Below are 55,750 nucleotides of genomic sequence, written 5' to 3'. Positions count from 1 at the left end.
CGCTCGACAAACCGAACATCACGCTGTTCGGGCCGACCGATCCCGGCCTGATCGGCGGTTACGGGCAAAATCAGCACTCGCTGATTTCGCCGGAAAAAAGCATGGCGACAATCGACGCCGATACGGCATGGCAGGCGCTGCAAAAGGTTATAGCATGAAAAAACTGCACATTATCAACCTGGGTAAAATGGGCGGCGTCGAGCGCCTGTTCCTGCAGTACATCAACGATACCACCGACGGCAGCAACCAGGTCCTGTGCATCAGCGGCGACATTGGCGAAGAGATCCGCCGCCAGTTGCCGGCGCATCAGCCCGTCACCTTCGCCAACCGCCTGATCAATGCGTTGCCGTTGCGTTGCCCGCAGTTCCTGCGCAAATTTTTGCTGAAATGGAAAATTGAACGGGCGAACGCCGACGTGGTGATCGTCTGGGACCTGGTGCCGGGGCTGGCGGCCAAACCCAAGCGCGGCAAGCTGGTTTACTACGATCACGGCTGCTCCTGGCGTTACCCCAAGAATAAAAAGACGCTGCGTTTCTTCGCCATGCTGGACGGCGTGATTTCCGCCTCACACGCGTCGAAGCGGGTGATGGAGCTGCGCTTTAATCTGCCTTGCCCAAATCACGTGGTGATCAACCGCATCAAGACGCCGGCGGGGATCGACGCTGCGCCGAAAACGCTGTCGCAGCCGGTCAGGATCGGCACTGCCTCACGCCTGGTCAGCCTGAAAGGCATCAGCGTTTCATTATTGATGATGCAGGAACTGCTGCGGCGCGGGCATGACGTCACGCTGGAAGTGGCCGGCAAAGGGCCGGATCGCGCGGCGTTCGAGGCGCTGGCGGCACGGCTTCAGCTCGGCGATCGCGTCACCTTCAGCGGTTATCAGGATGACGTCGCCGGCTTCTTCAATCGCACGCACATCTACATGAGCACGCCGATCACCGAGCCGTTCGGCTTGTCCTGCATGGAATCGCTCTATTTCGGCGTGCCGGTCATCTTCCCGCAGGTCGACGGCCAGCCGGAAGCGGTCAGGGACGGGGTCTGCGGCCTTGGCCTGACGCCGTCGGTCACCATCGAACAACACCGGCAGCTCACCGATATCGAGGTCGACTTCCCGCATGAGGTCTACGATCCGCAGACCGACAGCCTGGTGGCGCCCAAGCTGCTGTCGCATATCGACTGTGCGGATGCCGTTGAGAAATTGCTGGAGCGAGAAACCTACCAGACTCTGAGCCGAAATGCGCAGCGCTATCCTGCGGAGCATTTCAACTATGCTCAGTTCAAAGTTGAGTTCGACGACACGCTGCGCTCCTTCATCGCTTAATTAAAACGTGAGCCGGAAAACACGCCCAATGTTAAAACACAGAACACCGCACCCTGCCTTCAGCTATTTAATCTATCTGGGGTGCGCCATCGCTTTTTGCACCATTCCTTTCGGTTCCGCGACCGGACGCAATCTGTTTTATGTTTCCAGCTACATCGCCTTTATCGCCGTTTGCCTGTATCCGCGCTATTACCTCAGCAACGTTAAAAATCTGCTGTTGCCGGCGCTGATGTTCAGCGTCGGCATGGGGACCATCCTCTGGATGCACCACTTCAAACAGCCGGGTGAATACATCAACATTTACCGCTCTTATATGTCGACCGGTAAACTCCAACTGGCAACCGCCTTCATCCTGCTGATTGCGCTTAATGAGCGGTTGTGCGTGCAGCGCCTGCTCGTTGTCGTGGCCCTCATTACCGGTCTGGCGGTCAACGGTTATTCACTCTATCAGGGGCTGCGGCTGGATATTCCGCGCGTGGAGCTCAACTTCGATCGCGCCACGGTCGTTGCCTACCTGATGACCGCCATCGATCTGGTGATGATGCAAGCCATCCTGATGCTGCGCACCCGCTACCGTCTGGTGTTGTACATTGCGGCGTTCCTGCTGTCCTTCTCTGCGCTGGTGCTCACCGGCACGCGCGCGGCCATGTTGGTTTACCCGGTGGCGGTTTGTCTGTCGCTGCTGGCGACCAAGCATCTGGTATCCAGAAAACACAAGTTTTTGCTGGTCTCCTCGGTGCCATTATTGCTACTCATCTGCGGATTCGTCTTTAAAGCGCAGATTGAACAACGCATTGCCGACTTCAAAACCAACATGCAACTGATCGATAAACCTGAGATAGATAACTCGATCATTTCCCGGCTGTCGATGCAAACGCTGGCATGGCGTACCGGTTCACAAGCGCCTTGGGGCCAATCCGCCGAACAACGCGGTGAAGAGATCCGCGCCATCGTCGCGCAGCAGCCACATCTGTACGGCGTCATGCCCTACATCAACGTCCACCTGCACAACGAACTGCTGGAAACCTACTCGCTCAAGGGCGTCTGGGGCGTACTGCTGCTGCTGGCGCTGTATATCGGCCTGTTCTGCTCTTCGTTCCGGCCGCAGCGCAACGCGTTACTGCTGAGCGTCAGCGCCAGCCTGTTCGTTTACGGCCTGAGCGACGTCATCTTCTTCAGCACGGAAGGCACCGTCATGTTCTGTCTGGCGCTGATCGCCGCCGTGCTCTCTGTGGCGAAACAGCCTTCCGCTCAGGAGCAAACCGCGTGAAGACACAGCCACCGCTGCTCAGCGTTATCGTGCCGTTTTATAATAATGAAGCGTTCGTTATCGCTGCGCTGGATTCGTTATTTGTACAGATTAGCGACGATATCGAAGTGGTGATCATCGACGATGGCTCTACCGATGCGTCAGGGGCGCTGGTCAGCCACTATCTGGCGCAGCGGCGGCACCCGCGCGCGGTCCTTACTTCGCAGGCCAACGGCGGCATTGCGCACGCCCGCAACGTCGGCCTACAGCAGGCCACCGGGCGCTATATCACCTTTCTCGACGGAGACGATCTGCTGAGCGACGACTATCTGGCGATCCTGCGCCCCCTGCTGATCGCCGGTGAATATGACCTGATCGATTTTAATTATCAGAAGTTCACCGAACATCCGTCGACACCGGATAACCGCGCGGCGCAGCCCGTAGCCTACGACTTTTCACAGTTGGGGCTCGGCTGCCTGCAACCGCTGTTTGCACGTTCGATGTGGCATCTCTGGAGCCGGGTATATAAACGCACGCTGCTGGAAGGGGAGGCGTTCGAAGACGGCAGGCGCTACGAAGACGTGATTTTCACGCCTTTTCAGTATTTCAAAACTCGCCGCATCGCCCATCTTGACTGCGAACTCTACTTCTATCGGGACAACAGCCAGGGCATCACCCGCAATATCAAACCCAAAGATATTGAAGATCTGCTGTTCGCCATGGAGAAGATGCTGCGTTTTGTGGCGCAGCATCCCGGGGATGAGCCGCTGCGCCGGTTAGCCGCCCTGATGCTGGCCAACTGCTTTTCCGAGGTGAAAAGCATGTCGAAGGCGGTATACGGCTATTACCATTACGCACCGGCAACGCTGCATATCCTGCGCCGCGCCGCCGCTGTCTGCCGCAACAGCGACGTGCCGGGCAAAAAAGTCCGCCAGATGCGCTATGCGCGAGTAGATACCTTTCTTTCGAAGCTGCGCGGGCGCAGGCCGCACTAATCGCATCGGCCGGGCGGCCGATGCGTCGTCTCGCCTTTAGCGCGCTAAAGGCACGTGCGCGACCAGCTCGTCATAAATCCGCTGCGGCTGGATAACCCCCATCGGGCTTTCCGCCTCCAGCGGCATCGTATAGCCGGTACGAGACACCTGAATGATGCGGTGCAGTTCAGGATCCTGAATCGGCCCGGTGGAGCGTGAGTCGGCGGTCACGAACAGACTGATGGTTTTCACCTTCAATGCCACCGCCAGATGCAGCGGCCCGGTATCGCCGGTAACCAGAACATGGAAACTGTCGAGCAACGTCAGCAAACCTTGCAGCCCCGTTTTACCGATCTGGTTATCCACGCAGGCCTGCGTTTGCGGGCCGATCAGACTCAAAAACTGTTTGGCCTTGCCGTCGTCAAACGGTGCGCCAATCAGCACGATGCGTACATTTGGGTGCTTCGCCACCAGCTCATCGGCCAGCCGCGCATAATGCGCAACCGGCCAGCAACGCGACTCCGTTGACGCCCCCAGCTGAAAACCGATGGTGGGATGCTCGCTGCTTTTGACGCCGTGCTGATAATCCACGGGAATTTCCATCGTCGGATCGTCGCTGCGGCAGCCCAAAATGGAAATCAGCTCCAGCTTGCGGCGCACGAAGTGGCCGTAATAATGGAAGACGTAGTTGGTTAGCCAAGGCTCCAGCCCGCAAATGCCTGAACTGTAGTTATCCCTGATAATGTACTTCGCCCCGGCCAGTACGGCGCTGATGATGTCATAAGGCAGATGGGAATGCAGGATCAGCGCCAAATCCGGCTGATGTTCGCGCAGCGATTTCAGCAACGGGCGCATCGTCTTGATCTTGCTGTCCCAATACACCACGCGATCGTAATAGCGGCCGTTTTCCACCAGCTCGCGGTTTTTCTTGTGCACCACCAGCGTGATGTGCGCGTTGGGGTAGCGTTCCCGCATCGCCCGCAGTGCCGGCGTGTTGAACATGAAATCGCCCAACGCCGTGGTGGAATAGATGACGATATTGTCAAACTGCTGGGCGCCGTCGAACGTCGCCTTGTCCTGAAAACGGCCGTACTTCGCCGTATAGCGCCGCAAGAACCAGTCGGCAACCTTGATTTTCCATTTCTTCGACATGTGCGTGCTTAATTCGCTTTAAGTTGATAATACTCGGCCAGCGTCATGCCCACCGTGCGCTGCTGCAGCCAGTCAAACAGCTGCTCCAGATCGCGGTACAGCCCTTCGATATCCTGCTCGGTTTTGAACGTCGGGCTGCCGCCCGGCATAAACTCGGAGGAGTGCAGCATAAACTCGACGTAGTCATGCCCCTGCGCCAACGACGTCTCGGCCACGCTTATCATCTTGGCCACGTTGCCGCCACTCGGCCGCAGCCAGTTGACGGACGGCGAACGCCGCTTGCCGCGCAGCCGGTCATAGCCCTGCTTGAAGGCATTCATCAGCGCCGAGTGCTTGTACTGGATACTCATCGGCACTTCCAGCAACGACGAAGCGCCCGGTTTGGCGATGTTCTGCGGATCGATGAAATAGGACTGCGACGGGAACCGGCTGTAATCTGTGCCGCCGTTGCCCTGTGGATTGCCCGGCGAAAACTGCCAGTTGACCCGCGGCGTCACCGAACAATCCACCTGATAGCCGTATTCCAGCAGCAGCGAGGCATAATATTCGTTGAACGCCCAACGGCCGGCGCGATGGCTGAGCATTTTGGTCTGGAAGGCATCTTCCAGCAGCTTGGTCATGTGATCGACCTTGGCGCGGATCTGATCGGCGGGATACTCGATCAAATAAGGCTTGTGGCGCCAGTCGTCGTCGGTGAGCGGCGTCAGCGGCGGGCTGTTCCAGGCATGCAGGTGCATGCCCACTTCACCCGTGCCGCGAGCGATCACGTCGCGCGCGAACTCGACATAAGCCGGGTCCACCGCCATTTCATAGTTGGTGAGATAAACCGGTTTGAAGGCGTATTTTTCGCACAATGCCTGAAAGCGCGGCAAGAAACGCGTGTTTTCGGTCGCGATGCGATCGTGGTTTTGCCACAGATTATCGCCTTCGGTATCAATGGTGATGAGAAATGCCGGTTTAGTCATGAATATCGAGCCTGATATCAACAGAATGCACTATGTTACGCAGGCCGTTTCGCCAGGGCAAACGACTTTGCTGCCTGGTTTGGACAACGTTGAAGCGCATTCGTCCCTGCTCCGGCGATTTTTTTACGGCCAGGCAAGAAAACCTTGCAACAGTAGCCACATGCGATCGGGTCATTTAGAATCAAAGATTGGTTTCCCAGAAAGCGACTCATGATGAACGACGCGCCAGCCCCAACTTCCGCCCCATCCGTACAGCGTATTCTGATCATAAAACTGCGCCATCACGGCGATATGCTGCTGGTCACGCCGGTCATCAGCAGCCTGCGGCAAAACTACCCGCAGGCGCAGATCGACGTACTGCTGTATCAGGAAACGCAGGAGATGCTGGCCAGTAATCCGGAACTGTCGACGCTGTTCGCCATCGACCGTCAATGGAAAAAACAGGGCGCCCGCGCGCACCTGGGGCACGAACTGGCGCTGCTGCGTCGCCTGAAGGCGCAACGCTACGATCTGGTGGTCAACCTGGCCGATCAGTGGCGCAGCGCCATCCTCACGCGCCTGACCGGTGCGCGTATCCGTCTGGGCTTCGATTTCCCCAAACGCCGCGGCTTGCTGTGGCGCCATTGCCACACCCAGCTGGTGCCGGTCGACAATCACGCCCACCTGCATACCGTCGAACAGAATCTTTCGCTGCTGGCGCCGCTGAACCTGCCCGCGCTCAATGAACATGTGACCATGAGTTACGATCCGCAGGATTGGCAGGCTTGTGAGCAACGGTTGCAGAAGCAGGGCGTCTTCGGCAGTTATATTGTGGTGCAACCCACCTCGCGCTGGTTCTTCAAATGCTGGAGCGAAGAGAAAATGGCCGCCACCCTCACCGCCTTGCAGGCCGACGGCCACCAGCTGGTGATCACCTCCGGCCCCGACGCCAGAGAACAAGCCATGGTAGAACGCATTTTGGCGCTCTGCCCGCCACAGGGCGTGATCTCGTTGGCCGGCCAGCTGACGCTGCGCCAACTGGCCGCCCTGATCGACCACGCCAAGCTGTTTATCGGGGTGGATTCGGTGCCGATGCACATGGCCGCCGCGCTGCAAACGCCGTGCGTGGCGCTGTTCGGCCCTTCCAAGCTGACTTTCTGGCGGCCGTGGCAAGCTACCGGCGCCGTGATCTGGGCCGGCGACTTCGGCGAACTGCCCGATCCGGACGCCATCGATACCGGCACCGACGAACGGTATCTCGACCTTATTCCTACAGACGCGGTGATTGCAGCCGCGCGGAGCACGCTGGCATGAAAGCATTTCGTTTGGCGATCGTTCGCCAAAAATATCGCCCGGACGGCGGAGCCGAACGTTTCGTTTCCCGCGCCCTGGAAGCGCTGGAGCAACAGGATCTCGATCTGAACGTCATCACTCGCGAATGGCAGGGCGACGCCAATCCCAACTGGCATATCCACCTGTGTAACCCGTTAAAGCTCGGCCGCATCAGCCGCGAGCGAGGCTTCGCCGTGGCAGCCAGGGCGCTGTGGCAGAAAGAGCGCTTCGATCTGGTGCAAAGCCACGAGCGCATTCCCGGCTGCGACATCTATCGCGCCGGCGACGGCGTACACCGCCGCTGGCTGCTGCAACGCGCGCGTCTGCTGCCGGAATGGCGCCGCAAGTGGCTGTTCTCCAATCGCTATCACCGCTATGTGATGTGCGCCGAACGCGCCATGTACGCCGCGCCCGAGCTGAAAGCCGTCATCTGCAACGCCGAGATGATCAAGCAGGAAATCATCGCCGACTTTGGCGTGCCCGCCGACAAGATCACGGTGATCTATAACGCCATCGACAATCAAAAGTTCCCGCCCGCCGACGAGGCCCTGCGTCAACGTCTGCGCGAGCAATATCAGATCCCGCAACAGGCGCACTGCCTGATCTTCGTCGGCTCCGGTTTCGAGCGCAAAGGGCTGGCCGCCGCCATCCGCGCCGTGGCGGCGACCGACAGCCACCTCCTGGTGATCGGTAAAGACAAAGCCGAAAAACGCTACCGGGCGCTGGCGCAGTCGCTGGGCTGCGGCGATCGCATTCACTTTATGGGCGTGCAGAAGCAGACCCTGCCGTTCTATCAGGCCGCGGACGCGCTGCTGCTGCCGACGCTGTACGATCCGTTCCCGAATGTGATTCTGGAAGCGATGTCGTGCGGCCTGCCGGTTATCACCAGCACCACCTGCGGCGGCGCCGAGTTTATCACCCTAGGCCAGAACGGCTTCGTGACCGACGCGCTCGACGTACCGGCCATCACGGAGGCTATTCGGGCACTGCCGCGCCAGGCGCTGGGATCATCCATGGGCGAAGCGGCGAGATTGCGCATTATGACGGCTACGCCGGCGCATCTGTCCGAACAGCTGATTTCCCTCTATAACCGGTTACTGGATTAGCTATGCGTATTCTGATGATCATCGATGGCCTGCCGGGAGGCGGCGCGGAAAAAGTGGTGCTGACCCTGTGTCAGGGCATGCAGCAACAGGGGCACGACGTCAGTCTGATCTCGCTGCGCGACGTCTGCAATTACCCTATTCCACCGGGCATTGATTATCAGGTGCTGGCCGATCGCAGCCGTGCCCCCTGGCGCAAGCTGACCGAGCTGTCGCGCCGCGCCGCCGCGCTGGATCGCGCGATAGCCGAACACGAGCGCCAACACGGCGCGTTCGATCTGGTGTTCTCCAACCTGCATAAAACCGATCGCATCGTCAGCCGCAGCAAGCGGTTGGCCGCGGATCGCCTGTGGTTCTGCATTCACGGCATCCTCTCCACCTCCTACCTCGGCCACCGCAAGGGTCTCGATCGCTGGCTGAAGCAACGCAAAATCGCCAACGTTTACCAGGGAAGAAATATCGTCGCCGTTTCACAGGCGGTCGGCGACGATCTGCAGCGGAACTTGCCGATCCGCCCGCGCCGGTTGGCGGTCATCAACAACCCGTTCGACATCGACGCCATTCAGCAACAGGCGGCGGCGCCTTGCGAACTGGCCGGCCAGGGCTATCTGGTGCACGTCGGCCGCTTTCACACCACCAAGCGGCATGACCGCCTGTTGAAAGCCTATGCGCTCTCCGGCATTCAGGCGCCGCTGGCCTTGCTCGGGTCCGGTGACGACGCCAAAGTCGACGAGGTCAAACGTCTGGCGGCAGACTTGGGCATCGCAGAGCGCGTGTTGTTCCTCGGTTTCCAGAGCAATCCCTATCCGTTTATTCGTCATGCCTCACTGCTGGTGCTCAGCTCCGACAGCGAAGGGTTTGGCAACGTACTGGTAGAATCGCTGCTGTGCGGCACACCGGTGGTCAGCACTCGCTGCCCGGGCGGCCCTGCGGAAATTCTGGAAAAAGCCGGCATGGCTAACGCGCTGGCGGAATTAAACGAAGCGTCGCTGGCAGAAAAAATGGCGGAGGTTTACGCCAACCCGCCGCAGATAAATCAACAGCAATTGCTGAGCTATGGGCTTGAGCCTATTTGCCATCAATATATTGAGCTGAAAGAAGAACAATAAAAAAATAAATAAGGCAGGGGATGCCTGCCTTATTTTCTTCGTTAGTTGAGCGCCTGCATTTTCTGCCAAACCTCATCGACAGAAACATCTTCACAGTGCCCCGATTCACTTTGCAAAATATGATGGCGGCCAGTCCATGGATGCCAGGACACTTTATCGGTATCGCCAAAGAACACCACCATGTCCTTATTCAACGCAGCAGCAAGATGCATCTGCCCACCGTCGCTGCACAGCACCCGGTCGCATAAATCAAACCCGCCCAACAGCTCACGCACCGACGCCGTCGGATAAAGCGCGACGCGTTCGTTTTGACACAGCGCCAGCAGCTGTTCGGCGCGCTGCTGATCGCCGATGTCGTCCGGTGCCAGCGTGCCCTGCGGCGACCAAAAGATCAGCACGCCAGTGTGGGGATCGGCAACCAGACGGTTGATGATTTCGGCATAGCGCTCAACCGGCCAACGCCGTTTCGGGCTGCGGCTGCTGATGTGCACGGCGCAGACTCGTTCGACCGGCGGCAGACGTTCCTGCCGCCGCTGCGCCGCCAATTGCCGCTCTTCAGGCGCCAGAAACACCCGCACCGGCGGGATCGGAATGGATTGATCGGTTATCGCCGATAAATAGCTGTAGGTGTGTTCGACCTGATGGAGGCCGCGGAAATCGTCCTTGCGGAACGGGTGATGAATATCTTTCGTGCCCAGATCGGCGCCGATGATATGGGTGGCGCCGGCCATTTTCGCTAGACGCAGGCTGTATTTGCAAGGCACCGGGTTGGCCAGAATAACCGCATCGAACTTTATTTTGCGCAGCTTCAGGAAGATCATCATGCGTTCGAAATAAACGCCCAACGTGGTCTCATTTTTCGCCTTGTGCTTGGCCTTTTTATAGACAAAGACTTTCTCGAGATGAGGATTGTTTTTAACAACATCCTGGCTAACTTTATTGATCAGCAGATAAACTTTTGCGTCCGGATAGGCAATTTTCACCCCCTCAATCAAGGGCGTGGTGCAAACAAGATCGCCGATGTTATCGCGGCGAATAATTAAAATATTCTTCATTCCGAGCCTGTCGGCGAAATCGCTCGCCGGTTGTCTGAAACTGACACCCAAGGTTACCAAATTAGCGCCTTTCCCTTCCAGTTATGGTACTATTCCGAATAACCCATATAAATGAAATTGATAGAATGTTGCTGCGTTTATATCAGGTACTACTCTACCTCATCCAACCCCTGATCTGGCTCCGCTTACTGCTGCGCAGCCGCAAAGCTCCAGCCTACCGTAAACGCTGGGCGGAACGCTATGGCTTCTGCGCCGGGAAAGTCGTGCCAGGCGGCATCATGCTGCATTCCGTCTCCGTCGGCGAAACGCTGGCGGCCATCCCGCTGGTGCGGGCGCTGCGCCATCGTTACCCCGCTTTGCCGATAACTGTGACCACAATGACCCCGACAGGTTCAGAACGCGTCCAGTCCGCTTTCGGCAAAGACGTGCATCATGTCTATCTGCCCTACGATCTGCCCGGCGCCATGAACCGCTTCCTCGACCAGGTGAATCCCAAGCTGGTGATCATCATGGAAACCGAGCTATGGCCTAACCTGATCAACGCGCTGCATCAGCGGCAAATCCCCCTGGTGATCGCCAATGCACGCCTGTCGGCCCGCTCCGCCGCCGGCTATAAGAAAATTGGCGGATTCATGCGCGATATGCTGCGCCGCATCACGCTGATCGCCGCACAGAACCAGGAAGATGGCGATCGGTTTATCGAACTGGGCCTGAAACGCTCTCAGCTGGCCGTCACCGGCAGCCTGAAATTCGATATCTCCGTCACCCCGGAGCTGGCCGCCCGCGCCGTTACATTGCGCCGCCAATGGGCGCCGCGCCGCCCGGTGTGGATCGCCACCAGCACCCACGACGGTGAAGAGACCATCCTGCTGGAAGCGCACCGCAAACTGCTGGAAAAACACCCTGACCTGCTGCTGATCCTGGTGCCGCGTCACCCGGAACGCTTCCCGACCGCCAAAGAGCTGGTGCAGAAGGCCGGCTTCAGTTACACCCTGCGCAGCAGTGGCGAAATCCCGTCCGGCAGCACCCAGGTGGTGATCGGCGATACCATGGGCGAACTGATGCTGCTGTACGGCATCGCCGATCTGGCCTTTGTCGGCGGCAGCCTGGTGGAACGCGGCGGGCACAACCCGCTGGAAGCCGCCGCGCACGCCATCCCGGTGTTGATGGGCCCGCATACTTTCAACTTTAAAGACATCTGCGCCAAGCTTTCGCAGGCCGAAGGCCTGATCACCGTGACCGACGTGGATTCGCTGGTGAAGGAAGTGGCAACCCTGCTGACCGACGAAGACTACCGCCGTTACTACGGCCGTCATGCGGTGGAAGTGCTGTATCAGAATCAGGGAGCGTTGCAGCGCCTGCTGCAGCTGCTGGAACCGCACCTGCCGCCCCGGAGTCACTGAATGAGCAGCCGCAAAAGCCTGTCGGTGGTGATGATCGCCAAAAACGAAGCCGGGCTGTTGCCGGACTGCCTGCGCTCGGTCGAGTGGGCCGATGAAATCATCGTGCTGGACTCCGGCAGCGAAGACGACAGCGTCGCCGTCGCCGAAAGCCTGGGCGCCAAAGTCTTCACCCACACCGATTGGCAAGGGTTTGGCAAGCAGCGTCAGCTGGCGCAAAGCTACGCCAGCCATGACTACGTTTTGATGATCGACGCCGACGAACGCGTTACACCCGAGCTGCGGCAATCTATCGAACAGGTGTTGAACGCGCCGGAGGACGGCGCCGTCTACAGCTGCGCGCGGCGCAACCTGTTCCTCGGCCGCTTCATGCGCCACAGCGGCTGGTATCCCGACCGCGTCAACCGCCTGTACGCCAACCAACGCTATCGCTATAACGACGATCTGGTGCACGAGTCGCTGAACATCGGCGACGCCAAAGTGATCCCCCTCAGCGGCGATATGCTGCACCTGACCTGCCGCGATTTCTTCGCCTTCCAGCGTAAACAGCTGCGCTATGCCGAAGAGTGGGCCACCCAGCGCCACCGGGCCGGCAAGCGCTGCGGCTACCTGTCCATCCTGACCCACACGCTCGGCGCCTTCGTCAAAACCTGGCTGCTGCGCGCCGGCTTCCTGGACGGTAAACAGGGGTTGCTGTTAGCGGTGGTCAACGCGCAATATACCTTCAATAAATATGCCGCATTATGGGCATTGGGCCGCAACTACTCAGAGAAGTGAATCATGACCAGCAAAGCCATCTATCCCGGGACGTTCGATCCCATGACCAACGGCCACCTGGATTTAGTGACGCGCGCATCACTGATGTTCGATCACGTCATTCTGGCCATCGCCGCCAGCCCGAGCAAAAAACCGCTGTTCAGCCTGGATGAGCGCGTGGCGTTGGCGACGCAGGTCACCTCGCATCTGGACAATGTGGAAGTGCTGGGCTTCAGTGAGCTGATGGCGCACTTCGCCGCCCACCAGAACGCCAATATCCTGGTGCGCGGGCTGCGTGCGGTGTCTGACTTTGAATACGAACTGCAGCTGGCGAACATGAACCGTCACTTGATGCCAACGCTGGAAAGCGTATTTCTGATGCCTTCCGAAGAGTGGTCGTTCATCTCCTCCTCACTGGTGAAGGAGGTCGCCCGCCACGGCGGCGATATCGCGCCTTTCCTGCCCGATGTGGTCACCCAGGCGCTGATGGCGAAGCTCGCCGCCGAGTGATGCTCAGCGCTGGCAGCGGCGGCAAAAGAAGGTGCTGCGCTGCCCGTGCTTGGCGGATTCAATCGGCGTGCCGCATGCGCGGCACGGTTCTCCCGCCCGCCCGTAAACCTGCAGCTCCTGCGCGAAATACCCCGGTTTGCCGTCCGACTGCAAAAAGTCGCGCAATGTCGTGCCGCCCTGCTCGATAGAGCGCTGCAACACCGCCTTGATGGTCTTCGTCAGCAGTTCCGCTTCGGCTTTGCTCAACGATCCCGCCGGACGATCGGGCAGGATCCCGGCGCTGAACAGCGATTCGCTGGCGTAAATGTTACCAACGCCGACCACCAACTTGTTATCCATCAGCCACGGTTTGATCAGCGTGCGCTTATTGCGTGATTTTTCATACAGGTAGTCGCCGTTGAACGCTTCGCTCAGCGGTTCCGGCCCCAGATGCGCCAACACGCTGCTGGTCGCCAGGTCTTCGCACCACAGCCAGGCGCCGAAACGGCGCGGATCGGTATAGCGCAGGATCATGCCGTTGCTGATCACCAGATCGACGTGGTCGTGTTTGCCGGCTTCGTCTTCGTTTTCCTCGCGCAGCATGCGCAGGCTGCCCGACATGCCCAGGTGCACGATAATCCAACCGTTCTCCAGCTCGATCAGCAGGTATTTGGCCCGGCGCTGCACGCTGAGCACCGGCCGATCGCTCAGCGTCAGGATCTGCTCGGAAACCGGCCAGCGCAGGCGCGCATTGCGCACCACCGCATACTGAATGCTGTGGCCGACAAGATAAGGCTCTATACCGCGTCTGCTCGTCTCAACTTCCGGTAATTCAGGCATCTGGCTTCCCCTCCGACGTTTTCTACCCTTTATAAAACAAAAAACCCGGCCAAGGCCGGGTTTTTCATTAATCCACTAAAATTATTTAATTTTAGCTTCTTTGTATACTACGTGCTGACGGACAACTGGATCGAATTTCTTCAGTTCCAATTTTTCCGGCTTAGTACGCTTGTTCTTCGTGGTGGTATAGAAGTGACCAGTACCAGCAGAAGAAACCAGCTTGATCTTCTCGCGAACACCTTTAGCCATGATTCAGTTCCTTAATACTTCTCACCACGGGCACGCAGATCGGCCAGAACCGTCTCAATACCCTTCTTATCGATAACACGCATACCTTTAGCAGATACACGCAGAGTTACAAAGCGCTTCTCAGCCTCAACCCAAAAACGGTGTGAGTGCAGGTTAGGCAGAAAACGGCGTTTGGTCGCGTTCATTGCGTGGGAACGGTTGTTACCGCTCACCGGGCGCTTGCCAGTAACTTGGCAGACTCGGGACATGTCTATTCTCCAAAAATCAAATCAGCTCGAGCTTCGTATAGGGTATGGCCGCCTCGTCAGGCTTTTAGAGCCCATCTCAGCAAACTTCATACTGAGGAGACTCTCGTCATCAGGTAGAAACCACACATCAGGTCAGAAACCTGCTGAGATAGGCTCTTGCGCCAAACCCAAGATTCTCAAAGGTGGCGTAGTATACGCTCTGAAGCGTAAGTGCTCAAGTCCCGAACAGCTAAAGATCCCACAAGGATCGCGAAAAAATCGCTTAAAGCCATCCGCGCTCGGCAAAAGAGACGCATTCACCCCGACCGATCACCAAATGATCAAGCACTCGGATCTCCAATAACTGACAGGCTTTCACCACCTGTTCCGTTATTAAACGGTCGGCATGACTGGGTTCAGCCTTACCCGAAGGGTGATTATGCGCGAGAATCAGCGCGGCGGCATTAGCCTTCAACGCTTCGCGCACAATTTCTCTCGGGTAGACGACGACGCTGCTGATGGTACCAGCAAACATCTCCTGATGGCGAATAACCCGATGCTGATTGTCTAAAAACAATACCAAAAAGACCTCTCGCTCGCGATGCGCCAGCAGGCTTTGCAGATAATGCTGGGTAACGCGCGGGTTGAGCATGGCATTTTCCTGCGACAAGTGGCTGGAAAAGAAGCGCAGCGCCAGCTCGGCAATCGCCTGCAGTTGGGTATAGCTGGCGTCGCCCAGGCCTTTTTGGCTGCAAAAAGCCTGATGATCGGCCGACATCAGGTGATAAAGCGAGCCGAATCGGCGCAGCAGTTGCTCCGCCAGCTGCATCACGTGCACGCCGGGCAATCCGGTGCGCAAGAAAATGGCCAACAGCTCTGCGTCGGACAACGACGCCGCCCCTTGCATCAACAGCTTTTCACGCGGCGCCAACGCGCCCGGCCAGCACGCCACAATCGGGTTGCTCATCGTGTTCCTCCCTGAAAGGGCTACAGCATGCCATGCGCCACCCGACGCGTTCGACAGGTGTTTGATAACATTGCGAAGTGTTTCGCAAAGCACAATGTAACGCCCTGCAGCCATTGCGGAATCGCTCACCTGAACGGCGGATATGCTAAAATGGCGCATCTTTCGGCTTTCAATCGGACAATGATGATGACGGGACTTTCCGGCAAACATATTGTGCTTGGCATCAGCGGCGGCATCGCCGCCTACAAATGCCCAGAGCTGGTGCGCCGCCTGCGCGACAGGGGCGCGGAAGTGCGCGTGGTGATGACCCACGCCGCCAAGGCGTTCATTACGCCGCTGACGCTGCAGGCCGTTTCCGGCCATCCGGTGTCCGACGATCTGTTGGATCCCGCCGCCGAAGCCGCCATGGGCCACATCGAGCTCGGCAAATGGGCGGATCTGGTGATTCTGGCGCCGGCGACCGCCGATCTGCTGGCGCGCGTCGCCGCCGGCATGGCCAACGATCTGCTGACCACCGTCTGCCTGGCGACCGACGCCCCTATCGCCGCCGCGCCCGCCATGAACCAGCAGATGTATCGCGCCGCCGCCACGCAGGCCAACCTGCAAACGCTGCAGGCGCGCGGCATGCTGCTCTGGGGGCCTGACAGCGGCAGCCAGGCCTGCGGCGACGTCGGCCCGGGCCGCATGCTGGATCCGCTGGACATCGTCGAGCTGGCGAACGGCCATTTCTCTGTCACGCAGGATCTGCAACATTTGCAGGTTATGATCACCGCCGGCCCGACGCGTGAAGCGCTGGATCCGGTACGTTTCATCAGCAATCACAGCTCCGGCAAAATGGGCTTCGCCATTGCCCGCGCAGCCGCCGCTCGCGGCGCGCAGGTGACGCTGATCGCCGGGCCGGTCAATTTGCCGACGCCGCCATCAGTCACCCGAGTCGACGTTACCAGCGCACTGGAGATGGAGCAGGCGGTGCAGCAACTCGCCGCGCAGCAGCAGATTTTCATCTCCTGCGCCGCCGTGGCCGACTATCGCCCCGAGCGGATCGCCGATGAAAAAATAAAAAAACAGGGTGATGAAATCGTCCTCAAGATGGTAAAAAACCCCGATATCGTCGCCGGCGTGGCGGCGATGACCAAAAATCGACCGTTTGTCGTGGGGTTTGCCGCCGAAACCCAGAATGTGGAAGAATACGCGCGGCAAAAACTGGCGCGTAAGAAGCTGGATTTGATTTGCGCTAACGATGTATCGCTTGCAGAGCACGGGTTCAACAGCGACACCAATGCCCTGCACCTTTTTTGGCAGGATGGAGAAAAGCGCCTGGCGCTGAGCGACAAGGCACTCCTTGGCCAACGTTTAATAGACGAGATAGTCAGCCGTTATGATGAAAAAAATCGACGTTAAGATCCTCGACCCACGCATCGGTCAGGATTTCCCGCTACCGACCTACGCTACGCCGGGCTCTGCCGGTCTCGACCTGCGCGCCTGTCTGGACAGCGCGGTAGAGCTGGCGCCGGGTGAAACCACGCTGCTGCCTACCGGCCTCGCGATCCACATCGCCGACGCCAGCCTGGCGGCGGTGATCCTGCCGCGCTCAGGCCTGGGCCATAAGCACGGCGTCGTGCTGGGCAATCTGGTCGGCCTGATCGACTCCGATTACCAGGGCCAGCTGATGGTGTCCGTGTGGAACCGCGGCCAGAAGCACTTCACCATCGAGCCGGGCGAACGTATCGCGCAGATGGTCTTCGTGCCGGTGGTGCAGGCCGAATTCAACCTGGTGGAAGAGTTCGACAGCAGCGAACGCGGCGAAGGCGGCTTCGGCCACTCGGGGCGCCACTAAGCGCCACCCAATGCACGATGACCGGCAGGGAAACGTCGCCTGAACCTTGCCTTTCCGGGAAGAAGGATGTCTCTGCGGCAAGGTTTTACCGCGACAATTGCAGCGCACACCAGGCAGCGCGGAAAAAGGCCGTTAAGGCCGCTGACCCCAGCATCGTAAAAAAGCTATCACATAAGCCGCACAGAGCCTGCTCTGCAGCGGCCGGTGCGCGGGTTTCCGTCAGTTAAGTTTTAGCAAGGGTCTAATCAGACATGGCAGAAAAAGAAAAGACGAAAAGGAATCGGCGCGAGGAAATATTGCAGGCGTTAGCCCAGATGCTGGAATCCAGCGACGGCAGCCAACGCATCACCACCGCCAAGCTCGCCGCGAACGTGGGTGTTTCTGAAGCTGCGCTGTACCGGCATTTCCCCAGCAAGACACGGATGTTCGACAGTCTGATCGAGTTTATCGAAGACAGCCTGATCACCCGCATCAACCTGATCTTGCAGGACGAGAAAGAGACGTTTAATCGTCTGCGCCTGATTTTGCTGCTGATTCTGGGCTTTGCGGAGCGCAACCCAGGGCTGACGCGCATCATGACCGGCCACGCGCTGATGTTTGAACAGGATCGCCTGCAGGGCCGCATCAACCAGCTGTTCGAGCGCATCGAGGCGCAGCTGCGTCAGGTGCTGAAAGAGCGCAAATTGCGCGAAGGCAAAGGCTTTATCGTCGATGAAACGCTGCTGGCCAGCCAACTGCTGGCCTTCTGCGAAGGCATGTTGTCGCGCTATGTGCGTTCGGAATTCCGCTATCGCCCCACGCAGGAATTCGACGCCCGCTGGCCGCTATTAGCGGCACAGCTGCAATAACGAAAACGCCGGGCATGCCCGGCGTTGTTATTTATACCCCGTACTGCTCGCGGTAAGCGCGCACCGCCGCCAGGTGGTCCGCCATCTCCGGTTTCTCTTCCAGGTAGGCAATCAGGTCTTTCAGCGTCACGATCGAAATCACCTTGCAGTGATAGTCGCGTTCCACTTCCTGAATGGCGGAGATATCCGCGCGGCCGCGTTCCTGACGGTCGAGGGAGATCAGCACACCCGCCAGCGAAGCGCCGCTGGCGCCGATGATTTCCATCGACTCGCGGATCGCGGTGCCGGCGGTGATCACATCGTCCACCAGCATCACGCGCCCCTGCAGCGGGCTGCCCACCAGCGAACCGCCTTCGCCATGGGTTTTGGCTTCCTTGCGGTTAAAGCAGTAAGGCACGTCGCGCTCATGGTGTTCCGCCAGCGCCACCGCCGTGGTGGTGGCGATAGGAATGCCTTTATAGGCCGGGCCAAACAGCAGATCGAAATCGATGCCGGAATCCATCAGGGCTTCGGCGTAGAAGCGCCCCAACAGCGCAAGATCGCGCCCGGTATTAAACAGGCCGGCGTTGAAGAAATACGGGCTGGTGCGGCCGGATTTCAGGGTGAACTCGCCGAACTTCAATACCTGCTTGTTAAGCGCGAACTCGATAAACTGGCGCTGATAGGCTTTCATTACTGCTTCTCCTCGTCTGAATCTGCTTGGGTCTTGTCATTACTGCCGCCCGATCGCCGGGCATAAAAAAGGCGACTTCTCAGTCGCCTTGAAAAATCAGTCCACCAGCGCCGCTTTCTGCGCCTGGAAGATGGTTTCGATGCCCCCTCGGGCCAGCGCCAATAGCGCCAACAGCTCATCGTGGCTGAACGGCTCGCCTTCGGCGGTGCCCTGCACTTCAATCATGCGGCCGTCTTCCATCATCACCACGTTCATATCGGTTTCCGCGGCGGAATCTTCCACATACTCCAGATCGCACAGCGCTTCGCCATTGACGATGCCGACGGAAACCGCCGCCACCATGCCCTTCATCGGGTTGGCTTTCAGCTTGCCGTTGGCCACCAGGGTGTTCAGCGCGTCGGCCAGCGCCACGCAGGCGCCGGAGATGGAGGCGGTGCGGGTACCGCCGTCGGCCTGCAGTACGTCGCAGTCGAGGGTGATGGTGAATTCACCGAGCTTTTTCAGATCCACCGCGGCACGCAGCGAGCGGGCGATCAGACGCTGGATTTCCAGCGTGCGGCCGCCCTGCTTGCCTTTGGCGGCTTCACGGGCGTTGCGGCTGTGGGTGGAGCGCGGCAGCATACCGTACTCGGCGGTGATCCAACCTTGCCCCTGGCCTTTCAGGAAGCGCGGAACGCCCTCTTCTACCGTGGCGGTGCACAAGACTTTGGTATCGCCAAACTCAACCAGCACTGAACCTTCAGCGTGTTTGGTATAGTGACGGGTCAGTGTCAGGGGGCGAACTTGCTGTGGTGCTCTGCCTGCAGGACGCATGGGCTCTCTCCGGCTTCAAATCAACTATTGGCTGCGCATTATACGGGCTTCGTGACGTAATGCCTATCCTGCCCGCAGCCGCGACGCTATAATCGCCCCATCTTTTCCTATTACGGGTACGCATCAATGATCCGCAGCATGACCGCCTACGCCCGGCGTGAAATCAAGGGTGAATGGGGCAGCGCAGCCTGGGAGCTGCGTTCCGTTAACCAGCGCTACTTAGAAACCTACATCCGCCTGCCGGAACAATTCCGCAGCCTGGAGCCGGTGATCCGTGAACGTATCCGTGGCCGCCTGACCCGCGGCAAAGTCGAATGCAACCTGCGTTTCGAACTGGATCCAAGCGCGCAAAGCTCGCTGATCCTGAACGAAAAACTGGCCAAACAGCTGGTCGAAGCCGCCAACTGGGTGAAAATGCAGAGCGACGAAGGGGAAATCAACCCGATCGACGTGCTGCGCTGGCCGGGCGTGATGTCCGCGCAGGAGCAGGATCTGGACGCCATCAGCGCCGAGCTGATGCAGGCGCTGGACGGCGCGCTGGATGACTTCATCGTCGCACGCGAAAGCGAAGGCGCCGCGCTGAAAACGCTGATCGAACAGCGCCTCGACGGCGTCAGCGCCGAAGTGGTCAAAGTGCGCGCCCAGATGCCGAACATCCTGCAATGGCAGCGCGAACGCCTGGTCAGCAAGCTGGAAGAGGCGCAGGTGCAGCTGGAAAACACCCGCCTGGAGCAGGAGCTGGTGCTGATGGCGCAGCGCATCGACGTCGCCGAAGAGCTGGACCGCCTGGAAGCGCACGTGAAAGAGACGCACAACATCCTGAAGAAGAAAGAAGCCGTCGGCCGCCGCCTCGACTTCATGATGCAGGAGTTCAACCGCGAATCGAACACCCTGGCCTCCAAGTCGATCAATGCCGACGTCACCGCCTCCGCCATCGAGCTGAAGGTGCTGATCGAACAGATGCGCGAGCAGATCCAGAACATCGAGTGATCCCGCTCCGCACGCCATCAAGCCCGCGCCACGCGGGCTTTTTTATGGCTGCAGATCAGCGATAGGCGGCCGCCTGCTCCTCACCGATCAACCCCATTTTCTGCAGCTGCACCGCAATGCTCCAGGTTGAGCGCTCGAACTCATCGCTCAGCGCCTCCAGCGTCGCCCCGGCCGCATGGCTCTCGCGCAGCCGCAGTTTTTCTTCTTCCGGCCAGGGGAAGTAAGCATTGGCCGGCCGGCCCTCGGCCAGATTCTTCTGCTGCTTTTCTTCCGGCGTCAGCCTGGCTTTTTTCTGCAGTTCGGATTCACCGTCGAACTCGTTGGCCAATGCAAACAGCAGGCGGATAGCCTCCGGCGCGCAGGCCGCTGAAGCCGGTCTCAACAGCTCGCCGGTGTCGGGATTAACGCCGTTGGCCAGCGCCCTGAGCAACGTGCCGGTATTCATCGTTCGCCTCCTTGTTCGATAAAATGCGTGCCGATCGCGACCGGCGCCTTGTCCAAACATGTTTCTCTTCCTCAGCCAAGAAAGCCACGCTTTGCGCCATGAAAAATCGCCCATTGCGAGCCAGATTCCAGGCGCCTGAACGTGCGGGACGGCGATTGCATCAGGCTGCGAGCCGGCAGGCATCATGGAAGACGGCTCACTAAGGCACTTCGGGGGCTTATGAAAAACTGCCGAGCAGCGCGTGTGGATGACATTCAGCAAGATATCCCGCACGCTATAAGTATTTTGTTCTAATTATCACGCAAGGTAATGAAAGGACGGCGATGCTGTGGCTAAATGTGTTTTTTTCCTGCCCGTGAACCGTACGGACCGTTTATGCCACAAATTCTGCAATTTATTATGGCCCTGGTGGTGATCATCGCCCTGGCGCTGCTGGTCAGCAATAATCGCAAGAAAATCCGCCTGCGCTATATCATCCAGCTGTTGGTGATCGAAGGCGCGCTGGCCTACTTCTTCCTGCACTCCGCCAGCGGGCTCAGCGTGATCAAACACGTCGCCGGCTTCTTCGACACCCTGCTCGCCTACGCCGCCCAAGGATCGGAGTTCGTATTCGGCGGCATGAGCAAGGATGGCCTGGCGTTTATCTTCCTCGGCGTTTTGTGCCCTATCATCTTTATTTCCGCCCTGATCGGCATTTTGCAGCATTTCCGCATCCTGCCGCTGATCATCCGCCTGGTGGGCACCCTGCTGTCCAAGGTCAACGGCATGGGCAAACTGGAATCGTTCAACGCCGTCAGCACGCTGGTGCTGGGGCAGTCAGAGAACTTCATCGCCTACAAGGGCATCATCGGCGACATCTCGCCGCGCCGCATGTACACCATGGCCGCGACCGCCATGTCGACGGTATCGCTCTCCATCGTCGGCGCCTACATGTCGATGATCGACGCGCAGTACGTGGTGGCGGCCTTGATCCTTAATATGTTCAGCACCTTCATCATCCTGTCGATCATCAACCCGTATCAGGTTGAAGACGAGCCGGAGCTGAAGCTGAACAAGCTGCACGAAGATCAGAGCTTCTTCGAAATGTTGGGCGAGTACATTCTGGCCGGCTTCAAGATTGCGATGATCATCGCGGCGATGCTGATCGGCTTTATCGCGCTGATCTCCGCCGTCAACGCGTTGTTCTCGGCGGTGCTCGGCATCAGCTTCCAGCAGATCCTCGGCTACGTGTTCTATCCGCTGGCCTGGCTGATCGGCATCCCGGCGGAGGAGGCCCTGAAGGCGGGCAGCATCATGGCGACCAAACTGGTGGCCAACGAATTCGTGGCGATGATTGAACTGAAGAAGATCGCGGCGGAGCTGTCGCCGCGCGGGCTGGGCATTTTGTCGGTGTTCCTGGTGTCGTTCGCCAACTTCGCCTCCATCGGCATCGTCGCCGGCGCCATCAAAGGACTGAACGAGCAGCAAGGCAACGTGGTTTCCCGTTTTGGCCTGAAGCTGGTTTACGGCTCGACGCTGGTGAGCCTGTTGTCGGCAGCCATCGCCGGCCTGGTGCTGTAATCCTCACTCCCGGCCAGGCGGCCGGGAGTGCGTTTTAAAACGCCACGCACACCGGCGCATCCACCCGCATCACCGAATCCTGCGCAAACTGCTGCTTATAGCCGCTGCGCAGCGCCTCGATATTCGCCTCGCTCTCTTTGCCCGGCGCATGGATCAGCAGCAGCGCCTTGCTGTTCTCGCGCGCCAGTTTGCCGTCGTGGCCCAGCCACTGCCCTTTGGCATCAAACACCGTCAGCCCGTCTTTAAAACGTGGTGTCACCTGGCTATCGACGAAGGTTTGCCACTCGGCGGCGGTGATCGCCGGCCCCGCCGGCCGGTTCAGGCCGAAGTAGAGCGTTGTCTGCACCAGCGGATCGCCGGTGCGGCAAGCCGGGGTGGGGGAAACAGCCTGGTGGCCTGGCGCCACGCAGCCGCTCAGCAGCAGGGCTGCCATCATGGCGCCAGCAGCCAGTCTCGGGGAGTTTTTCATCTGCAGTCTCGGTTTCTCGGTTGAAGGATTCGCTGCAAAAATCATAGTCAGCGATGGAAATTAGCGCGAAATTTCTAATGCTTTCATTAACAGCCAGATGTTAAAAAAGGCTGGTTATCGGCAATAAAAACGGAGTTTGGATTAGCTATATTAATCCGAAATGCCATCGGTGAAAAAAACTCAGTGGCGCGCGTCCTCGGCGGCGATTACCCTGCCGGCCATCATTCTGACGCAAGTACGCTGTGAATCCCTTATGTTACTGAGCATCCTTTATATCATCGGCATCACCGCCGAAGCCATGACCGGCGCGTTGGCGGCCGGCCGCCGCCAAATGGACATGTTCGGCGTGATCATCATCGCCTCGGTCACCGCGATCGGCGGCGGGTCGGTGCGCGATATGTTGCTCGGGCATTTTCCGTTGGGCTGGGTCAAGCATCCGGAATACATCGTCATCGTCGCAATAGCGGCGATCGTCACCACCTGGGTGGCTCCTCTGATGCGCCATCTGCGCCGCCTGTTCCTGGTGCTCGACGCCGTCGGCCTGATCGTCTTCTCGATCATCGGCGCCCAGGTGGCGCTGGATATGGGGCACAGCGCGATTATCGCCGCCATCGCCGCAGTGATCACCGGCGTCTTCGGCGGGGTGCTGCGCGACATGTTCTGCAACCGTATCCCGCTGGTGTTCCAGAAAGAGATCTACGCCGGCATCTCCTTCAGCGCCGCCTGGCTGTATATCGGCCTGCAGCACCTCAGCCTGCCGCACAATCTGGTGGTGATCCTCACGCTGGTCGCCGGCCTGAGCGCGCGTCTTATCGCCCTGCGCTTCCGCCTCGGCCTGCCGGTGTTCAACTACCAGCATCCGGATCACTGATCCCGGAGCGGCAGCGCGCCGCCGCTGGGCCAAAACTGCCAAAATATTGCTCTTCAGCGCGCATATTCGCCCTTTCGACGCTTTTTCCACGCAAAGCCGCGGGCAAAATGCGAGCTAACGCTGCACCCGGCGCGTTAGCCGTGTATACTGTGCGGAGAAAATACACATCCGCTGTTTTTGGCATATCAACCGTTATCAACGAACATCATCATGGCTCAAGGCACGCTTTATATTGTCTCTGCTCCCAGTGGCGCAGGTAAATCAAGTCTGATTCAGGCTTTGTTAAAGACGCAACCGCTGTACGACACGCAGGTTTCGGTTTCGCACACCACGCGCGACAGCCGCCCGGGTGAAAATCACGGCGAGCACTATTTCTTCGTCTCGAAAGACGAATTCCGCCGGATGATCGAGCAGGATGCGTTTCTTGAGCACGCCGAAGTGTTCGGCAACTATTACGGCACCTCACGCGCCGCCATCGAACAAGTGTTGGCGACCGGCGTGGACGTGTTTCTGGATATCGACTGGCAGGGCGCGCAGCAAATCCGCGCCAAAATGCCGCAGGCGCGCAGCATCTTCATTCTGCCGCCATCGAAGGAAGAACTGGGCCGCCGCCTGCGCGGGCGCGGGCAGGATTCCGAAGAGGTGATCGCCAAACGCATGGCCCAGGCCGTGGCGGAAATGACGCATTACGCGGAGTACGATTACCTGATCGTGAACGATGATTTCGATCTGGCGCTGTCCGATCTGAAGACCATCATTCGCGCCGAACGCCTGCGTTTGGGCCGCCAGTTGCTGCGGCATGACGCTTTAATCAGCAAACTATTGGCAGACTGAAGGCAGTTTCAGTATCATGCCCAGTCTTTTCGTCACCTGTGGAGTAGCACAAATATGGCACGCGTAACTGTTCAAGACGCTGTAGAGAAAATTGGTAACCGTTTTGACCTGGTGTTGGTCGCTGCTCGTCGGGCGCGTCAGATCCAGACCGGCGGCAAAGATGCACTGGTTCCGGAAGAGAACGACAAGTACACCGTTATCGCCCTGCGCGAAATCGAAGAAGGCCTGATCACCAGCCAGATCCTCGACGTGCGTGAGCGCCAGGAACAGCAAGAGCAGGAAGCCGCAGAGATTCAAGCGGTTACCGCGATTGCTGAAGGTCGTCGTTAATTAGACAGCGAGTCCGCCTTGTACCTGTTTGAAAGCCTGAATCTGCTGATTCAACGTTACCTGCCCGAGGAGCAGATTAAGCGCCTCAAACAGGCATACCTCGTCGCGCGCGACGCGCACGAGGGCCAGACACGCTCCAGCGGTGAGCCCTACATTACTCACCCGGTCGCCGTGGCCTGCATCCTGGCGGAAATGCGTCTCGACCACGAGACGCTGATGGCGGCGTTGCTGCACGACGTCATCGAAGACACCCCAGCCACCTATCAAGATATGGAACAGCTGTTCGGCAAGAGCGTCGCCGAACTGGTTGAGGGCGTCTCCAAGCTCGACAAGCTGAAGTTCCAGGACAAGAAAGAAGCGCAGGCGGAAAACTTCCGTAAGATGATCATGGCGATGGTGCAGGATATCCGCGTCGTGCTGATCAAGCTGGCCGACCGTACGCACAACATGCGCACCCTCGGTTCGCTGCGCCCCGACAAACGCCGGCGCATCGCGCGTGAAACCCTGGAAATCTACAGCCCCCTCGCCCACCGTCTGGGTATTCATCACCTGAAAACCGAGCTGGAAGAGCTGGGCTTCGAGGCGCTGTACCCAAACCGCTACCGCGTGATCAAGGAAGTGGTGAAAGCCGCGCGCGGCAACCGCAAAGAGATGATTCAAAAAATCCTCTCCGAGATCGAAGGGCGGCTGACCGAGGCCGGCATCGCCTGCCGCGTCAGCGGAAGGGAAAAACACCTTTACTCCATCTACCTCAAGATGCACCTGAAAGAACAGCGTTTTCATTCCATCATGGATATCTACGCGTTCCGGGTGATCGTCAAAGAGGTCGATACCTGCTACCGCGTGCTCGGCCAGGTGCACAGCCTGTATAAACCGCGTCCGGGGCGGGTGAAAGATTACATCGCCATTCCCAAGGCCAACGGCTATCAATCGCTGCATACCTCGCTGATCGGCCCGCACGGCGTGCCGGTCGAAGTGCAGATCCGCACCGAAGACATGGATCAGATGGCTGAGATGGGGGTGGCCGCGCACTGGGCTTACAAGGAAAGAGAACAGGGCGAAACCGGCACCACGGCGCAGATCCGCGCCCAACGCTGGATGCAAAGCCTGCTGGAGCTGCAGCAAAGCGCCGGCAGTTCGTTTGAATTTATCGAGAGCGTCAAATCCGATCTGTTCCCGGATGAGATTTACGTTTTCACCCCGGAAGGCCGCATCGTCGAGCTGCCCGCCGGCGCCACGCCGGTCGACTTCGCCTATGCGGTGCATACCGATATCGGCCATGCCTGCGTCGGCGCGCGCGTCGATCGTCAGCCGTACCCGCTGTCGCAGTCGCTGACCAGCGGCCAGACCGTCGAGATCATCACCGCGCCGGGCGCACGGCCCAACGCCGCCTGGCTGAACTTCGTGGTCAGCTCGAAAGCGCGCGCCAAGATTCGCCAGATGTTGAAGAACCTCAAGCGCGACGACTCCGTCGGCCTCGGCCGCCGTCTGCTCAACCATGCGCTGGGCGGCAGCCGCAAACTGGCCGAAATCCCGCAGGAAAATATTCAGCACGAGCTGGATCGCATGAAGCTGGCGACGCTGGACGATCTGCTGGCGGAAATTGGCCTCGGCAACGCCATGAGCGTGGTGGTGGCGAAGAACCTGCAGGGCGATCAGTCCAGCCTGGGCACCACCTCCGGCGTGCGCAACCTGGCCATCAAGGGCGCCGACGGCGTGTTGATCACCTTCGCCAAGTGCTGCCGTCCGATTCCGGGCGACCCGATTATCGCTCACGTCAGTCCGGGCAAAGGGCTGGTGATCCACCATGAATCTTGCCGCAATATTCGCGGCTATCAGAAAGAGCCTGAGAAGTTCATGGCGGTCGAGTGGGATAAAGAGACCGAGCAGGAGTTCATCGCCGAGATCAAGGTGGATATGTTTAACCACCAGGGCGCGCTGGCCAACCTGACGGCGGCGATCAACGCGGCCGAGTCCAATATTCAGAGCCTGAACACCGAAGAGAAAGACGGTCGGGTTTATAGCGCCTTTATCCGCTTGACCACCCGCGATCGCATCCATTTGGCAAACATTATGCGTAAAATCCGTATCATGCCGGATGTGATCAAAGTTAACCGCAACCGAAACTAGCGCTTATGAGTCCTGAACGCTATGCGCGGATTTGTGAAATGCTCGCGACCCGGCAGCCGGATCTGACGGTCTGCCTGGAGCAGGTGCACAAGCCGCATAACGTCTCCGCCATTATCCGTACCGCCGACGCCGTCGGCGTGCATCAGGTCCACGCCGTGTGGCCCACCACCCGCATGCGCACCCTGGTCTCCTCCGCCGCCGGCAGCAACAGCTGGGTCAGCGTTAAAACCCACCGCACCATCGGCGACGCGGTCGGGCACCTGAAAGCGCAGGGCATGCAAATTCTGGCTACCAACCTGTCTGCGCGCGCGGTCGATTTCCGCGAGGTGGACTACACCCGGCCAACCTGCGTGCTGCTCGGCCAGGAAAAAACCGGCATCACCGAAGAAGCGCTGGCGCTGGCCGATCAGGACATCGTCATTCCGATGATCGGCATGGTGCAATCGCTCAACGTCTCTGTGGCTTCGGCGCTGATCCTGTATGAGGCGCAGCGCCAGCGGCAGAACGCCGGCCTGTACCGTCGCGACAACAGTATGCTGGACGAAGAAGAGCAGCAGCGTCTGCTGTTCGAAGGCGGTTACCCGGTGCTGGCCAACGTGGCCAAGCGCAAAGGGCTGCCGCGCCCGCAGATCGATGAACAGGGCCAGGTGGTCGCCAGCGCCGAATGGTGGGCGGCCATGCAGGCGACGGTGCGCAAATGAAAGGCCGCCTGCTGGATGCTGTCCCACTCACCACGCTTTCCGGGGTTGGCGCCAGCCAGGCGGGCAAATTGGCCAAACTCGGCCTCGACACCATTCAGGATCTGCTGCTGCACCTGCCGCTGCGCTACGAAGATCGCACCCGCCTCTATCCGATCAACGATCTGCTGCCGGGCATCTACGCTACGGTAGAGGGGGAAGTGCTGCGCAGCGACATCAGTTTCGGCCGCCGCCGCATGCTGACCTGCCAGATCAGCGACGGCACCGGCATCCTCACCATGCGGTTCTTCAACTTCAACGCCGCGATGAAAAACAGCCTGGCCACCGGCCGCCGCGTGACCGCCTACGGCGAGATCAAACGCGGCAACCACGGCGCGGAGATCATCCATCCGGAATACCGCATTCAGGGCGAAGCCAGCGAAGTCGAGCTGCAGGAGTCGCTGACGCCGGTTTACCCCACCACCGAGGGGGTGCGGCAAGCCACGCTGCGCAAGCTGACCGATCAGGCGCTGGCGCTGCTGGATACCTGCGCCATCGCCGAACTGCTGCCGCCGGAGCTGAGCGGCGGCCTGATGAGCCTGCCGCAGGCGCTGCACACCCTGCACCGCCCGCCGCCGGACATCCAGCTGGCGGATCTGGAGCTGGGCAAACACCCGGCGCAAAAACGCCTGATCCTCGAAGAGCTGTTGGCGCATAACCTCAGCATGCTGGCGGTGCGCGCCGGCGCCCAGAGTTACCAGGCGCAGCCGCTGCTGCCGGACGATCGGTTGAAAAACCGTTTTCTCGCCCAGCTGCCGTTCTCGCCGACCGGCGCGCAAACGCGCGTGGTGGCCGACATCGAAGCCGATATGCAAAAAGACTTCCCGATGATGCGGCTGGTGCAGGGCGACGTCGGCTCCGGCAAAACGCTGGTGGCGGCGCTGGCGGCGCTGCGCGCCATCGCGCACGGCAAACAGGTGGCGCTGATGGCGCCGACCGAGCTGCTGGCCGAGCAGCACGCCAACAATTTCCGCCAGTGGTTTGAACCGCTGGGGCTGGAGGTCGGCTGGCTGGCCGGCAAACAGAAAGGCAAGGCGCGCATCGCGCAGCAGGAAGCCATCGCCAGCGGCCAGGTGTCAATGGTGGTCGGCACCCACGCCATCTTCCAGGAGCAGGTACAGTTCAACGGCCTGGCGCTGGTGATCATCGATGAGCAGCACCGCTTCGGGGTACATCAGCGGCTGGCGCTGTGGGAGAAAGGCGAAGAGCAAGGCTTCCACGCCCATCAGCTGATCATGACCGCCACGCCGATCCCGCGCACGCTGGCGATGACCGCCTATGCCGATCTCGACACCTCGGTCATCGACGAGCTGCCGCCGGGCCGCACGCCGGTGACCACCGTCGCCATTCCCGATACCCGCCGCGCCGACATCATTCAACGGGTGAAGAGCGCCTGCCTGGAAGAGGGGCGGCAGGCTTACTGGGTGTGTACGCTGATCGAGGAATCTGAGCTGCTGGAAGCGCAGGCGGCGGAAGCCACCTGGGAGGAATTGAAAGCCGCATTGCCGGAGCTGAAGGTGGCGCTGGTGCACGGCCGCATGAAAGCGCAGGAGAAGCAGGCGGTGATGCAGGCGTTTAAACAGGGCGAGCTGCAGCTGCTGGTCGCCACCACGGTGATCGAAGTCGGCGTCGACGTACCGAACGCCAGCCTGATGATCATCGAGAACCCGGAGCGGCTGGGCCTGGCGCAGCTGCACCAACTGCGCGGCCGCGTAGGGCGCGGCGCGGTGGCCTCACACTGTGTGCTGCTGTACAAAACGCCGCTGAGCAAAACCGCGCAAACGCGCCTGCAGGTGCTGCGCGACAGCAACGACGGCTTTGTCATCGCCCAGCGCGATCTGGAGATCCGCGGCCCGGGCGAGCTGCTCGGCACCCGCCAGACCGGCAGCGCCGAATTCAAAGTGGCGGACCTGCTGCGCGACCAGGCGATGATCCCCGAAGTGCAGCGCGTCGCTCGCCACCTCCACCAGCACTACCCGGAACACGCCCAGGCGCTGATTGAACGCTGGCTGCCGGAGAAGGCACGCTACTCCAACGCATAAAAAAGGGCGCCGACGGCGCCCTCTTCTTTTTTTCTGGCTCGCGATATCACCCCACCGCCGGGAACACCGGCAGCAGCAGATACAGCTTGATGACGATGGCATTGGCGATATCGATAAAGAACGCCCCCACCATCGGCACCACCAAAAACGCCACGTGCGACGGGCCGAAACGATCGGTGATCGCCTGCATGTTGGCGATCGCCGTCGGCGTGGCGCCCATGCCAAAGCCGCAGTGGCCGGCGGCCAGCACCGCCGCGTCGTAGTTCTTGCCCATCACCCGGTAGGTGACGAATATCGCGTACAGCGCCATCACCAGCGTCTGCACCGCCAGGATCGCCAGCATCGGCAGCGCCAGCGAGGCCAGCTCCCACAGGCGCAGGCTCATCAACGCCATCGCCAGGAACAGCGACAGGCTGACGTTACCCAACACCGACACCGCCCGCTCAAACACGGTATAGAAGCCGGTGAAGGCCAGCGTGTTGCTGAGGATCACCCCGACGAACAGCACGCAAACGAAGTTCGGCAGTTCAAACACCGTGCCGCTCAGCAGGCCGGCAATCAATTGCCCCAGGCTCAGACAGATGGCGATCATGGCGATGGTTTCGATCATCACCAGCGAGGTGATGAGACGGCCGCTTTCCGGCTTCTCAAAACCGCTCGGCTGCACGCTGTCATCCGGGGTGCCTTCCGGCGTGGAGGAGTGCTTGACCAGATAGCGCGCCACCGGGCCGCCGATCAGACCGCCCAGCACCAGGCCGAAGGTGGCACAGGCCATGGCGACTTCCGTCGCGTTTTCAAAACCGTAGCGCTCGATGAACAGCTTGCTCCAGGCCGCCCCGGTGCCGTGGCCACCCGACAGGGTGATCGATCCGGCAATCAGGCCCATCAGCGGATCCAGCCCCAGCATTTTCGCCATGCCGATGCCGATGGCGTTCTGCACGATAAGCAGCCCCAGCACCACGAACAGGAACACTACCAGCACCTTGCCGCCGGCGCGCAAACGCGCCAGGTTGGCGTTCAGGCCGATGGTGGCGAAGAAGGCCAGCATCAGCGGATCCTTCAGCGACATGTCAAAACTGACTTCCCAGTTGACGAGCTTTTTCAGGGCTAACAGCAGGAGGGCCACCAGCAAACCGCCGGCGACGGGAGCGGGAATGGTATATTTTCGCAGCAGGGGAATGGTTCTGACGCACTTGCCCCCGAGGAGCAAAACCAGCGTCGCCGCGACTAACGTGCCATAAGTATCAAGATGAAACATCCAGGTACTCCATGTGAGGGAAAAGATCCAAATAAAAATAATAAGTTATAGAAAACCACTTAGTTTTTAAACTTGATGAGTGCAGGATTAGAAGTAAAAAACGCTGAGATGACAAGAAAAAATGAATGAAAATGCGACATAAACGGGAAAGTCGGCAACATAATATTTACGCGCAACCGTTTGCTTTTGCGGGGCGGGGCATTAAAATGCCTGCTTTGCCGTATCTGGAAACGCCACACCATGAGCATGTCATCCTCCGAGCTTGATGCCGCGCGCCAAGCCGCCTCAGAACCCCGCGCCAGTGAACTGATTTATCGCCTGGAAGATCGCCCGCCGCTACCGCAAACGCTGTTTGCCGCCGGCCAGCATCTGCTGGCGATGTTCGTCGCGGTGATCACACCGGCGCTGCTGATCTGCCAGGCGCTGGGCCTGCCGGCACAGGATACCCAGCACATCATCAGCATGTCGCTGTTCGCCTCCGGTCTGGCTTCCATTCTGCAAATCAAAACCTGGGGACCGGTGGGTTCCGGGCTGTTGTCGATTCAGGGCACCAGCTTCAATTTCGTTTCGCCGCTGATCATGGGCGGTCTGGCGCTGAAAAACGGCGGCGCCGACGTGCCGACCATGATGGCCGCGCTGTTCGGCACCCTGATGGTCGCTTCCTGCACCGAAATTTTACTGTCGCGCGTGCTGCATCTGGCGCGCCGCATTATCACCCCGCTGGTTTCCGGCATCGTGGTGATGATCATTGGCCTGTCGCTGATTCAGGTCGGTCTGACCTCGATCGGCGGCGGCTACGCCGCGATGAACGATCACAGCTTCGGCTCACCGAAAAACCTGCTGCTGGCCGGCGCGGTGCTGGCGGTCATCATCCTGCTGAACCGCCAGCGCAACCCTTACCTGCGCGTCGCTTCGCTGGTGATCGCCATGGCGGTCGGCTATCTGTTGGCCTGGGCGATGGACATGCTGCCCGCCGGCGCATCGGCAGCCCCAACGGCGGCGATCACCATTCCCACGCCGCTCTATTACGGCCTGGGCTTCGACTGGAACCTGCTGCTGCCGCTGATGCTGATCTTTATGGTCACCTCGCTGGAAACCATCGGCGACATCACCGCCACTTCCGACGTCTCCGAACAGCCCGTCAGCGGGCCGCTGTACATGAAGCGCCTGAAGGGCGGCGTGCTGGCCAACGGCCTGAACTCGATGCTGTCGGCGGTGTTCAACACCTTCCCCAACTCCTGCTTCGGCCAGAACAACGGCGTGATCCAGCTGACCGGCGTCGCCAGCCGTTACGTCGGCTTCGTGGTGGCGCTGATGCTGATCGCGCTGGGGCTGTTCCCGGCGGTGGCCGGCTTCGTGCAGCACATTCCCGAGCCGGTACTGGGCGGCGCGACCATCGTGATGTTCGGCACCATCGCCGCCTCCGGCGTGCGCATCGTGTCGCGCGAGCGCCTGAACCGGCGCGCCATCATGATCATGGCGCTGTCGCTGGCCGTCGGCATGGGCGTCTCCCAGCAGCCGCTGATCCTGCAGTTCGCGCCGGACTGGCTGAAAACCCTGCTCTCTTCCGGCATCGCCGCAGGCGGCATTACCGCCATCGTGCTGAACCTGGTGTTCCCGCAGGAACACGAGAAAAAGTAACCCGTCCATTGACGTTCAAACGGCCGCTTGCGGCCGTTTTTTATTGTCTATCAGACCATTGCCCTTGAGATGCCCGGCCAATTGCGGCATAAACAGGGTATCTTTTTTGACCGATGCGGATGTAGACGATGAAATTTATCGGAAAGCTGTTGCTGACGTTGCTGCTGCTGACCGTGCTGGCGGCGGTGGTGCTGTATCTGGTGGGGCAAACCCGCTGGGCGGCAGGCCGCCTGAGCGCCTGGATCAGCGACAACAGCGAATACCGCCTGTCGATAGGAAAAATCACCCACTCGTGGAATCAGCCGGGCCAGATCGGTCTGGAAGAGGTGCAGCTGGCGCGCAATGGCCAGCCGCAGGCGCTGGCCGCCAAACGCGTCGATCTCGGCCTCAGCCTGCGCCAAATCACCGAACCGCGCTATTTCCACAGCGTCACGCTGCGTGACGGCACGCTGAACGTGCAGCCGCAGACTGCTGCGCTGCCTGTACAGGCCGACGTGCTGCAGCTGAGCAACATGGCGCTGCAATCCAACGATAACGAGTGGCAGCTCAACGCGCAGCGGGTCAATGCCGGCATCACGCCGTGGCGCCCGCTGGCCGGCCATCTGCTGGGGGACAACAATCAGTTCCAGTTCAGCGCCGGTTCGATGACGCTGAACGGCATTCCCGCTTCGAAGGTGTTGGTGCAGGGGGAGCAAAAACAGGGCCAGCTGCTGTTGAACAATTTCGGCGCCGATCTGGCGCAGGGCGACCTGACCGGCGTGGCCAGCCGCGCCGCCGACGGCAGTTGGCAAGTGGATCGCCTGCGGCTGAGCGGCGTGCGCATGCAGACCCCGTTGACGCTGGCGGAATTCATGCAGCGCTTTACCACCCTGCCGCCGGTCACCCTCAAGCGTTTCGATCTGATCGATGCGCGCCTGGAAGGCAAGGCGTGGGCGTTTAACGATCTCGATCTGTCGCTGCAAAACGTCAGCATCGAAAAAGGCGACTGGCGCAGCGAAGACGGCTCGCTCAACGTCAATGCCAGCGATGTGATCAACGGCGGTTTCCACCTGATCGACCCGATCGCCACCCTGCGCCTCTCCTCCGCCGGCATCGCCATTCAGCAATTCACCACCCGCTGGGAAGGCGGGCTGCTGCGCACCTCCGGCAATTGGCTGCGCGCCGGCAAACGCCTGCAGCTGGATGAAGTGGCCATGGCGGCGCTGGAGTACACCCTGCCAATCGACTGGCGCGAGCTGTGGCTGAAACCGCTGCCGGACTGGCTGGCGGAGGTGTACGTCACCAAGCTGACCACCAACCGCAATCTGATCATCGATATCAACCCGGCATTCCCGTTCCAGATCACCGCGCTGGACGGTTACGGCAGCAACCTGCTGCTGGCGCACGACCACCAGTGGGGCATTTGGTCCGGTTCGCTGAACCTGAACGGCAGCGAGGCCACCTTCAACAAAATCGATGTGCGGCGCCCTTCGCTGGCGCTGAACGCCGACGCCAACCAGATCGCCGTCACCGAGCTCAGCGCCTTTATGCCCAATGGGTTGCTTGAGGCCAAAGCGACCGTCGATCAGCTGCCGGGCAAGCCGTTCCAGCTGACGCTGCACGGCCGTTCGGTACCGCTCAATACCTTGCAGCAATGGGGATGGCAGCCGGTGCCGCTGACGGGCGACGGCAACCTTGAGCTGCAGTTGAAAGGGCTGTTGAACAGCGACGGGCCGTTCAAAGCTTCATTGAAGGGGACTCTGCAAGCCACCGCCGGCGACGGCCAGACGGTGAACCAACAGCTGCCGTAATCTATCGCGCGGCCCGCCGCCAGGCAGGGCCGCCGTTTTACTCTTCCAGCGCTTCGGAACCGCCCTGATCCAGCGGCACATCCGGCTCAGCCGGCAACACCATGTAGGTGCCTTCGAACACCGCGCCCTTATCCTCATCGCCGAACAGATGCACTTCGGCGTGCACGCGCGCGCGGCGGCCTCGCGCCAGACGCGCCAAATCACCGCTTAACGAACCGAGATCCGCCACCGCCCGCGGCCTGCCGGTGATCGGTTTGCTGTAGCGAATGTGCGCGTCCGCCAGAATGATGGTGCCACCGAGATGGCGCTCGCGCAGCAGCAGCCAAATCAGCCCCCAGGCGGTCAGCGTCGCCAGCGAGAACAGGCTGCCGGCAAACAGCGTATGGTGCGGGTTCTGGTTGCCGATCTCCGGCATGGTGGTGACGAAGCGCTGGCCGGTGTACTGGCTGATGCGCACGCCCATCTTTTCGCTCAGGGGGATATGTTCATACCAGGCCTGCTGCAATTGGCCGCACCAATCGGGGCGATGCAGGATATCGTCCAGCGTCGCTACCGGTTTGATCATCAAAAAGTGGCGGATCGGGGTGGTCTGCGGCGCAGTGATCTCGCCCTGATTGACGAACCCCAGCTTGGCAAAGAAATCCACCGCATCTTCACGGGCGCTGCACACCACCCGCTTCACGCCTTCCTGCCGCGCGACGGACTCCAGCGTCATCGCCACCAACGTCCCCAGCCCTTTATCCTGCAGCGTCGGGTCTACCGCCAGAAAACGGATCGCCGCCTCGTTGTCGGCATTGATGTACAGCCGCCCGATGGCGACGATTTTACCGGCCTCGTCCACCACCATTTGGTGATGGGCCATGGCGTCATAGGCATCCTTTTCCGAACCCACCGGCTGGTGCAGCGGCTTGCGCAGCATTTCCCAGCGAAACTGGTAATACTCTTTCAGTTCTTGCTCTGTTACGGGTACTCGTAGGTGATACATAGACGCCTGTTCTCCGAATGCTTAGACCTGTAGCCAGAATGTCACCGGACCATCGTTGACCAGCGCCACCTGCATGTCGGCGGCGAACTCGCCGGTCTGGGTCTCTACGCCGCGTTCGCGGCACTGGCCAACAAAATATTGATACAACCGATCGGCTTCCTGCGGCGCGGCGCCGCGCGAGAAGCTGGGCCGCATGCCTTTCTGGGTGTCCGCCGCCAGGGTGAACTGCGAAACGACCAGCACGCTGCCCCCGGCCTGCTGGACGTTGAGGTTCATCTTGTCGTTCTCGTCGCCGAAAATGCGGTATCCCAACACGCGTTCGCACAGGCGCTGCGCTTTTTGCTCGTTATCGCCCTGCTCCACGCCCAATAACACTAACAAACCGGGGCCAATTTTGCCTACCGTCTCGCCACCCACCGTGACGCTGGCGTTTAACACCCGTTGAATCAACGCAATCATTCCTGCTGCCCTTCTGCTTTTGGTTCCTGTTGCTCCGCCTTCTGCCGGCGGTAGTCGCGATATTCGCCGATGGTCACGGTGATTTCCGCGCCAAGTAACACGATACACCAGCTCCAGTAGACCCACAGGAATAAAATCGGGATCACCGCCAGCACGCCGTAAATCAGCTGATAGGAAGGGAACATGGTGACGTACAGCGCGAATCCCTTCTTGCCCAGCTCGAACAGCAATCCGGCCACCACCGCGCCAATCAGCGCGTCTTTGGGCGGCACGCGCACCGTCGGCACGATGCAATACAGCAGCCAGAAGGAGATGCACGACAAAATCAACGGGAAGATGCGCAGCACCTGATCCACCAGGCCATTGACGCCGGTCTGCGCCAGCCAGTTGAGCGACAGCAGGTAAGAACTGATGGCCATGCTGGCGCCCACCAGCAGCGGCCCCAGCGTCAGCACCATCCAGTACACGGCGAAGGAGAAGACGATCGGCCGTTTGTTCTTGCTGCGCCAGATGGTGTTCAGCACGCTGTCCACCGAGGAAATCAGCAACAGCGCAGTGACGATCAGCCCGCAGGTGCCGACGGCGGTCATCTTGTTGGAATTGGCGACGAACTGTTCCAGGTAGTTCTGGATCACGTTGCCGGCGGCCGGCACGAAATTGGAAAAGATAAAGCTCTTCAGCTGCTCGCTGATGTCGGAAAACATCGGGAAAGCCGCGAACAGCGCGAACACCACGGTGACCAGCGGCACCAGCGACAGCAGGGAAACATAGGCGAGATGGCCCGCCAACATCGTCAGGCCATCATGATCGATACGCTGGTACAGCAGCCGTCCGAAGGTGACGCCGGGCTTAATCGCAGAGGGCAGCTTCTTGCGGCGGAAAAACGACATGGTCACTCCTTGATGTCCGTTGATACGCCTTAAGCTTAACGCGCCCTGCGCTCATTGAGCAAAATAGGCCGGCACCACGTCGCGATCGGTGACGTGCACCGTCTTGATCCCCAGCGCCTGCGCGGCGAGGACGTTCGCCGGGTGATCGTCGAAGAACACCGCGTCGGCGGCGGCGGTGTTTTCCGCGGCCAGCACATGTTGATAGATATCGGCCTCCGGCTTGCGCATGCCGAGATCTTGCGACAAATAGAGATGATCGGCAGCGGCGGCCACTTCAGGATAGTGCTGCGGCCAGTAGTTGCAGTGCAGACGGTTGGTGTTCGACAGCACCACCACCCGGTGGCCTTCGTTGCGCAGGCGCTGCATGATGTCGATCACTTCCGGGCGCAGCGCGACAAATACCGCCTGCCAGCCGGTGGCGAATTGTTCGAAGCTGAGCGCAATGCCCATTTCATCGCACAGCTTGCCGGCGAAGTCTTCATCGCTGATTTCACCACGCTCATGTTGCTGGAACACCTCACCCATGGCGAAACGATCGGACAGCACCGCCAACGGCGTGCCGCTCAAATTGCTCCACACGCCCAGCACACGCTTGAAATCGATATCGACGATCACATTACCTAAATCAAAGATATACAGCATAGTCCTCTCCTGATGGGCCGGTGAGATTTCACTGTAGCGGGAAAAGGAACAGCTGAACAGGGAGCGAACGGAAAAGCGCATAGCGCGCCGCACAAACGGGGAACAACAGAGGAAAAAACTCAGGGCGCGAGAACCGCGCCCTAAGCATGAGACACTCAATCAGCGATTAAGCGTCTTTAGGACCGCGGCTGGCACGCTTACGATCGTTTTCCGTCAGGTGACGCTTACGGATACGGATCGAGGTTGGCGTCACTTCTACCAGTTCGTCGTCATCGATGAACTCCAGAGCTTGCTCCAGGGTCATTTTGATGGCCGGAACCAGGGTAGTCGCTTCGTCAGTACCGGAAGCACGCATGTTGGTCAGCTTCTTACCGGTCAGGCAGTTTACGGTCAGGTCGTTGGAACGTGAGTGAATACCGATGATCTGGCCTTCATACACTTCCGCACCGTGGCCCAGGAACAGCTTGCCGCGATCCTGCAGGCCGAACAGCGCGAACGCGACCGCTTTGCCCTGGCCGTTGGAGATCAGCACGCCGTTCTGACGCTGGCCCACTTCGCCCGGACGCACGTCGTCGTAGTGGCTGAAGGTGGAGTACAGCAGGCCGGTACCCGAAGTCATGGTCATGAATTCGTTACGGAAGCCGATCAGACCGCGGCTTGGGATCACGTAGTCGAGACGCACGCGGCCCTTACCGTCCGGATCCATGTTTTTCAGGTCGGCTTTACGCTCACCCATCGCCTGCATCACGGAACCCTGATGCTGCTCTTCGATATCCAGCGTTACGTTCTCGAATGGCTCCTGCTTGCGGCCATCGATTTCGCGGAAGATAACTTTCGGACGGGAAACCGCCAGCTCGAAACCTTCACGGCGCATGTTTTCGATCAGCACCGACAGGTGCAGCTCGCCACGACCGGATACGCGGAAGGCGTCCGCATCGTCGGTTTCTTCAACGCGCAGCGCCACGTTGTGCACCAGCTCTTTGTTCAGACGGTCAAGGATCTGACGCGACGTCACGTACTTACCTTCTTTACCGCAGAACGGCGAGGTGTTGACGTTGAAGAACATGGTTACGGTCGGTTCGTCGACGGACAGCGCCGGCAGCGCTTCTACGGCGTTGGTGTCGCAGATGGTGTCGGAGATGTTCAGCTCGCCCAGGCCGGTGATGGCGATGATGTCGCCCGCTTCCGCCAGGGTGCTGTCGATACGCTCCAGACCCAGGTGACCCAACACTTTACCCACTTTACCGTTGCGAGTTTTGCCTTCGCTGTCGATGATGGTGACCTGCTGGTTCGGCTTCACTTTACCGCGCTTGATGCGGCCGATGCCGATAACGCCCAGGTAGTTGTTGTAGTCCAACTGGGAGATCTGCATCTGGAATGGCGCTTCCAGCTCAACCTGCGGCGCAGACACGTGGTCGACGATCGCCTGATACAGCGGGGTCATGTCTTCCGCCATGTCGTTGTGGTCGACACCGGCGATGCCGTTCAGCGCAGAAGCGTAGATGATCGGGAAGTCGAGCTGCTCGTCGGTCGCGTCGAGGTTCACGAACAGGTCGAACACCTGATCCACAACCCAGTCAGGGCGCGCGCCAGGGCGGTCAACCTTGTTGATGACCACGATCGGCTTCAGACCGTTGGCGAAAGCCTTCTTGGTCACGAAGCGGGTTTGCGGCATAGGGCCATCCATTGCATCCACAACCAGCAGCACCGAGTCAACCATCGACATCACGCGCTCTACCTCACCGCCGAAGTCGGCGTGTCCAGGGGTATCCACGATGTTGATACGGTAACCGTTCCAATTAATGGCGGTGTTTTTTGCGAGGATGGTAATCCCACGCTCTTTCTCCAAATCGTTGGAGTCCATTACGCGTTCGGTGGCTTCCGCACGCTCTCCGAAAGTACCGGATTGTTGCAGCAGCTTATCAACCAGGGTGGTTTTACCATGGTCAACGTGGGCAATAATGGCGATGTTACGCAAATTTTCGATCACAGCTTTGCCTCGGGCATTAGAAATAGCGCGCTATTGTACACGTATTAAGCGAGGGACTAAACAAGATCACAACCATCTCTTATAAACAACCGCGTACCGGTCAGTTTGTGATCCCTTTCACGGTGCAAAAAGCCGCAATCGTTGCACTTTTGCACCATTTCAGTGCCCACGCCCACCCCAATTGCACCATTTCGGTGCAATTTATCACTGATGGTGCATACTGTGGTTGGGTAAAACCCGCGCAGAAAGGCGATGAAAGCCTTTTTTAAAAGTTGGCACGCTTTTCGCTTTAGTCTTTTCAAGGCGAAAAAAAGCCAGTTCCACAGATTCGTTCCACGACGACGACAATGATAAACCGGGAGAGTTAAGTATGTCCGCTGAACACGTTTTGACGATGCTGAATGAGCATGAAGTGAAATTCGTAGACCTGCGTTTCACTGACACCAAGGGTAAGGAACAGCACGTGACTATCCCGGCTCACCAGGTAAACGCCGACTTCTTCGAAGAAGGTAAAATGTTTGACGGCTCCTCTATCGGTGGTTGGAAGGGCATCAACGAATCTGACATGGTGCTGATGCCGGACGCCAGCACGGCGGTTCTGGATCCGTTCTTCGAAGAACCTACGCTGATCATTCGCTGTGACATTCTCGAGCCGGGCACCATGCAAGGCTACGATCGCGACCCGCGCTCCATCTCCAAACGCGCCGAAGACTTCCTGCGCTCCTCCGGCATCGCGGACACCGTGCTGTTCGGGCCAGAGCCTGAGTTCTTCCTGTTCGACGACATCCGCTTCGGCAGCAGCATCCGCGGTTCCCACGTGGCCATCGACGACATCGAAGGCGCCTGGAACTCCGGCACAAAATACGACGGCGGCAACAAAGGCCACCGTCCGGCGGTGAAAGGCGGTTACTTCCCGGTTCCACCGGTCGACTCTTCGCAGGATCTGCGTTCCACCATGTGTCTGACCATGGAAGAGATGGGCCTGGTGGTTGAAGCGCACCACCACGAAGTGGCGACCGCCGGTCAGAACGAAGTGGCGACCCGCTTCAACACCATGACCAAGAAAGCCGACGAAATTCAGATCTACAAGTACGTGGTGCACAACGTGGCGCACGCCTTCGGTAAAACCGCGACCTTCATGCCGAAACCCATGTTCGGCGACAACGGTTCCGGCATGCACTGCCACATGTCGCTGTCCAAGAACGGCACCAACCTGTTCGCCGGCGACAAATACGGCGGCCTGTCTGAAACCGCACTGTTCTACATCGGCGGTATCATCAAGCACGCCAAGGCGATCAACGCGCTGGCCAACCCGACCACCAACTCGTACAAACGTCTGGTGCCAGGCTACGAAGCGCCGGTGATGCTGGCTTACTCCGCCCGTAACCGCTCCGCGTCTATCCGCATCCCGGTGGTCGCCAGCCCGAAAGCGCGCCGCATCGAAGCCCGCTTCCCGGATCCGGCGGCTAACCCATACCTGTGCTTCGCCGCACTGCTGATGGCCGGCCTGGACGGCATCATCAACAAGATCCACCCTGGCGATGCCATGGACAAGAACCTGTACGACCTGCCGCCGGAAGAAGAAGCCGAGATCCCAAAAGTGGCCGGCTCGCTGGACGAGGCGATGGCCGCACTGAACGAAGACCGCGAGTTCCTGACCCGCGGCGGCGTGTTCACCGACGATGCGATCGATGCCTACATCGAACTGCGCAAAGAAGAGATGGACCGCATTCGCATGACGCCACACCCGGTCGAGTTCGAACTGTACTACAGCGTCTAAGCCCTACCCGCGCCGTCCGCCCTGGCGGACGGCGCCCACAATTTTTGTTATCGCTTTTTTGTTGCCGTGGAAACTTTCAGCCCATCTTCGGATGGGTTTTTTTCTCCACCGTATTTTCTGCAAAACTATTCCATACCGCGTCGATCCCGGATGGAGTAGGATAGATGCACTAAAAAGGTGCAGGAGTCTGCTGTATGGCAACTGGCAAGCTGCCCGATGCTGGGCAGATCCTCAATTCACTCATCAACAGCATCCTGCTGTTGGATGACTCACTGGCGGTTCACTACGCCAACCCTGCGGCACAGCAGCTGCTGGCGCAAAGCTCCCGCAAGCTGTTCGGCACGCCGCTGCCCGATCTGCTCGGCTATTTTTCGCTGAACGTCTCTCTGATGCATGAAAGTCTGCGCGCCGGTCAGGGCTTCACCGACAACGAAGTGACCCTGGTGGTCGATGGCCGCGCGCATATTCTTTCCCTGACCGCTCAGGCGCTGCCGGAAGGCTATATCCTGGTCGAGCTGGCGCCGATGGACAATCAACGCCGCCTGAGCCAGGAACAGCTGCAGCATGCCCAACAGGTGGCCGCCCGCGATCTGGTGCGCGGTTTGGCGCACGAGATTAAAAACCCGCTGGGCGGCCTGCGGGGCGCGGCGCAGCTGCTGGCCAAAGCGCTGCCCGATCCGGCGCTGACCGAATACACCAAGGTGATCATTGAGCAGGCCGATCGGCTGCGCAATCTGGTGGATCGCCTGCTCGGACCGCAGCGGCCCGGCCAGCACATCACCCAGAGCATTCATCAGGTCGCGGAGCGCGTCTGCCAGCTGGTGTCGCTGGAAATGCCGGATAACGTCACGCTGGTGCGCGACTACGATCCCAGCCTGCCGGAAATGGCCCACGACCCGGATCAGATAGAACAGGTGCTGCTGAACATCACCCGCAATGCGCTGCAGGCGCTGGGTGAGGCGGGCGGCACCATCACGCTGCGCACCCGCACCGCGTTTCAGATTACGTTGCACGGCACCCGCTACCGCCTGGCGGCGCGCATCGATGTCGAAGACGACGGCCCCGGCGTGCCGGCGCAGCTGCAGGACACGCTGTTCTACCCGATGGTCAGCGGCCGTGAAGGCGGTACCGGCCTGGGATTATCCATCGCCCGCAATCTGATCGATCAGCATTGCGGAAAAATTGAGTTCAACAGTTGGCCAGGTCATACCGAATTCTCGGTCTACCTGCCCATTCGTCAGTGAGGTTTGCAATGCAACGAGGGATAGTCTGGATCGTCGATGACGATAGCTCCATCCGCTGGGTGCTTGAGCGCGCGCTCACCGGCGCGGGCCTGAGCTGCGCCACCTTCGAAGGCGGCAATGACGTGCTGGAAGCCTTGGCCACGCAAACCCCCGACGTGCTGCTGTCCGATATCCGCATGCCGGGCATTGATGGTCTGGCGCTGCTCAAGCAGATCAAACAGCGCCACCCGATGCTGCCGGTGATCATCATGACCGCGCATTCGGATTTGGACGCCGCCGTCAGCGCCTATCAACAAGGGGCCTTCGACTACCTGCCGAAGCCGTTCGACATCGACGAAGCGGTGGCGCTGGTCGAGCGCGCCATCAGCCATTATCAGGAACAGCAGCAGCCGGTGCGCAGCCAGCCGGCCAGCGATCCGGCGGCGGACATCATCGGCGAAGCGCCGGCGATGCAGGACGTGTTTCGCATCATCGGCCGGCTCTCGCGTTCGTCGATCAGCGTGCTGATCAACGGCGAATCCGGCACCGGTAAAGAGCTGGTGGCACATGCGCTGCACCGCCACAGCCCGCGCGCCAAATCACCGTTCATCGCCCTGAATATGGCCGCTATTCCCAAGGATCTGATCGAGTCCGAGCTGTTCGGCCACGAGAAAGGCGCCTTCACCGGCGCTAACCAAATCCGTCAGGGGCGCTTTGAACAGGCCGACGGCGGCACGCTGTTCCTCGACGAGATCGGCGATATGCCGCTCGACGTGCAAACGCGCCTGCTGCGGGTGCTGGCGGACGGCCAGTTCTACCGGGTCGGCGGCTATGCGCCGGTGAAGGTCGACGTACGCATCATCGCCGCCACGCACCAGAACCTGGAGCTGCGGGTACAAGAAGGCAAGTTCCGCGAGGATCTGTTCCACCGCCTGAACGTGATCCGCGTACACCTGCCGCCGCTGCGCGAGCGCCGGGAAGACATCCCGCGGCTGGCGCGCCACTTCCTGCAGATCGCCGCCAAGGAGCTGGGCGTCGAGGCCAAGAACCTGCATCCGGAAACCGAAACCGCGCTGACCCGCCTGCCCTGGCCGGGCAACGTGCGCCAGCTGGAGAACACCTGCCGCTGGCTGACGGTGATGGCCGCCGGGCAAGAGGTGCTGATTCAGGATCTGCCGGGCGAACTGTTCGAAACCGCCGCGCCGGAAAGCCCCAGCCACAGTCTGCCGGACAGCTGGGCCACGCTGCTGGCGCAGTGGGCCGATCGCGCGCTGCGTTCCGGTCATCAAAATCTGCTGTCGGAAGCGCAGCCGGAAATGGAGCGCACGCTGCTCACCACCGCCCTGCGCCACACCCAAGGGCACAAACAGGAAGCCGCGCGCCTGCTGGGCTGGGGGCGCAATACCCTCACCCGCAAGCTTAAAGAGCTGGGCATGGAATAGGAACGGGGTGGATGATGAAAAACGCAGTCCGGCGCACAAAAAAACGCCAACCACAGACTTTACAGCCGGCGCGGGCGCAGTATGATCGTGTCGCACACTCTGGAGGTTGACGATGCTGGACTCATTCATCGTATTCATTTCTCAGGGCGCGGAGCTGGGCTCCGCCGCCAGCCACACCCCGCAGGCGGCGGTCGCCGCGGTGTTGTGCGCCGCGCTGATTAACTTCTTCAGTTAAAAAAACAGCCGCATCAGCGGCTGTTTTTTCATCCTCAGATCACCCGAGAGAACTGCTGGCTGCGCGCCTGTTGCCGCAGATAGCGGTCGAAGCACATGCAAATATTGCGGATCAGCAAGCGCCCGCGCGGCGTGACGCGAATGCCCTGCTCGTCGCGCTCCACCAGCCCATCGCGTTCAAACGGCGCCAGCAGTTGCAGGTCTTCGGCGAAGTAAGCGGTGAAATCGATGCCGTATTGCCGTTCGAGCGGCTGATACGCCAACCGGAAGTTGCAGATCAGGGTTTTGATCAGATCGCGCCGCAGACAATCGTCGTCCGTCAGCGCCAGCCCGCGCCACAGGGCGTTGCCCTGCGCCGGTACGCTCTCATAGTAATGCTTCAGCTCTTTCTGATTCTGCGCATAGCTGTCGCCGAGCATGCTGATGGCCGACACGCCCAACCCCAGCAGATCGCTGTCGCCCTGGGTGGTGTAGCCCTGGAAATTGCGGTGCAGCTTGCCTTCGCGTTGCGCAATCGCCAGCTCATCGTCCGGGCGTGCAAAGTGATCCATACCGATGAACTGATAGCCGGCGTCAGTCAGGAACGCGATGCTCTGCTGCAGGATATCCAGCTTCTGCTGCGCGCTGGGCAGATCGGCGTCTTTGATTTTGCGCTGGGCGGCGAATAAATTCGGCATATGCGCGTAGTTGAACACGCTGAGGCGATCGGGATTCAGTTCAGCCACCCGCTGCAGGGTGAAGGCGAAACTTTCCGGCGTCTGTTTCGGCAGGCCGTAGATCAGATCGATATTGGTCGAGCGGAAGCCCAGCGCTTTGGCCCGCTCGATCAGGGCGAAAATGAAGGCTTCATCCTGCTCGCGGTTGACCAACTGCTGCACCTGCTTGTTGAAATCCTGCACCCCCATGCTCAAACGGTTAAAGCCTTCGGCGCGTAAATGATCGAGCACATCCAGCGCTATCTCGCGCGGATCGACTTCGATCGACATCTCCGCATCGGGCAGAAAATCAAAATGTTCGCGCAGCACCGCCACCAGCCGGCTGATTTGCGCTTTATCCAGATAGGTTGGCGTACCGCCGCCCCAGTGCATCTGACCGACCTTGCGGCCGGCGAACAGCGGCGCACGGCTGGCGATCTCTTGCGCCAAGACATTCAGGTATTCGTCGGCCTTGTGCGTCTGACGCGTCACCAGTTTGTTGCAGCCGCAGAAGTAGCACAGCTTATGGCAGAAAGGGATATGCACATACAGCGACAGCGGCCGCTCAGGGTAGCGCGCCGCGGCGCGTTGAAACGCCGCTTCGTCGTAGCGCTGGTTAAATTCCAGCGCCGTGGGGTATGAGGTATAACGCGGCCCTGAGTAGTTATATTTTTGGATCAGGGCCAAATCCCAGACAATCGTCTGCTCTGACATGCTCACTCCTTCCGATATCTTTTTCTACCGGGCCGGGAGAGGGGCGGTTGTCTGCGCTGTCTGGCCACGGAAGCGCTGCGAAAACGCGCTTTGCGCTTAGACAGCCCCCATAGTTTACCGAATAACCACAGCAGATAACACATCAAGAGTAGGGCTATTGTCGGGATCAGCCACATGGCGCGTTAAAAGGCGTCCTTCGGGTTGCCGCCTTTCAGCAGCTTCAGAATATCTTCCTGCTTCTCTTCTTCTTCCTCGTCGTCTTCATCGCCCAGCTCGATGCCCAGCACGTCCATCAGCACATCGATACGATCCAGCGTCTTGTCGACATACGCCTGCTCTTGCGCGTTCAGCGCTTCGCCATCGTCGATGCGATCCAGCAGCGCGTTCAGGCGTTCGTCATTTTCCAGCTTCGCCAGCTCTTCTTCCGGCGACAGGCGCGGTTTCGCTTCGGCCTTTGGCTTCGGCTGCGGTTTGGCCTTCACTTTGGTTTCGTCGACCACCAGCGCAACCGGCACTTTACTGCCGATACGCGGATCTTTGGCTTCCGCCGCCGATTTGTTTTTTTGGCTGCCGGACTCAACCTGGGTGCGTGAACCGGAAGCGTGGCCGCGGCGCTTTTTCAGGCGTTTGCGCTCGCGCGCTTCCTGATCGAGCTCCATACGGCTTTTCTTTTTCGTTTTTGACTTCGCCGCGCTGCCGCGAGGTGCTTTTGATGGCTGGTTCATAGCGTGTGCTCTTAGGTATGTAGATTCAGTATAGAATTGCGGCGGAATCTAGCAGAAAGCGGACAAAGAAAAAAGGCGGCAGGTTAAACCTGCCGCCTATTTCGCACCTTCTTGCGAAGGGTATTCCTGTTACGCGCTCCTTGCGTACATGCAACATCCCGGTTTTTCCTTCTGCTATAACCGCATTCCCTGCCACTACGTCCTTCATCCTGAAAGGAAAATCGTCCATGGCGCAATCCTTTCGCATCCGCTCTTCCCGAGCGCGCTTCCTGCGGGCATCCAAACTGCCGATACTTCACCATCCGATGTGCCTGCCGCCTATTCCGGTGCGAAAGGGTCACTTCCTTTTGCGTTCATCCTGGCACTCATTGCACGCCCTGTGCATTCCCTGAGATTTGTCATCCTTCCCGGATGTTCCCTAATCCTGCGCAACCCTGCGTTAACGAGTACTTTACGTTATTGTTGCGAAGGCTCAAGGCACCTGACGCCGATTTGACTGACATTTTCACACAACGAAAAAATAATATGTTGTTTTTAAAATAAAAACATAAATATCACTTTCGAATAAAGCGACATTACCCGCGATTCGAATGGCAAATGTCTCACAACGTACGGTCGGCTTAACTGTTGTTTTATCGCGCCCCGCCGCTTAAAAACGGAGAAACACGCCATTTTTACCGCTGATGCAGTTATAATCGCCAACCAGTTAGCCATCCTCACGGAGACGAAAAATTTTGACCAGCAAGAACTACAACTATCATGTGACCCATTTCGTCACCAGCGCACCCGATATTCGCCATCTTCCGGGGGATGCAGGAATTGAAGTCGCCTTTGCCGGCCGTTCCAACGCCGGTAAATCCAGCGCGCTGAATACGCTGACCAACCAAAAAAGCCTGGCGCGCACCAGTAAGACGCCGGGGCGCACCCAGCTGATCAACCTGTTCGAAGTGGAAGACGGCATTCGTCTGGTCGACCTGCCGGGTTATGGCTACGCCGAAGTGCCGGAAGAAATGAAGCGCAAATGGCAACGCGCGCTGGGCGAATACCTGCAGATGCGCAACAGCCTGAAAGGGCTGGTGGTGCTGATGGATATCCGCCATCCGCTGAAAGATCTCGACCAGCAGATGATCCAGTGGGCGGTCGACGTCGGCACGCCGGTGCTGGTGTTGCTGACCAAGGCCGACAAGCTGGCCTCCGGCGCACGCAAGGCGCAGCTCAACATGGTGCGTGAAGCGGTGCTGCCGTTTATGGGAGATATCCAGGTCGAAGCCTTCTCATCGCTGAAAAAGATCGGCGTCGACAAGCTGCGCCAAAAGCTGGACACCTGGTTTAACGAGATCCCGCCGGAAGTGCTGCCGGAAGAGGACATCGGCGAATAAGCCCTGATCGCACGCTTGAGCCGATGCCTAGCCGCATCGGCTTTTTTATGCCCGCAGATCGGCCGCAGGCGGGATTTTTTGTTATCTAATTACACTTTTGAAATAAAGCCATCATAAAGACTTATTGCCAAAACGGGCTTGTCTCGCCGAATTACGCGGATTGAGGGAGCGGAAGCTGAAATGAAAAGCGGGGCCGAGCGATAGGAAAAACGTATGGTTTGCTGCTGTTTTTACAATAAAAAACGCCCCAGTCAATACTGACTGGGGCGGCTAAATATTCAGCCAAATCCGATTACGTGAAGTAAAAGGTCTGAAAGATAGAACATCTTACCTCTGTACCCTACGCCTGTAACTCTACATCATTTTTTCGCAGGGAAAAAGAATTTTTTGTAGTTTACTTACACAATTTGCGGCGCAAGAACGGCGAAGTTGGGGAAACTATCGCCGCATCTTGTAGCTTAATTACGAAAAGTGCTTAGCTTCTCGCCAGTTAGCGCATACGGCGATAACCCGGCGATCAGTGCGCTTCATCCCAGTTCATGCCGACGCCCACATCGACCTTCAGCGGCACCGCCAGAGCCATACTGCCTTCCATCAGTTGGCGGATGCGCTGGCTGGCTTCTTCGATCACCGATTCATGCACCTCGAACACCAATTCATCGTGCACCTGCATGATCGCGCGCACCAACGGCTTCTCCTGCCCTTGCAGCCAGGCGTCGACCTCGATCATCGCACGCTTGATGATATCGGCTGCCGTGCCCTGCATCGGGGCGTTGATGGCGGCGCGCTCGGCCGCCTTGCGGCGCATGGCGTTGCTGGAGCGGACGTCCGGCAGATACAGACGGCGGCCGTCCAGCGTGCTGACATAGCCCTGCTCGGAAGCCTGCTGACGGGTGCGCTCCATGTAATCCAGCACGCCCGGGTAACGCTCAAAGTAGAGATCCATATAGCGCTGGGCTTCCCCACGCGGGATCCCCAACTGACGCGCCAGGCCGAAGGCGCTCATGCCGTAAATCAAACCGAAGTTAATCGCCTTGGCGCTGCGGCGCTGCTCGCCGGTCACTTTATCCAACGGCACGCCGAAAACTTCCGACGCCGTGGCGCGGTGAATGTCTTTCCCTTCGGCGAAGGCCTTCAGCAGCCCCTCATCCTGTGACAGATGCGCCATGATGCGCAGCTCGATCTGCGAGTAGTCGGCCGCAACGATGCGGTAGCCTTCCGGCGCAATAAAGGCCTGGCGAATGCGCCGCCCTTCTTCGTTGCGCACCGGGATATTCTGCAGGTTCGGATCGCTCGAGGAGAGGCGGCCGGTGGCGGTCACCGCCTGATGGTACGAGGTATGCACCCGGCCGCTGACCGGATTGATCATCAACGGCAGCTTGTCGGTATAGGTAGTCTTCAGTTTCGCCAGGCCGCGGTATTCCAGGATCACCTTCGGCAGCGGGTAGTCCAGCGCCAGCTCGGCCAGCACCTCTTCGTTGGTGGACGGCGCCCCGCCCGGGGTTTTCTTCAGCACCGGCAGCTTTTGTTTTTCGTACAGGATCGCCTGCAGCTGCTTGGTCGACGCCAGGTTGAACGGCTCTTCCGCCAGCTCGTGGGCCTGCGCCTCCAACTCTGCCAGACGCTTGGCCAACTCCTGGGAGTGGGCCGACAAAATGGCCGGATCGATCAGCACCCCGGTGCGTTCGATATGCGACAGCACCGGCAGCAGCGGCATTTCAATCTCATTGAATACCGTCAGCAGTTCCGCGCTCTGTTTCAGCTGCGGCCACATCGCCAGGTGCAGCTGCAGCGTGACATCGGCATCTTCGGCGGCGTAAGGCGCCGCCTGCTCCAGCGCGATCTGATTGAACGTCAGCTGGTTTTTGCCCTTGCCGGCGATCTCTTCGAAGGTGATGGTTTTGTGGCCCAGATAACGATCGGCCAGGCTGTCCATATCGTGACGGCCGCCGACGCTGTCCAGCACATAGGACTCCAACATGGTGTCGTAGGCGATGCCGCGCATCTCGATGCCGTAGCGCGCCAGCAGGCTCATGTCGAACTTCAGGTTTTGCCCGACCTTGAGCGCCTTCTCGTCTTCCAGCAGCGGCTTGAGCGCCTCCAGCACATAAGCGCGATCCAGCTGCGCCGGCGCATCCAGGTAATCGTGCGCCACCGGCAAATAGGCCGCTTCGCCCGGCGCGATCGCGAAGGACAGGCCGATCAGGTTGGCGGTCAGGGTATCCAGACCGTCGGTTTCGGTATCGAAGGCAAACACGTCGGCCTTTTTCAGCCGCGCCAGCCAGTCGGTAAAGGTCGCTTCATCCAGGATAGTGACATACCCGTCCTGGGACAGCTTGGCTTCCGCCAAGGCTTTCGGCGCTTCCACGGCGGCTGCCGGTTTGGCGGCGCCGGCAGCTTTCGCGCCCGCGCCTTTCTTGTTTTCCAGCCAGACGCCGGCTTCCACGTCCGCCAGCCAGCGTTTGAACTCGTACTGTTTGAACAGCTGTTGCAGCGTATCGACATCCGGCTCAGATACCGTCAGGTCCGCGCAGGTCAGATCCAGTTCGACGTCGGTTTTGATCGTCGCCAGCTTATAGGAGAGGTACGCGACCTCTTTGTTCTGCTCCAGCTTGGCCGCCATGGTTTTGGCGCCGCGGAAGCTCAGCGTGGCGATGTTCTCCAGATTGCCGTACAGCGCATCCAGCCCGCCGATCCCCTGCAGCAACGCCTGGGCGGTTTTCTCGCCCACGCCCGGTACGCCGGGAATGTTGTCCGATGAATCGCCCATCAGCGCCAGGAAGTCGATGATCAACTCCGGCGGAATGCCGTACTTGTCGCACACTTCCTGCGGGCCGAGGATCGTGTTGTTCATGGTGTTGATCAGGGTGACGTTCGGCGTCACCAGCTGCGCCATATCTTTGTCGCCGGTGCTGATCAGCACCGCATGGCCGGCCTTTTCGGCCTCCAGCGCCAGCGTACCGATAACGTCGTCCGCCTCAACGCCGGGTGTCACCAGCAGCGGCAGGCCCATTGCCTTGACCATGCTGTGCAGCGGCTCGATCTGCGCGCGCAGATCGTCCGGCATCGGCGGCCGGTGTGATTTGTATTCAGCGAAGAGATCATCGCGGAAGGTTTTCCCTTTGGCATCAAACACCACGGCAACGTGGCTCGGTTGATACTGCAGCAGCAGGCTGCGCAGCATATTCAGCACGCCGTACATCGCGCCGGTCGGCTCGCCCGCCGAGTTGGTCAGCGGCGGGAAGGCGTGATAAGCGCGGTAGAGGTAGGAGGAACCGTCAACCAGGATTAGTGGGTTTTCTGCAATCTGGGCCATAGCGTTTCTTTATCGTGATCGGACATAGAGGTAAGCATGCCATAGCTGGCCGCCGGAGACGAACCTTAGCGTGCATTGCGGACGAAAATGATGTGATTGTGTGCGAGGATCCGCAAGATCTTACCTGTGGATAACTTTGTGCATAGAAAAGAGACCGAATTATAACGCTGCGATTATCGTTATAACGGCGAATAAAATTCCTATTTAAATCACCGCGTTAAAAGAACGAATTCCGGCGACGCTTTATTACTGGCATTTATTGAATTTGTGGATATAACTTTCGCCGGATTTTAATCGCACTATTAATCAAATTCGGCGCCTCAATTACCATAGCACAAGCTGGACAAGTTGCACGAAAACTCAGCAAATGGTTATCCATCGAGACGAAAAACAGTGATTTTTAGCGGCGCTTTACCCCGGCGATTTCTGTTAAAATGCGTTTTTGTTCATGCGCTTTGGCATGCAACGATGTTCCCAACAACCGTCAGCCCATAATCATGCCAAGATTGTTAACGCCTGTTATCTTTATCATTTCCGTCATACTTACCATTCTGGTGACGGTGTTGTGCTCCATCCCCATCACGCTGGCCGGCATCGTGAAACTCCTGGTGCCCATTCCCGCCGTCTGGCGATATATCTCGGCTTTCGCCGATTTCATGATGTGGTGTTGGTGCCAAGGGCTGGCGCTGTTATTGCGCATTAACGGGCAATTGCGTTGGGATATTGAAGGGCTGGAAGGGTTGGATCGCAAAAACTGGTATCTGCTGATCAGCAACCACGAAAGCTGGTCGGACATTGTCGTGTTATGCGTGCTGTTCAGAAATCATATTCCAATGAATAAGTATTTCCTCAAGCAACAGCTCGCCTGGGTGCCTTTTGTCGGCCTGGCCTGCTGGGCGCTGGATATGCCATTCATGAAGCGTTATTCCCGCGCCTATTTGCTCAAGCATCCGGAAAAGCGCGGCAAGGATATCGAAACGACGCGCCGTTCCTGCGAAAAATTCCGCCAGCGTCCAACCACCATCGTCAATTTCGTCGAGGGTTCGCGCTTCACTGAAGCCAAGAAAATTAAAAGCAATTCGCCGTATCGCAATTTGCTGGCGCCTAAAGCCGCCGGCATCGCGTTTACGCTCAGCGCGCTGGGCAATCAGTTCGACAAAGTGTTGAACGTTACTCTGCTCTATCCGGAAAATAACCAGCGGCCTTTTATGGATATGCTGTGTGGGCGGCTGACGCGTATCGTGGTGAGAATAGAGACGCTGCCGATCGATGAAACCCTGCACGGCGACTACTTCAACGACAAACAGTTCAAGCGGCGCTTCCAGCTGTGGCTGAATACGCTGTGGCAGGAAAAAGACCGGTTGCTGGATAAATTGAAGCGGCAATACGGATAAAAAAACGCCGGCGATGCCGGCGTTTTTCATATTGAATCAGGCTTATTTCTGCTGGCTGAGGAATTTAACCACATCGGCGAACTGCTTCACGTAAGCGTCCATCGAGCTGGTGTCCAGGCCATCGTTTTTAACCATGTATTTGCCGTTGACGAATACCGCCGGCACGCCGCGCAGCTGCAGATCTTCTGCGGCTTTCTCCTGTTGAACCACCAGAGATTTCACCACGAAGCTGTTCCAGGCCGCGTCATAATCTGCAGCGGTCACGCCCGCTTTCACGAAGACGTTGCGGATATCGTCCGGCGTTTGCACGGTCTGGGTTTTCTGCACCGCTTCAAACATCAGCGGGCTCACCTTGTCTTCCACGCCCAGCGCCATCGCCACCGCCCACGCCTGAGTCAGCTGTTTGCCCAACGGCCCCAGGAACTCCACGTGGTACTTGGTCATTTTGGTGCCGGCAGGCAGCGCTTTCTTTACGTTCTCAGACACATGATAGACCTGCTCGAACTGGTAGCAGTGCGGGCAGTAGAAGGAGAAGAACTCCAACACCTGCGGCTCGCCGGTCACCGGTTTGTCCAGAGTCACATACTGAGCGCCATCGCTAAACTGTGCCGCCGAGGCGCTGAATGCCATCACCATGCCAACGAGCGCCAACCATATTTTTTTCATAAGACTAAACTCTCCATTGTGTTAAAGCTTCAATACATTGGCGTCAGCTGCAGAGGGGGCTCCTGCAACAGCTTAACCTGTTCGGTGAAGGCCGCAGTCTGAGACAACCAGAAATCAGACTCCGCCATCCACGGAAAACTCTTAGGGAAGGCCGGATCCTGCCAGCGGCGAGCGACCCAGGCCAGGTAATACACCATGCGCATCGCCCGCAGTGGTTCAATCAACGCCAGCTCGCGCTGATCGAACTCGGCAAATTCGCTATACGCCTCCAGCAAGACATCCAGCTGCATCAGTTGATCGCGACGTTCGCCGTGCAGCAACATCCACAGATCCTGCACTGCCGGGCCGTTGCGCGCGTCATCAAGATCGACGAACAGCGGGCCATCGCGCCACAGAATATTGCCCGGATGGCAATCACCGTGCAAACGGCGCGGCTGCCAGTTCAGATGCCAGTGCGACTTGATCGCCGCAATCAGATTATCCGTCGCCTGCAGGAACGCGTCACGCTGCGTTGCCGGTAGCAGCTCGCAATCGGCCAGCACCTGACGCGGGGCGGTGAGGTACTCTTCAATCCCCATCGTTGGCCGCTCAGCGAACAAACGCTCACCGCCGACCTGGTGGATACGCCCCAGAAAACGGCCCACCCATTCCAACTGATCCAGATTGTCTATCTCGTATTGCCGGCCCCCCACGCTGGGGAACAGGGCAAAGAAAAAGCCGCCGTGCGTATGCAGCGTAGCGCCTTGCAGCGCCAACGGCGCCACCGCCGGGATCTCTGCGCCGGCCAGATCCAGAGCGAACTGATGTTCCTCACCGATCTGTGCGGCGCTCCAGCGCTCCGGGCGGTAAAACTTCACCACGTAGCGCCGGCGATCTTCGTCCATAAACTGATAGACGCGGTTCTCGTAACTGTTCAGTGCCGTCAGGCCGGAATCGACGCGCAGGCCAACTCCTTCTAGCGCGTCCATAATCAAATCGGGCGACAGGGTTTCGAAATTAAAAGCAGAGTTATTCATAACGTTCGTTTGATCGCTGACAGCACGGTGCCGGGAATGAGAAATAGTAGCATTAATGGCGCATTTCACGCGCTATGCTTTCTCGCACCGCACGAGGATCAGTCCTTGATAACGCCGCGAGCGCGCAGCAGCGCCGTTTTAAAATCTTCTTCGTAATCTTTCTTCAGACCCGGGATCTGATCCGTGCCGGCGCTACCGCGCATTTTCAGGTGATAAATGAGAATATCGTCGCTCAGTTCGGACAACTCGCCCTGGAAGCCCGCTTCCTTCGCCAGCTTTTGCAAAAACTGCATCAAATTGAGATCGGGATCTTCCTGCCAGGCCGGGTGCAACAGCTCGATCAACTCGTTTACGCGATGCGTTTTCATCTCAATATCGTCCAATAGCATGAATAAACTCACAAAGTAACAGGCTTACCCACACAGTGAAAGAACCGGCTTGTCAATAAAGGTAAATCCTGATGTCACGCCTGCTTTAGCGCTACAATCAGCCCATCGACAAGGCGGGATAAACGAGATGCATAAAGAAATCAGCGGCGTCATTTTGGCCGGTGGACGGGCCACGCGTATGGGCGGTGAAGACAAAGGCCTGGTGTCGATTGGTGGTATCGCACTCTATCAACACATATTGGCTCGGTTACGGCCGCAGGTGGCTTCCATCGTCATCAGCGCCAATCGCAATCAGGCATGTTACCAGGCGAGCGGTTTGCCGGTGATTGGCGATCTGACGCCCGATTTCGCCGGGCCGTTGGCCGGTATGCTGGCCGGACTCAAGCAATCTTCCAACGAATGGGTGGCCTTCGTCCCTTGTGACGTCCCCGACTTTCCCGCTGACTTAGTGGCACAACTCTGGCGGCAAAAAGGCGCTGCGCCGGCTGCCTTTGCCAGCGATGGCGAACGTGATCACCCTACGCTGGCGTTACTGCATACCCAAATAGCGCCGCAGCTGGCCGACTATCTGGCGCGCGGTGAACGCAAGCTGATGCTGTTCTTGCATCAGATTAACGCACAACGCGTGGTGTTCAGCGGACAACAAGCGGCATTTCATAACCTGAATACGCCGGAAGACTGCCGACATTGGCAGCAAACACGAGAGTTAAAGAAATGAATCGTTCATTGCCCCCCTTGCTGGCCATCGGCGCCTACAGCGGTACGGGAAAAACCACCCTGCTCAAACAGCTGATCCCGTTGCTGAAACAGCGTCAGGTAAGGATTGGACTGATCAAACATACGCATCACGATATGGATGTGGATACGCCAGGTAAGGACAGCTATGAGCTGCGTAAAGCGGGCGCCGATCAGACGCTGGTCGCCAGCGATCGCCGCTGGACATTAATGACCGAAACGCCGGAGCAACAACCTTTGGATCTACGCTACCTGGCAGAGCGTTTTGATGCCGATAAGATCGATTTGATTCTTGTTGAAGGGTTTAAACATGAGCCGGTCAGCAAAATCCTGCTTTATCGGGCCGAGATCGGCAAACCGTTGGAAGACATGTTGGATCAGTTTGTCGTGGCGGTTGCCAGCGACCGACCACTATCCATTTCAGCTAAGCAGCTGGATCTCAATCAACCGGAAAGCATCGCCGACTTTATTGTCGAGTGGTTGAAAGGCGCAGCGTAGCTGCGCTTTTTTACGTTTTACGCACAGCAAAAAGCCCTGAACGTCAGTTCAGGGCTTTCGGCTTTGTTTGATGCCTGGCAGTGTCCTACTCTCGCATGGGGAGACCCCACACTACCATCGGCGCTACGGCGTTTCACTTCTGA

At 59.0% G+C, this 55,750-nt stretch carries 55 protein-coding genes (1 of these 55 cut by a window edge); 31 read left to right on the top strand and 24 right to left on the bottom strand.

Annotated features, from left to right (window positions below; all coding sequences use genetic code 11):
• The 4 genes in view from rfaC to AC2CGI_RS22420 are tightly spaced (at most 28 nt apart) and all read left to right on the top strand, a layout consistent with a single transcriptional unit that may run on beyond the window.
• Positions 1–158 carry the final stretch of a lipopolysaccharide heptosyltransferase RfaC gene (rfaC, locus tag AC2CGI_RS22435; RefSeq protein ID WP_004931160.1) on the top strand. The gene continues 808 nt to the left of window position 1, outside the view, so the window shows 158 of its 966 coding nt (coding positions 809–966); the start codon falls outside the window, past its left edge; it ends in the stop codon at positions 156–158.
• Entirely contained in the window at positions 155–1,321 is a 1,167-nt protein-coding gene (locus AC2CGI_RS22430) for a glycosyltransferase (RefSeq protein WP_021504467.1), read from the top strand. The genes rfaC and AC2CGI_RS22430 overlap by 4 nt, the downstream gene beginning before the upstream one ends.
• 28 nt (positions 1,322–1,349) lie before the next feature.
• A complete protein-coding gene (locus AC2CGI_RS22425; RefSeq protein ID WP_021504468.1) occupies positions 1,350–2,591 on the top strand; it encodes an O-antigen ligase family protein in 1,242 nt (413 codons plus the stop codon).
• A complete protein-coding gene (locus AC2CGI_RS22420; protein ID WP_048326706.1) occupies positions 2,588–3,565 on the top strand; it encodes a glycosyltransferase in 978 nt (325 codons plus the stop codon). The genes AC2CGI_RS22425 and AC2CGI_RS22420 overlap by 4 nt, the downstream gene beginning before the upstream one ends.
• 36 nt (positions 3,566–3,601) lie before the next feature.
• Here AC2CGI_RS22420 and AC2CGI_RS22415 read toward each other — a convergent pair whose 3' ends face one another.
• Together AC2CGI_RS22415 and AC2CGI_RS22410 are read right to left on the bottom strand one after the other, a co-directional pair.
• The gene (locus tag AC2CGI_RS22415) at positions 3,602–4,696 is read right to left on the bottom strand and encodes a glycosyltransferase family 9 protein (RefSeq protein ID WP_076740163.1); all 1,095 of its coding nucleotides are present in this window, start codon (positions 4,694–4,696) and stop codon (positions 3,602–3,604) included.
• 8 nt (positions 4,697–4,704) lie between these two features.
• A complete protein-coding gene (locus AC2CGI_RS22410) occupies positions 4,705–5,661 on the bottom strand; it encodes a polysaccharide deacetylase family protein (protein WP_076740162.1) in 957 nt (318 codons plus the stop codon).
• Positions 5,662–5,871: 210 nt separating this feature from the next.
• Between AC2CGI_RS22410 and rfaQ the strand changes: the two genes are divergently transcribed.
• From rfaQ to AC2CGI_RS22395, 3 genes are read left to right on the top strand one after another with little or no spacing between them, the layout of a single operon-like run.
• Entirely contained in the window at positions 5,872–6,954 is a 1,083-nt protein-coding gene (gene rfaQ, locus AC2CGI_RS22405; protein WP_041922294.1) for a putative lipopolysaccharide heptosyltransferase III, read from the top strand.
• Positions 6,951–8,078, top strand: a complete 1,128-nt coding sequence (locus AC2CGI_RS22400) for a glycosyltransferase family 4 protein (protein WP_484593972.1) — start codon at positions 6,951–6,953, stop codon at positions 8,076–8,078. Before rfaQ ends, AC2CGI_RS22400 begins: the two co-directional genes overlap by 4 nt.
• A 2-nt stretch (positions 8,079–8,080) precedes the next feature.
• A complete protein-coding gene (locus AC2CGI_RS22395) occupies positions 8,081–9,184 on the top strand; it encodes a glycosyltransferase (protein ID WP_076740161.1) in 1,104 nt (367 codons plus the stop codon).
• Positions 9,185–9,225: 41 nt separating this feature from the next.
• On the opposite strand, the gene AC2CGI_RS22390 is transcribed toward AC2CGI_RS22395, so the two are convergent.
• Complete coding sequence (locus AC2CGI_RS22390; RefSeq protein WP_076740160.1) at positions 9,226–10,239, bottom strand: glycosyltransferase family 9 protein; 1,014 nt, start codon at positions 10,237–10,239, stop codon at positions 9,226–9,228.
• A 125-nt stretch (positions 10,240–10,364) separates the two neighbouring features.
• On the opposite strand from AC2CGI_RS22390, the gene waaA reads away from it, so the two are divergent.
• Genes waaA through coaD form a run of 3 tightly spaced genes read left to right on the top strand, consistent with a single transcriptional unit; the run spans position 10,365 to position 12,905 of the window.
• A complete protein-coding gene (gene waaA / locus AC2CGI_RS22385; RefSeq protein WP_015379436.1) occupies positions 10,365–11,642 on the top strand; it encodes a lipid IV(A) 3-deoxy-D-manno-octulosonic acid transferase in 1,278 nt (425 codons plus the stop codon).
• Positions 11,643–12,416: a glycosyltransferase family 2 protein gene (locus AC2CGI_RS22380; protein WP_049240849.1), complete on the top strand. Its 774-nt coding sequence runs from the start codon at positions 11,643–11,645 to the stop codon at positions 12,414–12,416. It abuts the gene before it with no gap.
• A gap of 3 nt (positions 12,417–12,419) precedes the next feature.
• Entirely contained in the window at positions 12,420–12,905 is a 486-nt protein-coding gene (gene coaD / locus AC2CGI_RS22375) for a pantetheine-phosphate adenylyltransferase (RefSeq protein WP_004931181.1), read from the top strand.
• 3 nt (positions 12,906–12,908) lie between these two features.
• Here the strand turns inward: coaD and mutM are convergent, their stop codons facing one another.
• The 4 genes from mutM to radC form a co-directional block, all read right to left on the bottom strand.
• Positions 12,909–13,724 carry a bifunctional DNA-formamidopyrimidine glycosylase/DNA-(apurinic or apyrimidinic site) lyase gene (gene mutM / locus AC2CGI_RS22370; RefSeq protein ID WP_015379438.1) on the bottom strand — a complete coding sequence of 272 codons (816 nt, stop codon included), beginning with the start codon at positions 13,722–13,724 and terminating at the stop codon, positions 12,909–12,911.
• Positions 13,725–13,805: 81 nt separating this feature from the next.
• The gene (rpmG, locus tag AC2CGI_RS22365) at positions 13,806–13,973 is read right to left on the bottom strand and encodes a 50S ribosomal protein L33 (RefSeq protein WP_002442576.1); all 168 of its coding nucleotides are present in this window, start codon (positions 13,971–13,973) and stop codon (positions 13,806–13,808) included.
• Positions 13,974–13,984: 11 nt separating this feature from the next.
• Positions 13,985–14,221 (bottom strand): 50S ribosomal protein L28, encoded by a 237-nt coding sequence (gene rpmB, locus AC2CGI_RS22360; protein WP_004931195.1) that lies wholly within the window; start codon positions 14,219–14,221, stop codon positions 13,985–13,987.
• 262 nt (positions 14,222–14,483) lie between these two features.
• Complete coding sequence (radC, locus tag AC2CGI_RS22355; RefSeq protein WP_004931197.1) at positions 14,484–15,167, bottom strand: RadC family protein; 684 nt, start codon at positions 15,165–15,167, stop codon at positions 14,484–14,486.
• A 183-nt stretch (positions 15,168–15,350) separates the two neighbouring features.
• Between radC and coaBC the strand changes: the two genes are divergently transcribed.
• The 3 genes from coaBC (at position 15,351) to slmA (ending at position 17,852) form a co-directional block, all read left to right on the top strand.
• A complete protein-coding gene (coaBC, locus tag AC2CGI_RS22350; RefSeq protein WP_076740170.1) occupies positions 15,351–16,568 on the top strand; it encodes a bifunctional phosphopantothenoylcysteine decarboxylase/phosphopantothenate--cysteine ligase CoaBC in 1,218 nt (405 codons plus the stop codon).
• Entirely contained in the window at positions 16,546–17,004 is a 459-nt protein-coding gene (gene dut / locus AC2CGI_RS22345) for a dUTP diphosphatase (protein WP_015379440.1), read from the top strand. Before coaBC ends, dut begins: the two co-directional genes overlap by 23 nt.
• A gap of 251 nt (positions 17,005–17,255) precedes the next feature.
• Complete coding sequence (gene slmA / locus AC2CGI_RS22340) at positions 17,256–17,852, top strand: nucleoid occlusion factor SlmA (protein WP_004931203.1); 597 nt, start codon at positions 17,256–17,258, stop codon at positions 17,850–17,852.
• A gap of 31 nt (positions 17,853–17,883) precedes the next feature.
• On the opposite strand, the gene pyrE is transcribed toward slmA, so the two are convergent.
• Both pyrE and rph read right to left on the bottom strand, forming a co-directional pair.
• Positions 17,884–18,525 (bottom strand): orotate phosphoribosyltransferase, encoded by a 642-nt coding sequence (gene pyrE, locus AC2CGI_RS22335; protein ID WP_004931204.1) that lies wholly within the window; start codon positions 18,523–18,525, stop codon positions 17,884–17,886.
• Between the two features lie 96 nt (positions 18,526–18,621).
• Entirely contained in the window at positions 18,622–19,338 is a 717-nt protein-coding gene (gene rph / locus AC2CGI_RS22330) for a ribonuclease PH (protein ID WP_004931205.1), read from the bottom strand.
• A 126-nt stretch (positions 19,339–19,464) separates the two neighbouring features.
• Between rph and AC2CGI_RS22325 the strand changes: the two genes are divergently transcribed.
• Positions 19,465–20,328, top strand: a complete 864-nt coding sequence (locus AC2CGI_RS22325; RefSeq protein ID WP_015379441.1) for a YicC/YloC family endoribonuclease — start codon at positions 19,465–19,467, stop codon at positions 20,326–20,328.
• 55 nt (positions 20,329–20,383) lie between these two features.
• On the opposite strand, the gene AC2CGI_RS22320 is transcribed toward AC2CGI_RS22325, so the two are convergent.
• The gene (locus AC2CGI_RS22320; protein ID WP_015379442.1) at positions 20,384–20,773 is read right to left on the bottom strand and encodes a hypothetical protein; all 390 of its coding nucleotides are present in this window, start codon (positions 20,771–20,773) and stop codon (positions 20,384–20,386) included.
• A 375-nt stretch (positions 20,774–21,148) separates the two neighbouring features.
• Between AC2CGI_RS22320 and AC2CGI_RS22315 the strand changes: the two genes are divergently transcribed.
• Positions 21,149–22,333 (top strand): NupC/NupG family nucleoside CNT transporter, encoded by a 1,185-nt coding sequence (locus AC2CGI_RS22315; protein ID WP_004931212.1) that lies wholly within the window; start codon positions 21,149–21,151, stop codon positions 22,331–22,333.
• Positions 22,334–22,367: 34 nt separating this feature from the next.
• Here AC2CGI_RS22315 and AC2CGI_RS22310 read toward each other — a convergent pair whose 3' ends face one another.
• A complete protein-coding gene (locus AC2CGI_RS22310) occupies positions 22,368–22,802 on the bottom strand; it encodes a DUF3574 domain-containing protein (RefSeq protein ID WP_015379443.1) in 435 nt (144 codons plus the stop codon).
• 253 nt (positions 22,803–23,055) lie between these two features.
• Here AC2CGI_RS22310 and AC2CGI_RS22305 point away from each other — a divergent pair, with 253 nt between their 5' ends.
• The 6 genes from AC2CGI_RS22305 to recG all read left to right on the top strand — a co-directional run bounded on the left by AC2CGI_RS22305 (position 23,056) and on the right by recG (position 29,746).
• On the top strand, positions 23,056–23,673 hold the full coding sequence (locus AC2CGI_RS22305; RefSeq protein ID WP_025304704.1) for a trimeric intracellular cation channel family protein: 618 nt from the start codon (positions 23,056–23,058) through the stop codon (positions 23,671–23,673).
• 210 nt (positions 23,674–23,883) lie between these two features.
• Entirely contained in the window at positions 23,884–24,507 is a 624-nt protein-coding gene (gmk, locus tag AC2CGI_RS22300) for a guanylate kinase (RefSeq protein ID WP_004931218.1), read from the top strand.
• A gap of 54 nt (positions 24,508–24,561) precedes the next feature.
• Positions 24,562–24,837, top strand: a complete 276-nt coding sequence (gene rpoZ, locus AC2CGI_RS22295; protein ID WP_004931221.1) for a DNA-directed RNA polymerase subunit omega — start codon at positions 24,562–24,564, stop codon at positions 24,835–24,837.
• An 18-nt stretch (positions 24,838–24,855) separates the two neighbouring features.
• On the top strand, positions 24,856–26,967 hold the full coding sequence (gene spoT, locus AC2CGI_RS22290) for a bifunctional GTP diphosphokinase/guanosine-3',5'-bis pyrophosphate 3'-pyrophosphohydrolase (RefSeq protein WP_015379445.1): 2,112 nt from the start codon (positions 24,856–24,858) through the stop codon (positions 26,965–26,967).
• Positions 26,968–26,972: 5 nt separating this feature from the next.
• The gene (gene trmH, locus AC2CGI_RS22285; RefSeq protein WP_004931227.1) at positions 26,973–27,668 is read left to right on the top strand and encodes a tRNA (guanosine(18)-2'-O)-methyltransferase TrmH; all 696 of its coding nucleotides are present in this window, start codon (positions 26,973–26,975) and stop codon (positions 27,666–27,668) included.
• Positions 27,665–29,746 carry an ATP-dependent DNA helicase RecG gene (gene recG, locus AC2CGI_RS22280; RefSeq protein WP_015379447.1) on the top strand — a complete coding sequence of 694 codons (2,082 nt, stop codon included), beginning with the start codon at positions 27,665–27,667 and terminating at the stop codon, positions 29,744–29,746. Before trmH ends, recG begins: the two co-directional genes overlap by 4 nt.
• A 46-nt stretch (positions 29,747–29,792) precedes the next feature.
• Here the strand turns inward: recG and gltS are convergent, their stop codons facing one another.
• The gene (gene gltS / locus AC2CGI_RS22275; RefSeq protein WP_004931230.1) at positions 29,793–31,004 is read right to left on the bottom strand and encodes a sodium/glutamate symporter; all 1,212 of its coding nucleotides are present in this window, start codon (positions 31,002–31,004) and stop codon (positions 29,793–29,795) included.
• Positions 31,005–31,244: 240 nt separating this feature from the next.
• Here gltS and AC2CGI_RS22270 point away from each other — a divergent pair, with 240 nt between their 5' ends.
• Positions 31,245–32,645, top strand: coding sequence for a nucleobase:cation symporter-2 family protein (locus tag AC2CGI_RS22270; RefSeq protein ID WP_021504483.1), 1,401 nt, complete (start codon positions 31,245–31,247; stop codon positions 32,643–32,645).
• A 128-nt stretch (positions 32,646–32,773) separates the two neighbouring features.
• The gene (locus AC2CGI_RS22265) at positions 32,774–34,435 is read left to right on the top strand and encodes an AsmA family protein (protein ID WP_076740159.1); all 1,662 of its coding nucleotides are present in this window, start codon (positions 32,774–32,776) and stop codon (positions 34,433–34,435) included.
• Between the two features lie 37 nt (positions 34,436–34,472).
• Here the strand turns inward: AC2CGI_RS22265 and fabY are convergent, their stop codons facing one another.
• The 5 genes from fabY to typA all read right to left on the bottom strand — a co-directional run bounded on the left by fabY (position 34,473) and on the right by typA (position 39,401).
• Complete coding sequence (fabY, locus tag AC2CGI_RS22260; protein ID WP_004931235.1) at positions 34,473–35,420, bottom strand: fatty acid biosynthesis protein FabY; 948 nt, start codon at positions 35,418–35,420, stop codon at positions 34,473–34,475.
• Between the two features lie 21 nt (positions 35,421–35,441).
• Positions 35,442–35,879, bottom strand: coding sequence for a D-aminoacyl-tRNA deacylase (gene dtd / locus AC2CGI_RS22255; RefSeq protein ID WP_025304712.1), 438 nt, complete (start codon positions 35,877–35,879; stop codon positions 35,442–35,444).
• The gene (locus AC2CGI_RS22250) at positions 35,876–36,769 is read right to left on the bottom strand and encodes a virulence factor BrkB family protein (RefSeq protein WP_021504485.1); all 894 of its coding nucleotides are present in this window, start codon (positions 36,767–36,769) and stop codon (positions 35,876–35,878) included. The genes dtd and AC2CGI_RS22250 overlap by 4 nt, the downstream gene beginning before the upstream one ends.
• 51 nt (positions 36,770–36,820) lie before the next feature.
• Positions 36,821–37,411, bottom strand: coding sequence for a glucose-1-phosphatase (gene yihX, locus AC2CGI_RS22245; protein WP_004931242.1), 591 nt, complete (start codon positions 37,409–37,411; stop codon positions 36,821–36,823).
• Between the two features lie 166 nt (positions 37,412–37,577).
• On the bottom strand, positions 37,578–39,401 hold the full coding sequence (typA, locus tag AC2CGI_RS22240) for a ribosome-dependent GTPase TypA (RefSeq protein WP_046897371.1): 1,824 nt from the start codon (positions 39,399–39,401) through the stop codon (positions 37,578–37,580).
• Between the two features lie 370 nt (positions 39,402–39,771).
• On the opposite strand from typA, the gene glnA reads away from it, so the two are divergent.
• The 4 genes from glnA (at position 39,772) to AC2CGI_RS22220 (ending at position 44,081) form a co-directional block, all read left to right on the top strand.
• A complete protein-coding gene (gene glnA / locus AC2CGI_RS22235; protein ID WP_004931244.1) occupies positions 39,772–41,181 on the top strand; it encodes a glutamate--ammonia ligase in 1,410 nt (469 codons plus the stop codon).
• 194 nt (positions 41,182–41,375) lie between these two features.
• On the top strand, positions 41,376–42,425 hold the full coding sequence (gene glnL / locus AC2CGI_RS22230) for a nitrogen regulation protein NR(II) (RefSeq protein ID WP_046897370.1): 1,050 nt from the start codon (positions 41,376–41,378) through the stop codon (positions 42,423–42,425).
• Positions 42,426–42,433: 8 nt separating this feature from the next.
• On the top strand, positions 42,434–43,846 hold the full coding sequence (gene glnG / locus AC2CGI_RS22225; protein ID WP_015379452.1) for a nitrogen regulation protein NR(I): 1,413 nt from the start codon (positions 42,434–42,436) through the stop codon (positions 43,844–43,846).
• A gap of 112 nt (positions 43,847–43,958) precedes the next feature.
• Positions 43,959–44,081, top strand: coding sequence for a YshB family small membrane protein (locus AC2CGI_RS22220; RefSeq protein ID WP_015379453.1), 123 nt, complete (start codon positions 43,959–43,961; stop codon positions 44,079–44,081).
• A gap of 34 nt (positions 44,082–44,115) precedes the next feature.
• On the opposite strand, the gene hemN is transcribed toward AC2CGI_RS22220, so the two are convergent.
• Complete coding sequence (gene hemN / locus AC2CGI_RS22215) at positions 44,116–45,489, bottom strand: oxygen-independent coproporphyrinogen III oxidase (protein WP_076740158.1); 1,374 nt, start codon at positions 45,487–45,489, stop codon at positions 44,116–44,118.
• Positions 45,490–45,671: 182 nt separating this feature from the next.
• Positions 45,672–46,214, bottom strand: coding sequence for a Der GTPase-activating protein YihI (gene yihI, locus AC2CGI_RS22210; RefSeq protein ID WP_076740156.1), 543 nt, complete (start codon positions 46,212–46,214; stop codon positions 45,672–45,674).
• Positions 46,215–46,948: 734 nt separating this feature from the next.
• On the opposite strand from yihI, the gene yihA reads away from it, so the two are divergent.
• Positions 46,949–47,593 (top strand): ribosome biogenesis GTP-binding protein YihA/YsxC, encoded by a 645-nt coding sequence (yihA, locus tag AC2CGI_RS22205; RefSeq protein ID WP_004931258.1) that lies wholly within the window; start codon positions 46,949–46,951, stop codon positions 47,591–47,593.
• 278 nt (positions 47,594–47,871) lie between these two features.
• Here the strand turns inward: yihA and spfP are convergent, their stop codons facing one another.
• Together spfP and polA are read right to left on the bottom strand one after the other, a co-directional pair.
• Positions 47,872–47,919, bottom strand: a complete 48-nt coding sequence (gene spfP / locus AC2CGI_RS22200; RefSeq protein ID WP_071892919.1) for a small protein SpfP — start codon at positions 47,917–47,919, stop codon at positions 47,872–47,874.
• A gap of 191 nt (positions 47,920–48,110) precedes the next feature.
• Positions 48,111–50,909: a DNA polymerase I gene (gene polA, locus AC2CGI_RS22195; RefSeq protein WP_021504486.1), complete on the bottom strand. Its 2,799-nt coding sequence runs from the start codon at positions 50,907–50,909 to the stop codon at positions 48,111–48,113.
• Between the two features lie 497 nt (positions 50,910–51,406).
• Here polA and AC2CGI_RS22190 point away from each other — a divergent pair, with 497 nt between their 5' ends.
• On the top strand, positions 51,407–52,303 hold the full coding sequence (locus AC2CGI_RS22190; RefSeq protein ID WP_015379457.1) for an acyltransferase: 897 nt from the start codon (positions 51,407–51,409) through the stop codon (positions 52,301–52,303).
• A 42-nt stretch (positions 52,304–52,345) separates the two neighbouring features.
• Here the strand turns inward: AC2CGI_RS22190 and dsbA are convergent, their stop codons facing one another.
• From dsbA to AC2CGI_RS22175, 3 genes are all read right to left on the bottom strand, one after another.
• A complete protein-coding gene (gene dsbA / locus AC2CGI_RS22185; RefSeq protein WP_004931264.1) occupies positions 52,346–52,969 on the bottom strand; it encodes a thiol:disulfide interchange protein DsbA in 624 nt (207 codons plus the stop codon).
• A gap of 29 nt (positions 52,970–52,998) precedes the next feature.
• The gene (locus AC2CGI_RS22180; RefSeq protein WP_033631372.1) at positions 52,999–53,985 is read right to left on the bottom strand and encodes a serine/threonine protein kinase; all 987 of its coding nucleotides are present in this window, start codon (positions 53,983–53,985) and stop codon (positions 52,999–53,001) included.
• Between the two features lie 98 nt (positions 53,986–54,083).
• On the bottom strand, positions 54,084–54,353 hold the full coding sequence (locus AC2CGI_RS22175) for a YihD family protein (RefSeq protein WP_004931268.1): 270 nt from the start codon (positions 54,351–54,353) through the stop codon (positions 54,084–54,086).
• 148 nt (positions 54,354–54,501) lie between these two features.
• Here AC2CGI_RS22175 and mobA point away from each other — a divergent pair, with 148 nt between their 5' ends.
• Together mobA and mobB are read left to right on the top strand one after the other, a co-directional pair.
• Complete coding sequence (mobA, locus tag AC2CGI_RS22170; protein WP_049240864.1) at positions 54,502–55,092, top strand: molybdenum cofactor guanylyltransferase MobA; 591 nt, start codon at positions 54,502–54,504, stop codon at positions 55,090–55,092.
• On the top strand, positions 55,089–55,607 hold the full coding sequence (gene mobB / locus AC2CGI_RS22165; RefSeq protein ID WP_484593971.1) for a molybdopterin-guanine dinucleotide biosynthesis protein MobB: 519 nt from the start codon (positions 55,089–55,091) through the stop codon (positions 55,605–55,607). Before mobA ends, mobB begins: the two co-directional genes overlap by 4 nt.
• Positions 55,608–55,750: the final 143 nt, after the last annotated feature.

The organism is Serratia sp. LSHTC3 (assembly GCF_057197125.1).
The sequence above is the reverse complement of the archived record's forward strand: the minus strand, read 5'-3'. Positions and strand labels throughout refer to the sequence as shown.

Excerpts from the sequence above, each read along its gene's own strand:
- rfaQ (WP_041922294.1), top strand. The coding sequence starts at position 5,872 with ATGATGAACGACGCGCCAGCCCCAACTTCCGCCCCATCCGTACAGCGT.
- radC (WP_004931197.1), bottom strand. The coding sequence starts at position 15,167 with ATGAGCAACCCGATTGTGGCGTGCTGGCCGGGCGCGTTGGCGCCGCGT.
- AC2CGI_RS22220 (WP_015379453.1), top strand. The coding sequence starts at position 43,959 with ATGCTGGACTCATTCATCGTATTCATTTCTCAGGGCGCGGAGCTGGGC.
- AC2CGI_RS22320 (WP_015379442.1), bottom strand. The coding sequence starts at position 20,773 with ATGAATACCGGCACGTTGCTCAGGGCGCTGGCCAACGGCGTTAATCCC.
- AC2CGI_RS22390 (WP_076740160.1), bottom strand. The coding sequence starts at position 10,239 with ATGAAGAATATTTTAATTATTCGCCGCGATAACATCGGCGATCTTGTT.
- AC2CGI_RS22175 (WP_004931268.1), bottom strand. The coding sequence starts at position 54,353 with ATGAAAACGCATCGCGTAAACGAGTTGATCGAGCTGTTGCACCCGGCC.
- gltS (WP_004931230.1), bottom strand. The coding sequence starts at position 31,004 with ATGTTTCATCTTGATACTTATGGCACGTTAGTCGCGGCGACGCTGGTT.
- AC2CGI_RS22395 (WP_076740161.1), top strand. The coding sequence starts at position 8,081 with ATGCGTATTCTGATGATCATCGATGGCCTGCCGGGAGGCGGCGCGGAA.
- glnA (WP_004931244.1), top strand. The coding sequence starts at position 39,772 with ATGTCCGCTGAACACGTTTTGACGATGCTGAATGAGCATGAAGTGAAA.
- waaA (WP_015379436.1), top strand. The coding sequence starts at position 10,365 with ATGTTGCTGCGTTTATATCAGGTACTACTCTACCTCATCCAACCCCTG.
- slmA (WP_004931203.1), top strand. The coding sequence starts at position 17,256 with ATGGCAGAAAAAGAAAAGACGAAAAGGAATCGGCGCGAGGAAATATTG.
- dut (WP_015379440.1), top strand. The coding sequence starts at position 16,546 with ATGATGAAAAAAATCGACGTTAAGATCCTCGACCCACGCATCGGTCAG.
- AC2CGI_RS22270 (WP_021504483.1), top strand. The coding sequence starts at position 31,245 with ATGAGCATGTCATCCTCCGAGCTTGATGCCGCGCGCCAAGCCGCCTCA.
- AC2CGI_RS22265 (WP_076740159.1), top strand. The coding sequence starts at position 32,774 with ATGAAATTTATCGGAAAGCTGTTGCTGACGTTGCTGCTGCTGACCGTG.
- glnL (WP_046897370.1), top strand. The coding sequence starts at position 41,376 with ATGGCAACTGGCAAGCTGCCCGATGCTGGGCAGATCCTCAATTCACTC.
- AC2CGI_RS22430 (WP_021504467.1), top strand. The coding sequence starts at position 155 with ATGAAAAAACTGCACATTATCAACCTGGGTAAAATGGGCGGCGTCGAG.
- recG (WP_015379447.1), top strand. The coding sequence starts at position 27,665 with ATGAAAGGCCGCCTGCTGGATGCTGTCCCACTCACCACGCTTTCCGGG.
- yihI (WP_076740156.1), bottom strand. The coding sequence starts at position 46,214 with ATGAACCAGCCATCAAAAGCACCTCGCGGCAGCGCGGCGAAGTCAAAA.
- pyrE (WP_004931204.1), bottom strand. The coding sequence starts at position 18,525 with ATGAAAGCCTATCAGCGCCAGTTTATCGAGTTCGCGCTTAACAAGCAG.
- yihX (WP_004931242.1), bottom strand. The coding sequence starts at position 37,411 with ATGCTGTATATCTTTGATTTAGGTAATGTGATCGTCGATATCGATTTC.
- AC2CGI_RS22325 (WP_015379441.1), top strand. The coding sequence starts at position 19,465 with ATGATCCGCAGCATGACCGCCTACGCCCGGCGTGAAATCAAGGGTGAA.
- AC2CGI_RS22310 (WP_015379443.1), bottom strand. The coding sequence starts at position 22,802 with ATGAAAAACTCCCCGAGACTGGCTGCTGGCGCCATGATGGCAGCCCTG.
- AC2CGI_RS22400 (WP_484593972.1), top strand. The coding sequence starts at position 6,951 with ATGAAAGCATTTCGTTTGGCGATCGTTCGCCAAAAATATCGCCCGGAC.
- rph (WP_004931205.1), bottom strand. The coding sequence starts at position 19,338 with ATGCGTCCTGCAGGCAGAGCACCACAGCAAGTTCGCCCCCTGACACTG.
- mobB (WP_484593971.1), top strand. The coding sequence starts at position 55,089 with ATGAATCGTTCATTGCCCCCCTTGCTGGCCATCGGCGCCTACAGCGGT.
- gmk (WP_004931218.1), top strand. The coding sequence starts at position 23,884 with ATGGCTCAAGGCACGCTTTATATTGTCTCTGCTCCCAGTGGCGCAGGT.
- dtd (WP_025304712.1), bottom strand. The coding sequence starts at position 35,879 with ATGATTGCGTTGATTCAACGGGTGTTAAACGCCAGCGTCACGGTGGGT.
- trmH (WP_004931227.1), top strand. The coding sequence starts at position 26,973 with ATGAGTCCTGAACGCTATGCGCGGATTTGTGAAATGCTCGCGACCCGG.
- AC2CGI_RS22425 (WP_021504468.1), top strand. The coding sequence starts at position 1,350 with ATGTTAAAACACAGAACACCGCACCCTGCCTTCAGCTATTTAATCTAT.
- AC2CGI_RS22305 (WP_025304704.1), top strand. The coding sequence starts at position 23,056 with ATGTTACTGAGCATCCTTTATATCATCGGCATCACCGCCGAAGCCATG.
- coaD (WP_004931181.1), top strand. The coding sequence starts at position 12,420 with ATGACCAGCAAAGCCATCTATCCCGGGACGTTCGATCCCATGACCAAC.
- AC2CGI_RS22315 (WP_004931212.1), top strand. The coding sequence starts at position 21,149 with ATGCCACAAATTCTGCAATTTATTATGGCCCTGGTGGTGATCATCGCC.
- rpmG (WP_002442576.1), bottom strand. The coding sequence starts at position 13,973 with ATGGCTAAAGGTGTTCGCGAGAAGATCAAGCTGGTTTCTTCTGCTGGT.
- AC2CGI_RS22410 (WP_076740162.1), bottom strand. The coding sequence starts at position 5,661 with ATGACTAAACCGGCATTTCTCATCACCATTGATACCGAAGGCGATAAT.
- mutM (WP_015379438.1), bottom strand. The coding sequence starts at position 13,724 with ATGCCTGAATTACCGGAAGTTGAGACGAGCAGACGCGGTATAGAGCCT.
- fabY (WP_004931235.1), bottom strand. The coding sequence starts at position 35,420 with ATGTATCACCTACGAGTACCCGTAACAGAGCAAGAACTGAAAGAGTAT.
- AC2CGI_RS22250 (WP_021504485.1), bottom strand. The coding sequence starts at position 36,769 with ATGTCGTTTTTCCGCCGCAAGAAGCTGCCCTCTGCGATTAAGCCCGGC.
- mobA (WP_049240864.1), top strand. The coding sequence starts at position 54,502 with ATGCATAAAGAAATCAGCGGCGTCATTTTGGCCGGTGGACGGGCCACG.
- rpoZ (WP_004931221.1), top strand. The coding sequence starts at position 24,562 with ATGGCACGCGTAACTGTTCAAGACGCTGTAGAGAAAATTGGTAACCGT.
- AC2CGI_RS22415 (WP_076740163.1), bottom strand. The coding sequence starts at position 4,696 with ATGTCGAAGAAATGGAAAATCAAGGTTGCCGACTGGTTCTTGCGGCGC.
- hemN (WP_076740158.1), bottom strand. The coding sequence starts at position 45,489 with ATGTCAGAGCAGACGATTGTCTGGGATTTGGCCCTGATCCAAAAATAT.
- coaBC (WP_076740170.1), top strand. The coding sequence starts at position 15,351 with ATGATGACGGGACTTTCCGGCAAACATATTGTGCTTGGCATCAGCGGC.
- AC2CGI_RS22190 (WP_015379457.1), top strand. The coding sequence starts at position 51,407 with ATGCCAAGATTGTTAACGCCTGTTATCTTTATCATTTCCGTCATACTT.
- polA (WP_021504486.1), bottom strand. The coding sequence starts at position 50,909 with ATGGCCCAGATTGCAGAAAACCCACTAATCCTGGTTGACGGTTCCTCC.
- rpmB (WP_004931195.1), bottom strand. The coding sequence starts at position 14,221 with ATGTCCCGAGTCTGCCAAGTTACTGGCAAGCGCCCGGTGAGCGGTAAC.
- AC2CGI_RS22380 (WP_049240849.1), top strand. The coding sequence starts at position 11,643 with ATGAGCAGCCGCAAAAGCCTGTCGGTGGTGATGATCGCCAAAAACGAA.
- dsbA (WP_004931264.1), bottom strand. The coding sequence starts at position 52,969 with ATGAAAAAAATATGGTTGGCGCTCGTTGGCATGGTGATGGCATTCAGC.
- AC2CGI_RS22180 (WP_033631372.1), bottom strand. The coding sequence starts at position 53,985 with ATGAATAACTCTGCTTTTAATTTCGAAACCCTGTCGCCCGATTTGATT.
- glnG (WP_015379452.1), top strand. The coding sequence starts at position 42,434 with ATGCAACGAGGGATAGTCTGGATCGTCGATGACGATAGCTCCATCCGC.